The organism is Candidatus Baltobacteraceae bacterium (genome assembly GCA_036488875.1).
GTDB lineage: Bacteria > Vulcanimicrobiota > Vulcanimicrobiia > Vulcanimicrobiales > Vulcanimicrobiaceae > JAFAHZ01.
Map to the genome: position 1 here is coordinate 1 of DASXGW010000011.1, position 57425 is coordinate 57425.

Here is a 57425-nt window from a genome sequence, read left to right on the forward strand (position 1 = left end):
TGCGTCATCTGTTCGAGGTGCGGAACGCCCAGCCGCGCCCGCAGTTCCCGAAGCTCGTGCGGCTCGATCATCGCAGAGCCCTTACCCACCGCTTTCCGGGACTTCGCCGAGCGCATGGTCGCTGCAATCCTTACGAGCACCTTACGAAGCGAACCGGCACCATTTCTGGGATAGGTGTGTTACAGTAATCGAGCCGGACGGGCCGAAGGCGTCATCCGTCCCGGCTGAGAGTACGAGTCGTGTTCCCGCGTGGTCTGGCGCTCAGGCGTTCTCCCGGTTCAGGTACATCGTCCGTCTTCAATCCTCAGACGCCGGAGTTTATCGATGTACACTGACGAAACCCTGAATTGCACCGACTGCAATGCCCCCTTCACCTTCTCGTCCGGAGAGCAAGAGTTCTTCGCCGCGAAGGGGTTCACGAACAAGCCCAATCGTTGCCCCGACTGCCGAGCGGCCCGCAAGGCCCAGCGCGGCGGTAGCGGCGGCGGCGGCGGCAGCAGCTCGTACTCGGGCGGCGGATACGGCGGCGGCCGTCCGCAGCGCGAGATGTTCAACGCCACCTGCAGCGGGTGCGGCAAGAACGCCGAAGTCCCGTTCCAGCCGCGCGGCGACAAGCCGGTCTACTGCCGCGATTGCTTTGCCTCACGGCCCAGCTATCGCTAGACCCTAAGCTGCTAAACACCAGAGGAGGGAGCGGATCGCCGCTCCCTCCTTTCCCATGAGACAACCCGAGCCATCTCACCCGCTCGATGCGATGACCGCCGCGCCCGACCATCATGCGGTGCTTTTTGAAAACGATCGCGTGCGCGTGCTGGATACTCGACTCGCTCCCGGCGAGCGAACTCCCTTGCATGCTCATGAATGGCCGGCCGCACTGTACGTACTGAGCTGGAGCGACTTCGTGCGCTGCGGCCCCAACGACGAGGTACTCGTCGACTCGCGCGCGGCAGGCAACGCGCCGGCAATCGGGAGCGCCGTATGGCTCGCACCGCTCGATCCGCATTATGTAAAGAATGTCGGCGACGGAATTTTGCATATCATCGCCATCGAACTAAAGAGTTCTTAAATCACAGTGACGCAACGGCTACAAGCGCTGCTAAAAAGAGCGGTGATCATGGGGCGAAAATCACGGTTTCAAGTATTCCGTTAGAAAGTCGGCACCCGCCTGATCGTCTTCCAGCCACGAGTGCCAGCGCAGAAAGCCGTGGATTTCGTTGGGGATGACGATCTCGCGGTAAGGAACGTGCGCCGCGCGCAAGCGCGCAACGAGGTCGACCATCTGATGAAATTGCACGTTTCGGTCGTCGTCGCCTTGAATGAGCAGCACGGGCGATTTCCAGGTGGAAACGTACGCGTCGGGTGACGAACGCCAGGCCTCTTTGAGGTAGGCGTCTACGTTCGGCTTTTGATAGCGCTTGACCTGATCCGACCACGACTGATCCCACATCGACCAATCGTGCACGCCATGCGTGTCGACGCCAACCTTGAAAATGTCGGAGTTGTGCGCGAGGGCGTCGGCCGTGAGCAGGCCGCCGTACGACCCGCCGTAGATGCCGATGCGTTTTGGATCGACGTTCGGCAGCGACTGCAGGTAGCGAGCTGCGGCAACGACGTCTTTGTATTCTGCCGCGCCGAGCGGTCCGGCGTGAGCGGGATACTGAAAATCGTGTCCGTAGCCGATGCCGAGGCGGTAGTTGACCGACAGCACCACGAAGCCGCGGCTCGCCAGATATTGATTGGTGCCGTAGCCATAGTCGTAGTAATCGAAGTAGTGCCACGTGAGCATCATTTGGCGCGGCGGACCGCCGTGCACGAAGATCACTGCAGGTTTCTTTGCGGCGCCCCCCGAGTGCTCGAAGAGCGTCCCTTGAATATTCCAGCCGTCACTGGCGCGGAAGTTTACGAGCTTCGGAACGGCAAGATCGCTCGTCGGAAAGTCGGCGGGGATCTGTTCGGCGTTAAGCTTGCGCCCGTTGTACGCGATCGTAAAGGGCTCGCGCGCGCCCGCGTTCACGTAAGCGACGCCGCTTGCGAGCGCTGCCGGCCACCACTGGCTGTCGTTGCCCTTCGTCACGACCTCGTGGGTAGCGCTGCCGGCATACGAGCGGAAGATATGGCGGCGCGCGTTATCGCCCGGCGTCGATCCGGTATTTGCAGTGTAGTAGATGCTCTGCTTGTCGGGTGCAATCGACGTGTCTTCGATCATGTATGATCCGGGGCTAATGTCGCGTGGGGTGCCCCCGTTCGCGGAGACTTCGTACAGGTTGGGCCAGTTGGATTTCTCCGAGACGAAGACGAGCCGATTGCCCTGGAGCCAGTTGAGCTGTGGTCCCTCGATGCCAGGATAGGAATCGCGAAGGCCGTTGCCGCTCGTCCACACGGGGCGACCATTTCCACTGGCCACTCGGGCGACCCAAATGGCCCACGGCTGCGGCTGTTGGACCAGCAAGTTCTGCGGCGCGCCGCCGTCGCCGGGCGTGCGGACGAACGCGATTTGCATGCCGTCGGGCGACCAGCGCGGCATCCCGTCGTGCGACGTCGATGGCGCAAGATATTCGATCGGCGTAGTTTGATCGCGATAGATCCCAATAAACGAATGATCGTTGCGATTCGAAGTGAAGGCCAGCGCTTTACCGTCGGGCGAGTACTGCAGCTCGGCGTCTTGTCCGCGGTCGAAGAATAGGCGCGACGCGTCTTTGCTTCCATCGATCGGTGCCGACCATACGGCCGAGTCGCCGTCGTGGATAAACGCAACGCTCGTGGAGTCCGGCGAAACGGCGGGAATATCGCCGTCGCCGAGCAACTTCGGTTCGCCTCCCGCCGTCGAGATCGACATCACCGCGAGATGCGGCTCTTTGGGGCTATTCGCGGGGTTCGGCCACGGACGCAGCGGCCAGTTGGCGTCGTGCGAACCGCCGCGGACGTAAACGACGTACTTCCCGTCGTTCGAAATCACGAGGTTCGTCAGTTCTTGACCGTCATCGGTTTTCGAGTCCCACAACTTATGCGGCGCAAAATCGGGGGCTGCGGCAAACCATAGGCTCCGAATCCCGCTCTCGTCGAGCACGTAAGCAATGTCGTGGCCGCCGCTATCCGAGACCAGCGCCAGCGGCATCGGAAAGCTCAACACCCGAGCCAGCGAGAACAGTGCGGCAAGCAGCATCGTCATGGCCTCCTAATCGCCCGGCAGTTCTTCGAACGCTCTGACGGGGTTCGCCCGGTAGTTTATGAGCTCCTAGAAACGGTTTTGTGACGTCGGCGGCGCGTAGGGGCTTCAGACTTACCGGTGAATGACGCGAAATGATAAATCGAACGCTTCTCGCACTCGTTCTCGCCGCAGCCTCGACCACGACCGCCTTCGCCGATGCGCACAGCGACATCGTCAACGCGATGGTTAACTTTAAACAGCTGAAGTCGTATCATATGGAAATGACGGTGGGGGGCCGGCAGTCGTCAGCCGACTTCCTAAGCCCAAATCGCATACACACGTTTGCGGCCGGCAACGAGGTCATTCAAATCGACACCACGACCTATATGCGGCTCAATGGAACGTGGAAGAAATATCCGGGCGGCCCGTCGGTTGCAGACACAATGGCATTTGCGTCGAGCCACAACGGCGGCTTCACCGCGACGGATCTCGGAATGCGCACGGTAGGCGGCACATCGCTGCATGCGTATAGCGTGAAAACGCTGAAGACCGGGAACATTACGACCGTATTTTTGGACGGAAGTGGACGCATCGTACGCATGGACACCGGTAAGGTGGTTATGATCCTCTCGAAATTCAACGCACCTCTGACCATTAACGCTCCGATGTAGCATGAAACATCGCCCGGTCCGACCTGATCGCTATTTTCAAACGCCTGGAATGAAGTTGCCGCGTTAACGCTCGTTCGCACCGTTTTGAACGGACAACTCCCAGCGATACCCGTCCGGATCATGAAACCATAGGCCTGTGTGCGGGGAGCCCGGCGATGTGGGCCCGATTTCGTCGCCCGGGTCTTCCAGGTTCACGCCGTTCTTCTTCAGCGTCGCCAGCGCATCGCGGAGAGCTTGCAGTGTGTCGACGTGAAACGACAGGTGGTCGAGCGTATCGGCGTGCGGCGTGCCTTTGAAGAAGCCGATGATCATTGCGCCGTTCGTGAGCGCAATGGCGTCGTCGGACCGAAACATTTCCTCCAGATCGAAGTTCGTCGTCCAAAACTGCGCGCTCTTCTCCGGGTCTTCGACGGCAAGGCTGAAATGCCAGACCGCGCCGAGTTTTACTTTCACGGATGCGATCGTAGCGCATCCTCAAGCGGTTCGCAAGCGCGATCCAGACGATTCAATCGCCCTTCGCCGGGCTATGGGCTCGAGTGCGATCAAAGACACTTGACCGACGCCGGAGAACAGCCCCCGAATGAGTGGTGAGCAGGCTTCGAACAAACGGGTGCTTTGGTTTTGCCTGTTTACGGCCATCGCGATTCTAGCGTCGTTTAGTTCCCGAGCCTTCACAACGTGGGGCGCCATGACGCCGACCGGCTCGGGTATCGGGGGCGACGGGCTCAAAGTCTCGGAAGCCTCCGAGCCGTTCTTCCTCAAGGTTACCTCTGCAACCGGACCCGCCGCACGCGCCGGTATTTTGGCCGGGGATCAGATTGACGTACATTCGTCCCAACGGCTTGTGATGGGGTCCTCGCCCCGCAACACGTTCGAGCACGTGACCGTGATACGCAGCGGGCGAGCGTTGCAGATAACGATCGCGCCTGAAGTGCCGGTTCTCAACTGGAATGAGCTAGCGCGGTATCTCGCCGACGCGTGGATATTGGTGTTTTCAACACTGATCGCATGGCGCGGTAAGCGTTGGCCGGGATCGACTCCCTTAGCACTTATACTTTCAGTCGGCGCGCTTACCGATGCGCTCATCCGATCGGTATGGCCCTCCTGGCAAATCACTCTGGTCGCTCATGCACTGGGTGGCCTTCCATGGACATTTGCCTTACTGGCCGCGTTTTTCGCCGAATTCGGACATCCGCTTTCGAAAGCTCGCCTCCTATGGACCCGCATTGCATACGCCACGTGCATGCTCAGCGGTCTCGCAATCGTCGCACATTTTCTCGCATATGTGCTGATCTGGGTGCCGATGAATGTACAAACTCAAGAGTTTCAAATATTTGAACTCGCCATAACGTCCCCAGCACTACCGACCATAATTTGCGGCATTCTTGCCGCCCAAGCAGCCGGCGCATCCGAGGGGCAGCGCATCGGCTGGGTAACGGCCTCATACGGCTTTTACTGGGCTGCGTGGATCTTAGCTGGCCAAGCCGGACCGCTAGTTGGCGGCGAGGACGCCACGTGGGTGTGGCGGACGCTCAATGTAACGCACATCTTCGTTCCGTTAGGTCTGACGTATGCTGCTCTGCAGCGGCGCTTATTCGATGTTGGATTCATCATCAACCGTGCAGCGGTGTTTACGGTCGTCTCTACGATCGTCATTGGTTCGTTCGTGCTACTCGAATGGGCTTTGGGAAAGTGGTTCGAGGACGTAAGTCATGCAACGAGCATCATGCTCAACGCCGCACTCGCGCTCATGCTCGGTCTATCGATGCGGCTTCTTCATCACCGAGTCGACGGTTTCGTGGATTCTGTGTTCTTCCGAAAACGTAACGAAAACGAACGGGCCCTCCGGCGTTTCGCTCGGGAGGTGAGTCTGATGACCGATCGCACCGTGATGCTCGAACGAACAAAGACCGTAATCCTCGAGCATTCGGAAATATCAGCTGTCGATATCACGATGATCGAAGCGCTGGATCTCAACGACGCCGCCGTACTAGCGATGCGTACGTGGCATGAGCCGGCGGAGCTTGCTCGTTACCGCACGTCGATCGTCGGAGAATATGCTTTTCCACTGGAGGTGCACGGGAATCTATCGGGCGCCCTAGTTTGCGGACAAAAGCGAAACGAAGAGGCCTATGCCCCTGATGAGATCGACGCGATCAAAGAACTATCTCACGGCGTCGGACTAGCACTTTGGACACTGGATTCCGCGGGGAATCGCAACAATGAGCTCGCGAATATTTACTGTGAGCTCCGCGCCATCCGCGGGATGTTGTCTTCACCGAAGTCGGCATAGCGGAAACGAGCGCGGTCCTAGAACGGTTTTGAGACGTGAAAATTGTTAAGAGACGGATGGCTCGAGTAGCGCGCGTAAGCGGGAATTCTCGACCCGAATGTAGGCCTGGCTTGCCGATTCCGCTAGCGCTTGTAGCACCGCAGCCTCGTCCGGATCGAGTCTGGTGCCGTCACGATGCACTCCGTACAGGGTGAAACCGGCAAGATCGTCGCCGTTAAAGATTGGGATGGCGACCGTGGCGAGGCCATCGGCAAACGCCGCTACCGAACGATCGTTGAGGTCGTCGATAGAGATGCACGACCGCTCGGTGATAAGGAATCGCACAAGGTCGTGATCTCGATCGAGAGCATTGGTTGAAATATTTTCCAAGCCCGCGGATGATACTAACGTAAAGGCGTTTCCGCTGTTTCGAAAGAGAGCGGCCGCGGTGAGCTCGAGTTCGCTGTATGGGTCTTCGACGAGTGCCCGGCTGATCGTTTCCTCTCGCTCAGCGCGAGGCAGCGTGCGCGCCAGACGCCGAAGGTAAATCTCAGCTTCGTGCTTCTTGCGGTAAATAACAGAGTCGACCCATCCTTCCAGGATCGGCGTAAGGCGGTGCACCAAAACGCCCAGAACGATTGCGATGACAGCGTCGAGTGCGAGCGCTACCCGCATTTCGGCGAGAAAACGCGTTGCAGCCCAATCGGCAGCAGCGATGAGCGCAAATACGCACGTCATCAGCGTGCCATACACAACCGCTTTACTGATAACAAACCTGACGTCGATGACATTGCGCCGGACGATCGCATACATCAACGTCAGCGGCATGATCATCGTCAGCGTTCCGAAAACTTGGGCCATTGCGTTCTGGCCTTGGCGTAAGTCGTTGGTGATAACGCCGATAACGATGGCGACGGCAGCCCAAGAGAAGCGCGGTCGTTCGCTCGCACGCGTCGTGAACAAACGCACGATAATGATTGCGATCACGCCAAGTGTCGCGGCGCGAGTAAAATCCGTGGTAACGGGGTCAAGCGTGCGATAGAACCCCGACACGAGGGTGCGATAGAAAAACTGGCTTCCGACAAACAGGATCGTAACGGCCGTCGCTATCCAAAATGCGACGCTGCGCCAGCCGGATGGGGCCTTCTCGTCCGGAACCACGAGCGCGAATAACAAGAGACAGGCCGAAGCCACAGCGGTGTTGGGACTCAATACGGCAATCAGCGCCGCGTAAGGGAGGGCGGGCCACACGGTGAACGCCTGATATGCAACTGCGGCTGGAACTGTGGCGAGAAAGTAACCGAACAACAACCATGTCATCAGACTGGGCCGCATCATTACGAGCAGACAACCGACGATTAGAAACACAAGGTAGGAAAGGGCGCGCAAAATGGTACCCGCCGAACCACCATAGGAGGCCCCGGACTCCGGACCGCGAGCAGCAGAAAAACTCACCCACCGCACTGGAACCGCGTTCGTAACGCACAGGTGGATCTGACTGGGTTCGTACGCCGCCGTCAAGGGAAACGCTGACAGAACCATGAGGTCGCGCGTGCCGATGCAGCCGATTTGGTCGCCGGCTCGCAAGCCGGCGCGCTCGGCCGGCGAGCCCGGGTCGACAACCTGGACCGTAGGTATCACTTTGACCGGATCGATTCTAGCACCGGTGTATGCGGTCGGAAATGTCGAGAACATCGGGGGAACCACGACGGCGAAACATAACACCGATAAGGCAACGACAACAACGGCGCGCCAACTCATCAATCGCGTTATTTAACCTCTGCGAGAGCTCGCCTGCACGCCGTGTGAACGAAGAAGTTTCGTCGGTCCTTCGTCAGAACGGCAGAACGCTAGAACGGAAGAGTTGTCGATGACGTCCGACTCTAGGTTGCAGTGAGAGTGATGGTTTGGAGCCTATCTCAGTGGCTGTTCCAGTCGACATCGTCAACGGGTGCAACTCTCTACTCCGGAAAGGCCTCATCTGAGATGTCGGCGTCTCCAGCCCGGCGCGCTACCCCGCCTGCGACGGCTCGTATTCCGACGCTGCGCGGCCGTCGACGGGATCCTGACCAAGCGCCGAGCCACCTAGCCCAATGGGGCGCCCTCATAACTCCGTCATGACGCCGCCTCTCGCAGGGGGTATGCTTCTCTCATGGCCGGGCGCTTCGCCCCGGCAATGCCGACACGAGGAGCCAGAAATGCCGTTGATTCAGGTAAGCGTTATCAAGGGAGTTTTTTCGGCCGAGGAAAAGACGCAGATGATCTCGCGTCTGACGGACGCGATGGTATCGATCGAAGGGGAGAACATGCGTGGCGTCACGTGGGTGAAGATCGACGAAATCGAAAGCGGCGACTGGGGCATCGGCGGCCAGGCCCTGACGACCGAGGCCGTTAAGGCCCTCGCGGCCGGAAAGGCGCCCGCCGCAGCGGGATGATTGCGGGCGAGCGCGCTTCTGGGGATATCCCGTTTGTCGGGCGTGCCGATGAACTCGGTCAACTCGATCGTCTTACGACGGGACCGGTACCATCGATTACGTTCGTCATCGGGATCGGCGGAATTGGCAAATCGCGCTTCCTCGATGCGTTTGCCTCCCGCCGCCGCGCCGCCGGCGGAACCGTGGTGCGGATCGATTGCCGCCTCGTAGAACCAACCGAAGACGGCTTTTACGAAGAACTACGCCGCACTATCGGGGGCGGTATCGCCACCTGCGAAGATGCGTCGCAGCGGCTGAGCGGTCTTGGAAACGTCGTGCTCGTGCTCGACGACATCGACGGCCTGCGGCTGCTCGACTCTTGGTTGCGACGCGCCTTCGTCCCGGCGTTGCCACCAAACGTGCATCTCGTCTTCAGCGGTCGGGATGCGCCTCTCTCCGCATGGCTGCGCATGACGTGGTATGGAGCGTTCCGTACGCTCGATTTACCTCCGCTCGATGATGAGGAAGCCACCGCTCTGCTCGCAGCCGGCGGTATCGATCGAGAGCAAGCAACGCGCGTCAATCGATTTGCTCGCGGTCATCCGCTAGCGCTGACCCTCGCCGCGATAACGTTGCAAAGCGGCGTCGACCCCAGCCTAGAGGAACTCGCCTTCCATCGTATCTTGGACGAGCTAGCACGCCGGCATCTCGCCGAGATCGCCGACCCCGTTACTCGACGCGCGATCGAGGCAGCATCGCTCGTGCGAATGGTCAGCACGTCGCTTCTTGGAGCGATGCTTCCAGACGTTGCGCCGAACGATGCTTTCGAAAGACTCCGCTCGCTTCCGATAACGCGCCTGACGCGCGACGGCCTAAAACTGCACGATTGCGTACGCGATGCGGTGGCTCGGGACTTACGCTCCTCCGACCCGCAACGACATCTCGGCTTGCGCCGAGCCTGCTGGGGCCGCTTGAGGCGCGAGCTGCGAAGCGCTCCCCCATCGGAGGTGTGGCGGTACACGGCCGACATGTTGTACCTTCTCGAGAATCCGGCGATTCGCGAAGCGTTCTTCCCGTCCGGCGCGCAACGTTACGCGATCGAAGTCGCTCGCCAATCCGATGAGAAAGCATTGGTTTCGATCGCACATCGTCATGACGGTACTCCTGGCGCAAGCTTGACCGCAACCTGGTTGAAGGAACGCCCGGGCGATTTTTCCGTCGCGCACGAGCCCAACGGCGACCCGGTCGGATACTACGTCATGTGCGAAGCATCGCAGCTCGAAAGTATGCCACGGCTTAACGACCCGGTGGTCGCACGTTGGTCGAATCACCTCGCGAAGAACCCCGTAGGGCCGGAGGAACGCGTCCTGTTTCTGCGCCGCTGGCTTTCGCGCGATGAAGGGGAATCGCCATGTGCTATTCAGGCGGCGTGCTGGCTGGATATCAAACGGACCTACATGGCCTACCGCCCGCAACTTCGGCGCGTGTATCTGACGCTCCGCGATATCGCGCCTTATGCTGCCGCGGCGGCTCAACTGGGCTTCGTAGTCGTAGACGAATGCGAGATCGCGTTAGGCGACGACCGCTATTTGACCGCGATGCTCGATTTCGGCCCGGACTCCGTCGACGGATGGTTTTCGAGGCTCGTTGCGGCGGAGCTGGGTATCGCATCGAGCCGGCTCCTAGACGTAGGGGCACGCGAGCTGGTGGTTGACACGCGGCGAGTTGCATTGTCACCTCGTGAGTTCGACACGCTTTATTATCTCGTGCAGCGCGAGGGCGAAGTCGCTCGGAGGGAGGAGATTATCTCCGAAGTTTGGGGCGATGCATCCGAGGTCGGGAGCAACGTGGTTGACGTCGTGATCCGAGGGCTTCGGAAGAAACTCTTAGACCGTTCCGAAGCTATCGAAACGGTCTCGGGCGTGGGCTACCGGCTGCGTGACGGCTAATGGGCCACAGTAGTTAAGAGAAAGCCACGGCTAGAACGGCGTTGTCTCACGTTTTGGGCTCATTTCACCCTAATTCCACCTAAAGGGCGTCATTTCACCGTAATTTCATAGCGCGTATTCACCAGTGTAGGAGCTTGTACCGCCGCAACGGAGACCCGCGTGCGTCGCGTTTGCAGCGACTAGGTCCCGAACTTCGAATGCTCCGTCCGGCGTTCGTTTCGGCTTGTAGGCGCTAACGATTTCGTCGTCATATCGTTGATAGCAGTATGCGTACGTGATCCGCAGCGTGTCGTACCTTCCACGTTCGATGACGAACGGCTCGGCAAAGGAAAGCTGCTCGCCTTTCGGCAGCCTGAGCGTCCGGCGCGTTGAGCCAAGAGGTTCCCAAAGTGAGAAGCGGCTATAGAGGAGCTCTGGATCGCTGCCCCTCAGACTATGGCTCACAATCGTGATCCCGTTGGCCGGACGGGTTTCTTGTGCTTCGCCGGTGCTGCCCTTATAGAGCACGCCGTGTGCGTTTACGAGTAGCGCGGCCATTGAGATGTCGTTCGATCCGGTATTGTTTAACGTAACGTTGATGGTGACGAGCTCTTTGCCGCCTTGCAGCGGCTCGTGCGCAACGCTCGCCGACGTCTGTAAACTCGGCAGCTCGCCGGCCGGCTTTATCCGTTCTTGGTACACGAAGACGTAAAACGCCCACGCCGCCGCAGTAACGAGGGCGACGATCTCCACCAAATGACGCCAGTGCTCGACGCGCGATGGCTTCGTATGTACGCGATACTCGGGTATCTCGGTCGGAAGCATCTCGCAATACCTACGGCGAGAGGGAGCAAGTCACCCTCCCCCACGAGCACTCCTAGCACGAAAAAGCCCGGTCGAAAAATCGCCGAGCTTTTCGGTCTTAGTCATCTACCTCGAAGCGCCTGATCGATGATTCTGGAGTCGGCGGTACTGGAACAGCGTATCTTCGGCGGCTTCCAACCGGTATCGGGAATATGCTTCGATCTGTGTCAGTCAGCCGAATGCCGCCGCACTTTTCTATCGCGGAGATGGACGCCACGTTGTCGTCGCGACACGTAACAATGGCTTCAGTAAGCCCCTTGCGGCCGAGAATCTTTAGCCCCTCTCGTAGCAGGAACGTCGCGATGCCCCTGCCGCGATGTTGCGGATGAGTAGAGTAGCCGATGTTTCCGCCTAGTTGCTCGAGCCATTGGTTGAGTGGATGGCGTAATCCGAGATCGCCGACGACCTCGCCGTCGAGAACGGCCCAATAATCGGCTTCCGGAACCCAGGGTATCCATTCATCCGGAATCTCTTCGCCTCGCGCTCTTCGGCGCAACGCAGCAATCCATGCCGGCACGTCGCTATGAGCGAGCGCATGTCGCCCTGTCCACTCGTCCTCGCCGACTGCGAGAAACGCGTCCCGCATTCGCACGAAGGAATCCGCAAGTTCGAGACTCGGTTCGCGTAAAATCAGCGTCATGGCCGGATTCGCGCGTAAAGCGCCATGTCCATCAAGTTGCCGTCCTTGATGCAGGCGTTTCGCATCAGGCCCTCTTTCTCGAACCCTGCCTTCTCCAAGACCCTGAACGACCCTGGATTCCAAAGGATGGGCGTGGCGAATACGCGCCGTAATCCGAGGTCCTCGAACGCGTACCGGCAGATTCGTTGAAGGGCGGCTGTGGCGATGCCGCGTCCCCAATAAGTCTCACCCAACCAGTAGCCCACTTCGGCAGAGCAGCGTTCGATGTCGGTTCCGGGCACGAGCCCGATTCCACCGATCGCTTCGCCGTTGACATCGATGATGAAGCTCGTGCGGCACTCCTGGTGTTGGACCATTCCGATCCAGGCGTAGGCGTCATCCACCGAATACGGGTGCGGCATGAGATCGCGCAGATTCATCCAGACGTCTCGGTTATTTGCGTGCTTAGCAAATGAGGGTGCGTCTGCCGCACGCGGTCCGCGCAGAACGACGGAACCACCACACTCCAGAGTCGTCTCCTTCAGGTTAGCCGCCAAGTCGGACATCGGCATATTATAACAGATTCCATCGGTGGAGATGTGTGCTGGACTCAGTGTCGTCTGCGGTACTCCATGAAGACCTTGAACTCGCTCTCGCTGGAAACAGCGAATCCGAGCCTCTCATAGAGGTGCCTGGCTGGATTGATCTTGGCGGTACTTACCGTTAACGGCATGCGCTTAGCCCGTGCATCTTCTATCACTTGCCGAATCAGCGACGTTCCTATACCCCGCTTTTGGAACGCAGACAATAGATAAATGGAGTGCAGATGCAATGCCTCTTCCTCCTGGCGCACGCATATCCAACCTGCGTCTTGCCCGTCGACTACAACGATACTCGTGTCGGACTCGTGGTAGTGACTCAGGAATCGGTCTTTCTCGAAGTCGTCCCCGCGCCATCCGAAGAGTTTCTCGATAATCCAGCGCTGGGTTTCGAAGTAAACCGATTCGACGAAGGGGCGGTCTGCAGATGAAGCAGATCGGAGCGTCAGTTTCATCGACTAATTCTAGATCAACCCCGCATCTGAAAGTTCTTCTCGGCTTAGCAACTGATTTCGCATTTCCGGCGGCGGAATGTCATTGCCGGTCAACTCTACCGCTTGGACCTCGCCACCAGGGTTGAGAGTTCAGGAGATTGTCGACTTTACACTTTCCGCTGGATGATCGACCTACGCGGAATCTTTGGCTACAATGTCGGCCAGCAACTGGCGCTCTGACCAGCGAACGACTCTAAGAGGCCCCATCCGGTGCGGAAGCCGGTCAGACCGTTCCGCGCCGCGATCGTCGACGACGACTACCCGGCGATGTGGGTCGAGCACCGTCTCGTCACTCCTGGCTAGGAGTAACCGCCTCTCCAAGTCACTGTCGTCCGGCTCCCACTTGACGACCAAGACGTCGCCACCAAAATTGCGGAGCACGGCGATACCGCTGAGGTGGGAACCATCCTGTAGAAGCCAGGCATCGTCGCTCACGCGCCAATATGGAACGAGGGTCGTCAGGAACGCGAAGATCTCCTGGCCGAACGAAGCACTTCCGATCTCTACGAACGCGGCCGACTCCCGCGCTCTGAGACGCTCAAGGATGTGAGACAGTTCGAACTGACTCGCCCCGTACGATGATATTTTGCCGTTCTGATCGAGCATCGAAAGCTCAAAGCCCTCTTCGACATCCTCAAAGAACAGCAGTCCTCGGCCAAACTCCGCGACTACGTACACGCTTTCGACACCGCCAGACCTTTGAATCGGGACCGGATAGAATTCGACGCGATGCTCTTCAAAGAAAGCCCGCTGATCACCCGAACAGTCGGCAAGCTGTCTTTCCACGACTCTTGCGAGATCGTTTCGCTCAATTGGCTTCCACGCTTCCGATTTCGGCATTTGATAGCGTTACGTGGGGCCGGGCGACGGGAGGAGCGGAATGAATCCGCTGTCGCCCGTCGACGGATCGTGGTAAGGAAACCCAAGGCACTGTTGCGCCCGCTGGATACTTATATCCAGCCTCTTGCCGGTGCCTTGTGCCGGAATGACTACGGGTATTCTGCATTCTAGGGAATCGCCGTACGATAACTTCAGCAGATAACTCCCGGGAAGCTCATGTTCTGCGTAGTACGCGTCACCATCGATTTCTATTGGATATTCCAGTCCGTTGCCAATAAGAACTCCACGCACGAATCCTTTAAAGGGCAGCGTTCCGTAGAGAAACGCATGTGCGTCCTGCACGAGTCCCAGGCGCGTTACCTGGATGTCGACATTGCGATCGTGGCCGGCCAGGATCGTGATTTTGGTGCCACCCGAACAGTCGCTACGGGGTGTCGCGCCCCGTACGAGTGCGGCAACGCCGTAACGGCCAGGGATGCCGATGCTCGCACGTCCGACATAGAAGAACGGACCGATGCGCCTTAAACGTATCTCGGTCGCTAGGCGCCCGTCCTCATCGGTAAGCTCAGCTTTTTCGAGCACTAACGAGATTCCGCAGCGCGAAATCACGGTGAGGTTCACCGTTTGCGAAGTAATCTCGGCCGAAGCCAAGCCAACCGATATCGACAGTGCAAATGCGAGTCCCAAAATCCATTTCATGTTGAATTCAATTTCCTTGATGCACTACATATTTCGCGGCCGCCCGACCCTTGCTTTTTCCATTTGTGCCGCGCGTATGGCGTAGCAAAAACCCAGCGAATTCCGCCGGGCTTTTGATGTGATACGCCTGCCCTTCGACTTCGCGCCTACGGCGCTACGCTCAGGATGACAGTGCGGGGGCTAGAACGGGATTTCGTCTTCTAGGTCGTCGCCGAAGTTGTCGCCGCTGCTGCCACCGGCGTGTGCCGGTGCGGCGCTGCGGCCGCCGCCGTTGCCGCCGTTAAAGTCGCCGCCTTCGCCGCCGCTACCGGCGGGACGCGAGCCCAACATTTGCATGTTGTCGATCACGACTTCGGTGGCTTTACGTTTGTTGCCGTCCTTGTCGTCGTAGCTGCGAATGACGAGGCGTCCCTCGACCAGACAGTTCGAACCCTTCTTCAAATACGTGTTGCACGTTTCGCCGAGGCGATCCCACGCCACGACGTCGACGAACGTCGTCTCTTCTTTGTTACGCGGATTGTTCACGGCAAGCGTGAACTTCGTAACGCCCTTACCCGACTGCGTGTAACGAATCTCCGGGTCGCGCGTCAAGTTGCCGACCAGGATGACTCGGTTATAAGAACCTGCCATCGCTTACTCTCTTTCGCTGCTAAAAGTTTAGGGGCGTTCGGCCGGGATTGGCGGGGTGGCCAGCGCGACGGCTGCCATATGCGCGAGCATGCGTTTGTCCAGACGCACCACCAAGGCGCGCAGGACGTCTTCTTGCAGTTTGAGCTGGCGCTCGAGTTCCTTGGAGGCTTCCGCCGTGCTCTTGAACTGCATCACGACGTAGTTGCCTTCCCGGACGTCGTCGATCTCGTAAGCGAGGCGCTTGCGCCCCATCTTCTCGATGCTGACGATCTCGCCGCCTTGCCCTTTGAGCGTCTCGGCAACGGCGTTCGCCCGCGTCTCAACCTCGGCTTCTTCCAGGCCGGGACGCAGAATATAGGTCACCTCGTAGTCGGTCATCGTTTCCCCATCTATGGACGCCTGGCAAGCAGGCGGCCCGCCTTCACGCGACGGGCAGCGGGTGGTGTCCGGGGCCCAGGGGCCTCGGGAACCCCCGCATCCTATCACACGTTTCACGGCGGCAGCAAGGTTTCTCAGCATAGGGCAAGGAGGGTATCGATACCATACCAGGGTTTATGACCACTATAAGGAAGCCGCCGAGCCAAAGTGTCGATCGCTAGGTTTGCCGTCCACCGGCGAGTAGCCGTGTCGATGATTGCCCTGGCCATTGTGGTTTTGGGCATTTTCGCCTTGCCTCGGCTTCCGATCGCCCTCTTGCCCAACTTCACCCAGCCGGTCGTGACCGTCTCGGTGACCTATCCCAACGTCGGGCCCGAGCAGATGGAGACCCTGATCACGCGGCCGATCGAAAACGCCGTGAGCCGGGTCAACGGCATCCAGCAAATCAACTCCTCGAGCTCCGAGGGCAGCACTCAGGTCTCGGCTCAGTTCTATTTCGGAACGAACATCGACACCGCGGCCGTCGACGTGCAAGAACAGGTGTCGCGCATTTGGGGCACGCTGCCGAACGATCCGAATCTGCAGCAGCCCGTCATCACGAAGTTCGACTCGAACTCGCTGCCCGTCATTCGCGCCTTCATCACCGATCCGAACATGTCGCTGCGCGATCTCGGCGACTTGTGGACGAACACGCTCTCCGATCAGTTCTCGGCAATCGACGGCGTGGCCGCCGTTTCGATTTCGAACGACCAGCAGCGCGCGATCATGATCGAGCCCGACGTGAAGCTGCTCGCTGCCGACGGTATCACGCTGCAGCAAATCGTGTCGCGCATTCAGGAGGAGAACATCAACCTGCCGGCCGGCGTAGTGCAGGTCGGAAACAACGAATATTTGGTGCGCGCGAGCGCGCTTCTGCAATCGGCGCAAGAAACCGGCGAGCTCGTCATCACCACGAAAAACGGCGCGCCGATCCGGCTGAATCAAATTGCGCAGGTCACCGACTCGATTCTCGAACAGCGCACGTTCCAACGGCTCGACGGGACGCCGGCCGTCGGCATGATCATCAACGCGCAGCCCAACGCCAATATCGTGCAGACCGCCGTCGGCGTCTACAAGAAGGTCGGCGAGATCGAGCAGCGTTACCCGGGGATGAAGATCGGCATCGTCTTCGATCAGCAGGGGTTCATCAAGGAAGCGATCAGCGCGCTCGAACATACCGCGCTCTACGGCGCGGTCCTCGCCATCTTGGTCATCTTCTTGTTCCTGCACTCGTGGCGATCGACGCTCATCGTCGCGATCTCGCTGCCGGTCTCGGTGCTCGGCACGCTCTTTGCCGCCTACGTGTTCGGCTACTCACTCAACGTGATGACCCTGGGAGGTCTGGCACTGGCCGTCGGCTTGATCGTGGACGACGCCATCGTGGTCATCGAGAACATTTACCGGCATATGGCGCGCGGTCAAACGCCGCCCGAAGCCGCCGAGGCGGCAACCACCGAGATCTTCTCGGCGGTGCTCGCATCGTCGATCACGGTCATCACCGTCTTCGTGCCGCTCGTCCTCATCCCGGGATTGCAGGGACTGCTGTTCACACCGTTCGCCGTGATGGTCATGGTCGCCGTCGGCTTGTCGCTGGTCGTCGCGGTCACGCAAGTTCCGATGCTCTCCTCGATCCTGTTGCGTAATCGCAAAAACCAGGGGAACGGGGCGAGCAACGGCGCACATCGATCCGGTTACGCGCGCTTTTCCGCAGGCTTCGATCGTCGCTACGAGGGTTTTGCGCGCTGGTACGCCGGCGTGCTCGCGCGCTCCGTCGATCGGCCCGGCTTGGTGTTCGCAATCGCCGGCGCCGTTTTGATCGTGACGTTCGTCGCAATGCGCTTGGGCGCGGTGCAAACCGAACTCTTCCCGCCATCCAACTCCACGTTCGCACGCTTCAACCTGCAGATGCCCACCGGTACGGCCGTCAACATTACCAACGGCGTCGCGACCGACGTCGAGGATCGCATGCTGAAGGATCCGCGTGTCGAGAACGTCGGCGTGCAAGTCGGAGAGGCGGGTTATCAGGGCGGCACCGTCGTCACGAATCAAGCCAATCTTTCCGTCACCCTTAAACCGGGAACGGCGAGCGCGTCCGCGCAGCAGTTCGTCGTAGGATGGACGGCGGCGCTGACCGGTTCGCGTGTCGGCGGACGCGGCCGCGCGCAGTCGACGATTAGCCCAGAACAGATGGCACGATTCCGCGCCCGCTTCGGTGCCCCGATTCCGGGCCTGCGCGTCTTCGGCCGCACGATCGACATCATGCAGAACATCATCGCGCGCGGGCAAGACGCCCTGCAGATTCAAATTTTCGGCCCCGACATCAACACGCTCTATAACATTGCGCAGTTCACCGCCATCCCGAAGCTGCAGGCGGGCGTACCGGGCATCCAAGCGCCGCAACCCGGCATCACCAACTCGCAGCCGGAGATCGACGTGGGCGTTAATCGCGCGATGGCGGCGCAACTGGGCATCAGCACGCAAACGATTTCACAGGCCGTCGACATCGGCACTGCCGGTGAAACGGCCTCGTACATGCAGATCAACGGCACGCAGTATCCCATCGAAGTCCAGTTGCCGCCGGATCAGCGCCGCACTTTGCAGTCGATTCAAAGTTTGGCGATTCCGGTTTCGAACGTCCCAACCGGTCTGGTCGTCAACACCGGCAACGGGTCGACGTCGGGATTGGCGAGCGTCAACGGCTCGGTCCAACAGATTGGCGGCGCGAGCGGCGGGCCGACCTCCGCGCCGGGCACGATGCCGCTGGCCGAGCTCGCGAGCATTACGTTCGGCAACGGACCGTCCGAAATCACGCGCCAGAATAAGCAGCGCGAGATCGACATCGACGCGGGTCTCAACGTTCCCCTCGGTCAAGCGGTTTCAAGTGCGACGAGCGTGATGAACTCGATCGCGCTGCCGGCGGGCTACTATTGGTCCTTCGGTCCACAAGTGCTGCAGCAAGGCGAGACGTTTGCGAGCCTCGGTCTCATCGTCGGGCTGGCGATCTTACTCATCTACATGCTGCTCGCGTCGCAGTTCGAATCGGTTTTGCATCCGCTCGTGATCATGGTCGCGGTGCCGCTCGCGTCGGCGGGCATCGTGTTCGGCATCTACGGCCGTAACTTGATCTTCGGTCTCATCGCGGCGATCACGCGACAACCGTTTGCACCGATGGCGTTCGGCTTGACGGCATTCATCGGCGTCTTAATGCTCGTCGGTATCGTCGTGAAGAACGCGATTCTGGTCGTCGAGTTTACCAATCAGCTGCGCGAGCGCGGCATGGACGCGCGCGAAGCCGTCCTCCACGCCGCACCGCTGCGCCTGCGTCCGATCCTCATGACCACGATCGCCACGATCGGCGGCATGCTGCCGATCGCGATCGGCTTCGAGGCCGGCAGTCAGACGCAAGCGCCGCTGGGAACGGTCGTCATTGGCGGATTGATCGTCTCGACGACGCTCTCGCTCATCGTCGTGCCGACGCTGTACTTGTGGGCCGCGCGTCACGTCGAGCCGCGAATGGGCGGCTTCCATCGCGGCGTCGAGGCCAAGCCTACCGAAGCGATCGAGCTCGACGAAGCGGCGATCTCGGCGATCGACTAAGCCCGCACCGCCCGCGGCAAGCGCACGCGAAAACGCGAACCTTCCGGCGGCGTGCTCGTGACGTCAATCGAGCCGCGCGCGCGTTCGGCGGCGCGTTTGGCAATGGATAACCCCAGACCCGTTCCTTCGACGCCGCGGCGTCCCACGCGATAGAACCGATCGAAGACGTGCGCGGCATCGGCCGGCGTCATTCCCGGTCCTGTATCGGCGACGTCCACGATGACGGCGTCGCCCTCGCTGCTCACGTTGACGTCGACGGGACCATCGGTGTATTTGAGCGCGTTGTCGACGAGATTGTTGATGATGTACCCCAAGTCGGTCGGATCGATTGCGGCGAGCGTTTCGCCGCCGTTGCTGACGGTTATCGAGCGCTGCGGATTGGCATCGGCCAGCACGCCGGCGAGATCTTCGACGAGTACGCCGACGTCGATCGGTTCGTGCGGCTGTTCCTGCGGATCCTCCCACCGCTCGAGCAGAATGAGCTTGTCGATCAGCGAGCCCATAGCGCGGCTTTGCTGGTACATCGTCGCCAGAATGCGCTCGCGTTCGGCCTGCGACTCCGCACCACGCAGAATCGAGATGAACCCTTGGACCACGGTCAGCGGCGTCCGCAGCTGATGCCCCGCGTCGGCGATGAACTGGCGCATCGACGCGTCGGCACGGTCGCGCTCCGCGAACGCATGCTCCATTTGCGCGATGGCGCCGTTATAGGCGCGCGCCAGTTCCGAAAGTTCGTGACGCTCGTCGGCGGCAATCGGCTGCGGGGTCAAGTCGCCGGATGCAAACCGCTCGAGGGCGCTGGTGAGATCGCCGAGCGGACGCATCGCTTGGCCCGTCAGCGCGCGGGCGATGAGCCAGCCGCACACGATGGCCGCCGCGATTGCAGCCGCCAACGGAAGCAACGTCGAGCGCACCGTTGCAACCAGCGCCGCATCGTTACTGCGGATAATGAGGTAGAGCGATCCCACTCTATCGTGGATCTGGTCCAGACCGAACGCCGTCGCCAAACCAAGCACGAGCGGGGCGAGCGTGCCGGTCACCGGCGGATTCCCCGACAAGTCGCCGCGGCCGCGCACGAGCTCGACCGGCGCCGAATCGTTGCGGCGCTCGTAGAACACCGTCACGCGCGAATCGGCGTCGAGCACGATCACTTCCGTTTCGGCGCGCACGAGTCGCGAGGCAATCGCTCGGCCTGCCGCCGGCGCGTTCGCGGCGTGGTTTTCCGATAGCGCGGCGACAACGGCGCCGGTGGTGACGCGCAGCTCGTGCGAAAGCGAGCGAATGTACAATCCGAATGAAAAGAGCGCACCGAGCACGATGATCGCGATGAGAACCAGCGCGATCTCGACCGCCGCCAACGTCTGCATCCGACGCGCGAAACGGTTCATGCGGAATTCGCCTTGAGCGTGTAGCCGACGCCGCGCAGCGTTTGAATCAGCTTCACCCGCTCGCCGCTGTCGATTTTTGCACGCAGGTAAGAAACGTAGGTCTCGACCGTGTTGGGAATGACGTCACGATCGATGCCCCAAACCAAGTCGAGCAGCTCCGATCGGGTGAGCACCGTTTCCGGCCGCTCGGCAAACGCGCGCAGCAAATCGAACTCGCGCGGCGAGAGGTCGATATTTCGCCGGCCGCGCGAAACCGTGCGCCGCACGAGATCGAGCACGAGATCGGCGTATTCGAGCGTCTCCGTGCGCTCGAACTGCGGCCGCCGCAAGAGCGTACGTAGACGCGCGATCAGCTCGTCGAGATCGAATGGCTTGCCGACGTAGTCGTCGGCTCCGGCCGAAAAACCGGCGAGCTTTTCGGTAAGCTCCGTCCGCGCCGTCAGCATTACGACCGGCACGGTGGTCATGCGGCGGATTTCGGGCAGCAGCGCGATCCCGTCGATTTCGGGCAGCATGACGTCGAGCACCACGAGATCGGGGCTGAACTCGCGAAGGATCAGCAGGGCGCCCTGCCCGTCCGGCACGGAGCGCACGGCGAAGCCCGCCCGCGCCAGCCCGTACTCGAGCAAGTGGCGCAGCCCCGCGTCGTCGTCCACTACCAGGACTCGCGGGCCCTCGGCCGGCGAGCGGTCAGTATCGGTCACAAGCCTCTCAGACTGGCTCCAGGACTCGGCGCCGGTCCCTCGTCTACAATAGCCCTATTCCATGGGAGAAAGATCAGCAAGACTCGTCGCTCGCCTGCTTTGCGCGGCCACGACCATCCTTTTCATATCGGCCTGCTCGAAGCCCAAGCCGGTCGCCGCTCCGCCTTTCGTCGAAACGACGGTCGCGTCATTCGGGGCGATCAGCCCGTCGGAATCGCTGGCCGGCATCGTTGCACCCTATGAAAACGTCGCGGTGCAAAGCAGCCTGAGCGAGCCGGCCGACAGCGTCGCCGTTCAAGAGGGCGACGTCGTGCATAAAGGCCAGGTGCTCGCCCAGCTCGACACCGCAGATTTGCAAGCCCAGCTCGACTCCGACATGGCCACCGCGCAAAGTAACGGCGCGAACACCTCGCACGCCGTTTACCAAGGATCGTTGTCGATCGCGCAAGGCCAGGACCAACTCCATCAAGCCGAAGCGACGCTGCTCAACGACAACACGAACCTTCAACGCGATCTCAACCTCCTCAAACAAGGCTATATTTCGCAGCAATCCGTCGACGCGCAGCAAGCGGTCGTGCGTAACGACGAAGCCGGCGTGGCGTCGGCGCGATCGACCGTCGCGGCAAACGGCAGCCTGTCGGGACAAGGATTGCAATCGTCGTCGATCCAGCAGTCGAAGGCGCAGGAACAGGTCGCAATCGCGCAGGCCGACCAGGTGCGCGTGCAGATCGCAAAAGCAACTATTACGTCACCGATCGACGGCGTCATCGTCAACCGCAACCTCAATCCGGGCGAGTATCCCGGAAATCGCCAGCTCTTTACGATTCAGCAAATGAACCCCGTCTACGGCGTGCTTCGCGCGTCGTCGTCGCAAGTCACCGGCATTGCCGTCGGCGCACCCGCGGTCGTCTCGGTGGCCGGCGCGCAGGACGTGCGCGTCCCCGGCAAAGTCGCCGGCGTGCTCAACCAGATCGTGCCCGGCTCGACCGATTTCATCGTCAAGGTGCTGCTTCCCAACACCAATTCGCGCCTGCGCTCCGGCATGGCGGTGTCCGGAATCGTCGCCAAGCCGAGTTTGCACGGCGTCCGCATCCCGGTGACGGCGTTCATCGACGACAATCACGATTCGCTGCTGACGGTCGACGGGCAAGGGATCGTGAAAACGGCGACCGTGCGCGAGGTCGGCAACGACGGCACGACGTCGGTGATTACGGGCGTGACGCCGGGAACGCGCGTCGTGAGTAACGGCCAAAGCAGCGTCGGCGATGGAGAGCGGGTCTCGTACCAGCCGTGAGTCTCACCCGTCTCTTTATCAAGCGGCCAACGCTCGTTTTCGTTCTGGTCGCTTTAATGCTGTTCGCCGGCATTCTCTCGACGGTGACGATCGTTAAAGAACTTTATCCCGACGTCACCCAGCCGACGATTTCGATCAACGCGCAGTACAACGGCGCTTCGGTCACCGAAATGCGCGATAACATCGTTCAGCCGATCGAGCAGGCCTTGGCCGGAACGCCGGACCTGCAAACCACGAGCGCCGTCGTGCAGCAGGGGCAGGCGTCCATTACCGCTACGTTCCTCATTGCGTCCGATCAAGCGACCGATTTGGCGCAAACGCAAAAAGCGGTGCAGAGCGCAGAACGGCAGCTTCCCAGCAACATGCAGCCTCCGACGATCGGCATTCGCGATCCCGCCGAATCGGTCGTCGTCACGTTCGCAATCTACTCCAACAAGCTGTCGCTATCGCAGCTCTCCCTCTACGCTCAGAACGTCATCGCGCCGGACGTCGAGCAAGTTCCGGGAATCTCATACGCCAACGTCGGCGGCATCGTTACGCCCGCGTACGAGATCGAAGTCGATCCGACCAAGCTCGCCGCCGCCGGGCTGACGATCAACGACGTCATCAATACCGTCTCGAACGACAACCAGCGCGTTCCGGGCGGCTTTGCCTACGAATCGAATCGTCAAACGACCATCGACGTGCGCGGCGACATTCAAGACATCAAGAACGTCGAGAACTTGCCGATCATTCCGGCCGGCTCGACCGGCGGCTCGACGGCGCAAACGGCCGGGCAGGTCAACAACTACGCGGCCGGCATCACGAGCCTCCCAGGGACCGTCGACCCGTGGACGGCCAGCACGCAGGTCGTGCGCATCGGCGACGTCGCCAAGGTGACGGATAGCTACGAGCCGCGCCAGCAGTTCGCGCAGATCAGCGGCCGCCCCGGACTGTTCCTCTCGGTGCAAAAGGCCGCCAACGCCAGCGAGGTCGATTCGTCCAACGCGGTACTGCGCGCGCTTCCGCAGATCCAAAAACAGTTTCCCGGCATCGATTTCAAGATCATCAACGTGCAGTCGCGCTTCACGCAGCAACAGATCAATATCGTGGTGCGAACCCTACTCGAGGCGATTCTCGTCGTCGCGCTGGCAATGGTCTTCTTCCTGCGGTCCTGGCGCAACGCCCTGGTGGTCTGCGTCTCGATTCCGACGTCTCTGGCCATCGCCGTGACGGCGATGAAGATGCTCAACCTCACGATCGACACGATTTCCCTCCTGGGCATGTCGCTGGTCATCGGTATTTTGGTCGACGACTCCACGGTCGTGCTGGAGAACATCGAGCGGCACTTCCGGGAACTCCATCAGAGTCCCGAAGACGCCGCAGTTGAAGGCCGGCAAGAGATCGGCGCGGCCGCGGTGGTCATTACGCTCGTCGACGTGGTCGTCTTCTTCCCAATCGCCTTCATTCAAGGACAGGTCGGTCGCAATTTAGCCGAGTTCGCGATCGTCGTCGTTATCTCGACGCTCACGTCACTGTTCGTCTCATTTACCGTAACGCCGACTCTGGCCGGCCTGTGGGCGCTGCGTTCGCACTGGAATCCGCCCAAAATGGTCGAGACGTTCGGAAAGAAATTCGATGACCTACGCGATTGGTACGCGCACCGCGCGCTGCCGTGGTCGCTCGAGCACGGCAAGTTCGTCGCAATCTTTTGCGGCGCTACGTTCATCCTCGCGCTGGCGATGATTCCGCTAGGCGTCGTCGGCGAGGAGTTCGTACCCGCGTCCGACCGCGGCGAAATCTACATCCAGCTTACGTATCCCATCGGTTCGCCCATCGCTACGGTGCGCGATCAAACGTTCAAATTCGAAAAGGAAGCGATCGACGTCGATCAGGGCGACATCGAGCACGAAACGACGGTCGCGGGCGCCTACTCGGCATCCTTCGGCGGGTTCGTCACGCAGAGCAACGTCAGCCAAATCCACATCTTCCTCAAAGACAACCGCAAGCACTCGACGAGTTATTGGGTCGCCAAGTACCAACAGTACGTCAAGCAGTATCTCCCGAACGTCACGGCGGCGGTCGTGCCGGCGACGGGCACCGGCGGCGGAAACGCGCAGCCGATCGACTTTTTGGTGTCGGATTTGAGCGGTAAGGACCCGACCGCCGATGCAACCAAGGTCTTGAACCTTCTGCAGCACACGCCGGGAGCAACCAGCGTCAATAGCAGCGGCACCCAGCTCGCGCCCGAGATTTCGATCGAGTTCGATCGCGAAAAGGCGCAGGCGCTCGGCATCGATATCGGTCAGGCCGCGACTGCGGCCGGCGCCGCGTTCGGCGGCGACGTCGCAACGCAGTTCGAAACGACTGCCGGCTTGGAACAAGTGCAGGTCATCTATCCGCAAGAGGATCAGACGAATCTGACCACGTTGCAGAATCTGCCGTTACGCGCTTCCGACGGATCGATCGTTCATTTGAGCGACATCGCTACGTTCGTCTCGACGCCGACGCCGCCGCTGGTCACGCGGACCGATCGTCGAACGGTCATTCACGTCGACGCCAACGTCGCCGGCAGCTCTTCCCTCTCGAACGTCCAAAGCGCGTTTTTCAAGCGCCTACCCTCGCTGCATCTTGCGCCTTCGGTCGTCGTTCGCCCGGCGCCGCTCGGACAACAGGACTTCATGGCGCAGACGTTAGTGGGCATCGGTGCCTCGATGATCCTCTCGATCGCGCTGGTGTTCTTGCTGATGGTGGCGCTCTATAACAGCTACACCTCGCCGTTCATCATCATCTTTTCGGTTCCGGTCGCCGCGATCGGCGCCGTCAGCGCGCTGGTGATGACGCACAAGACGCTCAACCTCTTCTCGCTCATCGGAACGATTCTGCTGATCGGAATTGCCACCAAGAACGGCATTTTGCTGGTCGACTACGCCAATACGCTGCGCGAGCGTGGGAGAGCGAAGCTCGCGGCGATCAAGGAAAGCGCCTTTACCCGATTTCGGCCGATCATCATGACGAGCGTTTCGATCATCGCCGGCAATCTAGCGCTCGCGCTCGCCTTCGACCCCGGCTCGGAGTCACGTTCCAGCCTCGGCATCGTTATTATCGGCGGAGTGGTCAGTTCGCTGATCCTGACCCTCGCATTGATTCCGAACATGTATATGTGGCTCGCTCCCAGCGACGAAGCGTTTTCTCGCAACGGTCACTCACCCAAGGTTCGCGTCGAGCAAGAGAGCCTTCCGCTCGAACCGGTGACGTGATGGAAGCCGCCTATTGGGCTTTCGGCTTCATTCTTGCCGGTGGGATCGCCGTCGGTATCGGCAAACCCCTCGTCGCCGAGTGCGGACAGAAAGTCATTCCGCCGGTGGCAATTGCCGGAGCGCTACTCGGCGCGGCATTGGGCTGGGCGATCAACACGTACATCGCCTACGTTCACGCATCGGCGACGCTGCGCCCGTAACCGCCTAAGTCGACGCTGCTACTTGACGAGCAGGCCCGGGACGGCGAAGAATACGATCGTCATGCAGGCACCTATGACGATGACGACCGTGCGGGCGACCGCCTGAGGGAGGCGACGAAAAAAACGCGCTCCCAAGTAGCCGCCTGCTAGTGCGATCGCCGCCATCGGGATCGCGAAGCGCCAGTCGACGATACGGGCAACGATGAACGGTATCAGTGCGACGCCGTTGATCGCTACCGAGAGCACGTTCTTGATGGCGTTTTGAGCGTTGAAGTTCGGCAGCCCCGAGAACGAGAGCACCGCAAGCATTACGATGCCCATTCCGGCGCCGAAATAGCCGCCGTAAATTGCAACAAAAAACTGCACGACAATCTGCCACGGCGCGTGACTCGGTGTTCGCGCGGACGATCCCCGCTTCAACAATGGGCTGGATGCAAAGATCAGCGTCGCAAAGAGCAGCAGCCATGGAATGAGCCGCTCGAACAGCTTAGCCGGCGTCATCAATAGGAGAATTGCGCCGATCAAGGCGCCGACGACGCTCACGGCGACGGCCGCGACGAAGATCGAGCGATGCGCCTTAACCTCCTCTCGATAGCCGTGCGCGCTGCCGATCTGTCCGACCCACATCGCCGCGTTGTTGGTCGCATTGGCCGAGATCGGCGCAACGCCGGCGAACACGAGCGACGGAAACGAAAGGAAGCTCCCGCCTCCCGCGACGCTATTCATCGCCCCGGCAACAAACGCGGCACCGAGGGGGACGAATGCGTGGGGCGACACTAAGGCGCGACGCGCTCGCGTTTGGTGACGCGGTAGACGCGCCGCACGTTCTTGAGCGAGCCGAGCTTCGTCAGAAGTTTGTGCAGATGGTCGAGGTCGCGTATCTGCACCGTAAGGCTCGTCACCGCCATTCCGTCACGCCGAACGCGCGCGTTGACCGAGCTGACCTGGGTCTTGAGCTCCGCGAAGACGCCCATGATATCTTGCAGCAGCGCCGGCCGGTCTTCGGCTTCGACCTCGACGTCGACGGCGTGGGTGAGATCGGCGTCGACCAACCACTGCGCCTGCAGAATGCGCTCGGGCGTTGCGTTCATGTAAGCGACGTTGGGACAATCGGCACGATGCACGCTGACCCCGCGACCGATCGTCACGTATCCGATTATCGGGTCGCCCGGCACCGGCGAGCAGCACTTCGACAGCCGCACGAGCACATCGTCGACCCCGGCGATGCGCACACCCGACGACTTGCGCGCGTTGCGCCGCACCGGCGTTTTGCGGATCTTGGTGAGATCCACGACGTTGTCGATTTTGACTTCCTCGCGAATGCGGTTGGCAACCGCTTGCGCGGACTGATCGCCGAAGCCGATCGCCGCGAATAGATCCGTCGGCGTCAGAACGTTGAGCCGCTTGGCGATCCGCTCGATGAGCTCACCCCGAGCGATGTCGACGCGCAACCCTTGGCGCACGAGCTCTTGCTCGAGCGCCTCCTGACCGGCCAACACGTTCTCCTCGCGCCGCTCCTTACGGAACCACTGCTTGATCTTGTGTTTTGCGCTCGACGTCTTGACGACCGAAAGCCAATCCAGCGACGGCCGAGCACTCGACTTATTAACGAGAATCTCGCAAATGTCGCCGTTATTGAGCTGATAATCGAGCGGAACGATGCGCCCGTTCACCTTCGCGCCGACGCAGTGATTTCCGACGTCGGTATGCACGGAGTAAGCAAAATCGAGCGGCGTGCCGCCGGCCGGCATCGAGAAGACGTCGCCGCGCGGAGAAAAAACGAAAACCTGAGTATCGAACAAATCGATCTTTAGGTTCTCCATGAACACGCGCGAGTCGCGCATATCTTTTTGCCACTCGAGCAACGCGCGCAGCCACGACAGCTTGTTCTCGAACTGGTCGGCCTTGCCGCCTTCCTTATAGCGCCAGTGCGCCGCGATGCCGTACTCGCTCGTACGATGCATCTCCCAGGTTCGAATTTGGATTTCGAGCGGTTCGCCCGTCGGCCCGACGACCGTCGTGTGCAGCGACTGGTACATGTTGGGCTTGGGCATCGCGATGTAGTCTTTGAATCGACCCGGAAGCGGGGTCCACATCGCGTGCACGGCGCCGAGGGCGGCGTAGCAGTCTTTGACGGTGTCGACGATGATGCGGATCGCCGTCAGATCGTAAATCGTCGAGAAGTCGCGGCCCTTCTTGATCTTCGAGTATATCGAATAGAAGTGCTTGGGTCTGCCGTGGATCTCGGCGTTGATGTTGAGATCCTTGAAGTCGCGGCGCAGCCGCGCGATGGCTTCTTCGACGTCGGCTTCGCGTTCGTGGCGCGTCTTGGCGACGCGCTCGACGATTTCGCGATACGGCTCGGGATCGAGATACCGAAGGCAGATGTCCTCGATCTCCCATTTGATTTTCCAGATCCCCAGGCGGTGCGCGATCGGTGCGTAGATGTCGAGCGTCTCGCGCGCGATGGCCTGCTGTTTGGAGGCCGGAAGGCTCTGCAGGGTCCGCATATTGTGCAGGCGGTCGGCGAGCTTGATGATGATGACGCGAATGTCCTTGGCCATCGCCATGAACATCTTGCGCAGGTTTTCGACCTGCGCGTCTTCCTTCGACTGATAAGGGATCCGCGTCAACTTCGTAACGCCTTCGACGAGGTGCGCGATCTCGTCGCCGAACTCGCCGGTGACTTGCTCGCTCGTGATCGACGTGTCCTCGACAACGTCGTGCAGCAGCGCGGCCGCGATCGTGTGCCGGTCCATCTCGAGTTCGGCGAGAATCCCGGCAACGGCAAGCGGGTGTTCGATGTAAGACTCACCCGAGGCGCGCCGCTGGCCTTCGTGAGCAGCGTCGGCAACCTCGTACACGCGCACGAGCCACCCGCCGTCGACCGACGGGTCGTAGAGTTGAACGCGGGTGATGAGCTCCTGGATAGTCATGGCGGGTATCCCGCTATTATATCGCAGGGGCCAAAACCGTCAAAAACCGCTTAAATTCGCGCTTACCACGAGAACGCCGGCGGCAGCGCCAGCATCCCGTTCTGGGTCTGGACAGGGCACGGCGGTCCGCCCTTGACCTGATAACGCTGGTAGATCGCCGGCACGGAGATCGCTGCCGTGCAAAGATCACCGTAGTCGATCAGCGCCGCGCGCTCTTTGCGCTTTGGATCCGGCATCATCTTCCGGTCAGGCTCCGGTCGCGAAATTATCGGAAATCCGCCTTGCGTCGGGAAGCCGGCCTGAATCGGGAATCCGGTGTGAATCGGGAACCCGGTCTGAATCGGGGAGCCGCTCATCACCGGTCCACCGCCTCCCCCATCGCCGCCGTGCGCGAAGGCCGGGGCTGCGGTCGCGAGCAGTGCGCAGAGTACCACAGCTAACGTCTTCATGCGAGAATTGTAGACCGTTTCAGGACGGCCGTCCTGGGATGAAGCTGAGATTAGACGTTACGGCGAGGCGTCAGGCGACGGCTGCCCAGTCGCCGGAACTTCGATCGTCTCGGTGGTCAGCTTGTTCTTGAAGTATATCGTCGCGATCTTGCCCTGCGCGTCGACGATGGTGAGCAGATAGACGTTCCCCTCGCGGCACATCATTTGATAGATATAGCCGTGCGCGTCGGACGGAATGTCGTTGGTGTAGAACGGCCCGATGTAGACGGTGTCGGTAAGCGGCCCGAGCACGGCGAGCTTTTGCGACAGGTCGGTGACCATGGCGTCGGTCAGTTTCACGCGCAGGCCTGGACTGTAGAGCGACTTGTTGATGCTCCCCGACTGCATTGCGACAAACTGTTGCCGCACGAGCTTCGTGATTGCCGGGTCGGCAACCGGGGTGGGCGTCGGCGACGGGGTCGGCGTGGGATGCGGCCGTGCGTGCGCGACGCCGCAGACGACAACGGCAAGCAGCACCGCCAGCGCGGCGCTTGCACTAATACGTAACGAACGTGACGACATCAGACCCCTGTAACGCTTTACGGCCGTGAAGGCCGTCGAGCTCGACGAGAAAGGCAAATGCGGCGACGGTAGCGCCGAGGCGTTCCAGCAGACGGCGCGTCGCGGCCGCCGTTCCGCCGGTGGCTAGCAGATCGTCGACCACCAGCACGCGGTCTCCCTGAGAGAGCGCGTCGGCGTGAATTTCGAGCGAGTTCGTACCATACTCCAGCGCGTATTCCTCGGTCAGCTTCTCGTGCGGAAGCTTTCCGGGTTTGCGTACCGGAATGAATCCCGCGCCGATCGCATAGGCGATGGGGGCGCCGAGGACGTAGCCGCGGGCCTCGATTCCGACGACGTAATCGATTCCTTGCCCGATGAAACGCTCGACGAAGAGGTCGATTGCCCGCCTGAAGCCTTGCTTATCTTTCAACAACGGGGTAATGTCACGGAAAAGGATCCCGGGAATCGGAAAATCCGGGATCGCTCGAATGAGGGCTTCGATCTCCATCGGGAAACGGGGATTCGAGGAACGCCCTAGGGCGCCTCTACGTTAACCTGACGGGGTTCGAGCCTCGGGAAAGGATCGAACACCAATGAAACAGCGAGCCCTCGCGACCGTCCTGGTGGCGGCGCTGGCTGCGGGTGCATCGGCACCCGCGCTCGCCGACGGTGCAGCGAGCACCCGCAACATCATACTGTTCTCAGCAGCAGCGGTGCCGCTAGCCATAAACTACTCGAGAAAGGTTCGTCAGAAACGGCAGGAGCACAAAGAAGTCAGCCGCCGTCAAGACGCGTACCGCGACTGGTTCTATCACAAGTACAATTACTATCCGACCTACGACCAGTTCAAGCAGTGGTACGTCCAAACGTACAATACCAATCCTAACTAATAGCCTCCAATCACGGCGCGCCGGGTCATCCAAACGCGGATGGCTCGGCGTTCTTTTCGGTAACGGCGACGCTCGACGGATGGCCGTGGCCTTTGCAATTGCCATCGCGATCCACGAAATCATCGCCGGATTGATTCCGCGCACGAACTCGCCGCCGGAGCGCGAGGTCGTCAGCCGCTTCGAAATCGTGCACATCACGGTGCGATCGATTCCGACGCCGACGCCGCCTCCGCCGCCGAAACCGCCGCGCGTCATTAGCCACGCGCGCATTATCGCTCCAGTCGAACCGCGTATCGTTGCCCAAACGACGACCGGTGCTTCCGCACGCCGAGAAACGGTGCACCGCCAAGGCGCGGCCCGCCCGAAGCCGCCAAAGTTCTCCAACACCAAGCCCATCTGGGACATACCGGTCGGCGCGCAAGGCGCCGGCGCCGGTAAGGCCAGCGGTGCCGGAAGCGTTGGAAACGGGGGCAACGGTACGGGTGCCGGAAATGCCGGGAGCGGGAACGGCGCGGCGGCCGGAAACGAGCCGTGCGGCTACGTGGAGTTCGTGGATCCGCACGGAGCGAAGTTCGACCCCCAAACGCGCGGCTATTGGGTGGACGTGCAAATGTCCGTGCACTTCCCCGACGGGCACGTCGAGACGGTGCTGCTCGACTACCCCTGGTACTACGAAAGCGCACCGCAGAACCCGTTCCAGAACCAAAGCGCGCCGATGCTCTTCCAGTGGCCTCCGGCCGACAAACGCGACGGCGAACCGCCGCTCGTGCAGTACGTCATGCAGCACAGCGCGCAGCCCGGAATTACGCTGCTCAAAGACTGCCCCCAACCGTCGTCGAACCCCTAACGGGTGAGGCGCACGCTCGCTTCGGTCCCCGGCGCAGCATCATCGAGCCCGTTAGAACGCGCTCATTTGGTGCGGGCGTTCGCCGAGGTGCTCTCGACCGACGCTCCGGTCTCCGACTTATGGGACCAGTGCTGCACGATTCTCGCCGAACTCGTCGACACCGAGTCGGTGTCGATCGTGACGCGCGAGTCCGGTGCGCAGGCGCCGCCGGGAGTGCTCGTCGTGCCGATTTGTTTCGGCAGAACGCTGCTCGGCGCGATCTGGTTAACGGGAGCAAAGTGCGGCGCCGAGCAGATGACGCTGCTGGAATCGTGTGCGCTTTATGCCGGATCGAGACTCTACCACGAGCGCACGACGGCGACGAGCGAGCGATTCGCGCAGCTTGCGTTTTCCGACGGCTTGACCGGGGTCGCCAATCGCCGGCGGTTCGATGAGGCGCTCGGATCGGAATGGTCGCGCGCGGCCCGCGATAGCGCGCCGCTCGCGCTGATCATGATGGATCTCGACTTCTTCAAGGGCTTCAACGATAACTACGGTCACCAGGCCGGCGATTTGTGCTTGCAGCGCGTCGCGCACGCGCTGCACGACTGTGTCGCGCGTCCCGCCGATCTCGTCGCGCGCTACGGCGGCGAAGAGTTCGTCGCATTGCTTCCGGGAACCGATCTGGCCGGCGCAACCCAAATCGCCGAACAGATGCGCGCGGCCGTCGAATCGCTGAGCATCGTTCACGCCGGATCGTCGCTGCAGCACCTATCGATGAGCTTAGGTGTCGCATGCGACACGCCGGCCTCGGGGCAGGATGCCGGTTCGCTACTCAACGCTGCCGATGACGCACTGTACCGTGCGAAACTCGGCGGCCGCAATCGCGTCTACGCACGCGATTATCAAAGCGCCGCCGAGCCGGCGCGCCCGCGCCGCATCGCCGCGCTCAACAACTTGCCGCTGCAGCTCACGCGCACGATCGGTCGCAAGACCGAGATCGCTCAAGTCGCCGGCCTGCTCGGCAAACACCGCCTCGTCTCGATCGTGGGTACCGGCGGTACGGGCAAGACGCGCACGGTCATCGAGGTGGCTTCCGAGGGAACGAACCGTTTCGCCGACGGAGCGTGGTTCGTCGATCTTTCGCCCGTCACCGACCCATCGCTCATCGCGTCGCGCATCGCCGCCGCGTTCGCCGGCGAAGTTTCTCTCGATGAGAGCGCGACCGACGCGCTGGCCATCATTCTCGAATCGAAAGACATGCTGCTGGTGCTCGATAACTGCGAGCACTTGATCGGCGACGTCGCCAATCTTTCGATCGCGCTGCTGCGCCATTGTCAGAAGCTGACGATTCTCGCGACCAGCCGCGAGCCGCTGGGAATCGCCGGCGAGGCCGTCTACCGCCTTCCGTTGCTCTCGATGCCGGCGGCGGGTACGGAAGTGACCGCGGCTGCGGCGATCGAGTACGACGCCGTCGCGCTGTTCACCGAACGCGCGATGGAAGTAAAGCGCGACTTCGTGCTCGACGACTCTAACGTTGCGCTCGTCGTCGAAGTTTGCCGTGCCGTCGACGGGATCGCGTTGGCCATCGAGTTGGCGGCCTCGCGCGTCGGGGTGATCGGGCTTGCCCAAGTCGCGCAGCGCCTGCGCGAGTTTCGTCTGCTGACCGGCGGCGACCGTACCGCCGTTCCGCGGCAGCGGACGATGCACGCCATGATCGGCTGGAGCTACGATCTGTTGACGGAGGCCGAGCAAACGCTGTTGCGGCGCCTCGCCGTTTTCGCCGGCAGCTTCACCTTCGATGCCGTCACCGAGATCTGCTCGGGAACGCACGTGGAAGCCGAGGACGTCTTCGACCTGCTGACCGGTCTCATTCGCAAGTCGCTGTCAACCGGTGATCCCGATCACGACGATCGCTACCGCTTACTCGATTCGATTCACGCGTTTGCCAGCGAGAAATTGCACGAGGCGGGTGAGGTCGAGTGGCTCGAGCGTCGCCACGCGGACTACTACGAGGCAATGACGCGTCAGGCCGACGCGATGTACCGGCGCACGCCTTCTCGCGAGTGGCTTGACGCGCTCGAGCCGGACGTCGACAACTTTCGCGTGGCTCTCGATTGGTCGCTCGATCGGCGCGGCGACGTCGTCCTGGGCGCCGCCCTCGCGGCAGCCACGTCGAATTTCTTTAACGACTACATGCCCAGCGAAGCGACGCGCTGGATGGTGCGCGCACTCGAACTGCTGCCCAAAGGAAGGGCGCCTCGCGTCGAGGGCCGCTTGAATCTCTTGATGACGACTTCGGGTCGCGACCTTCCGGCCGCACGGATGCGCGCGGCGGGCGAGCGCGCCATCGAGATCTTCCGCGCGAATCTCGATCGTCAGCAGTTGGCCGAAGCGCTGCGCGGCACGGCGCAGATAATCGGGTGGTATTTCCGCGACGATCGCGCGCTCGCCGACGAGCTGGCGTGCGAATCGATCGAGATCGCACGCGATTTGGGCGATCCGATCCAGCTCGCGTTGTCGCTGCGTACCCGCGGCTTGACGATCGACATTTCGGACTTCCCGGCCAAGCGCGCCGTCCTGGAAGAGAGCCTTGCACTGATGCGCGCGCACGGCAACGACCGGCAGATCGCCAGCATGCTGACGTGGATCAGCGACCTCGAGTGTTCGGCCGGCGAAGATCGTCGCGCGCTCGAGTACGGGCGCGAGGCCGAAGCGTTCGCCAGGCGTTCCGGGTCGAACGAGATCTATGCGACGGCAGTCGTCAACCTGGCCAACTACGCCTGCGCATTGAGCGAATGGGAGCTCGCGCGGCAAGCGATACGCGATGCGATCGCCGTGTCGCGCAAGACGCGTTTCCATCCGACTTTGACGTTCGCGCTTCAGGCCTACGCGTTCGTCGCAACGGAGTTCGGCGATCCGGAACGCGGCGCGATGCTGCTCGGCTTTTGCAACGGGCGCTTCGGCACGCTCCATCCCGGGCGCCAAGCCGATCAAAGTGAGGAAGTGCTGTACCGCCGGCTGCTCGCGACGCTAAACGAAGAGCTCGACGAAACCGCGCTGGCGCGGGCGACGGCCGCCGGCGCGACGATGAAAGAAGACGAAGCGATCGCTCTGACTTCAGCGTAGCGCGGCGAAGACGCGCTCTCGCAAATCGCCTTCTTTCCACTGCGCCACGAACGCCTCGAGAATCCGGGCGGTAAAGCCCCAGATACGATAGCCCTGGTAATCCAGCACGAGACTCTGCACGCGCAGGCCGCGATGCTCGACGTGGCCTTCGCGCAGACCCTCGCCGACGATCGTCTCGAGCGGAACCGTAAAGACGCCCGCCGTCTCGCTGGAATCGATCCTCAGCTCGCCGGGTTCGATCACCGCCACGAACGGTGTGACGTCGAAGTTATTGACCGTGCGCTGGCTGAACATCGGCAACCGTTGGACGATCGTCACGCGCGCCGGTTCGATGCCGACTTCCTCGTGCAGCTCGCGCAGCGCGGTCGCCTGAAGATCCGCATCTTCGGGATGAACGCTGCCGCCCGGCAAACCGATCTGTCCCGGATGATCGCGCAGGTGCGCCGCCCGCTCGACGAAGACCACGCCGTGCGGCGCGTTGCGAAAGATGCCGATGACTACCGCGGCTTGGCGGCGAAGCGACTGCACCGTGAGTGAACTAGCGCAAAAGACGTGCGTTCCCTGTCGCGGCGGCGTACCGCCGCTGGAGCCGGCCCAAAGCGCGCCGCTGCTCGCGCAGCTCGATTCGAGCTGGCGCATCGTCTCTCGCGAGGATCCTAAGCGCGGATCGATCTCGCTGCTCGAGAGAACGTACCGCTTCGACGATTTCGCAGGCGCCTTGCGCGCCGCGGTGCGCGTTGGGGAGATCGCCGAGGAGCAGCAGCATCATCCCAACCTTGCCGTCGCGTGGGGAACGTTGGGCATCGAAATCTGGACGCACAAGATCGGCGGTTTGACCGAGAGCGACTTCATCTTCGCCGCCAAGTGCGACGCAGCGCTGCCGGCTTAGGAAACGAACGCCAGCGCCGATACTTCCGCGTCGTCGAGTCGCCGGCCGGTCGCGCGTTCGCGCTCCATCTCTTCTTCGCTTAGGCGTTGCGCGAGCAACGCCAGCAAACGCTCGTACACGATTTTTTCCGTCAGCTCGCGCTTCATGTTATAGCGGTCGTAGAAGGCGTCGACGTAGCCGAGAAGGCGCGCCGCCGTCGCGATCTCGCCGCGCGCCGCCAGCACAAGCGCGGCGCTTTGCACCGGGAGCGCGACGTAGTTCTGGGTGTCGTGCGCTCGGCCGATGGTCGCGGCTTCCCGCGCGACGGAAATCGCCTCGTCACCTTCGCCGTTAACACTCAAGTACGCGGCCAAGTTGGTCAAGGCGTGGCCGAGCTGCAGCGGCGAGCGCCGCCGGCGCAGCACACCGATGACTTCGCGCGCGCGCTCGACCGCGGACGGAACGTTTCCGCTGCGAAACTCACGCTCGGCGACGTTGATCTCGACGTGTGCGGTCAAGCGCGGCCAGCCGACCGACTGCGCGAGCTCGAGCGCTTCGAGCAAGAGTTTCCGCCCCTCGGCCGAGTCCTTTTGCGCCAGCGCGGACGCGTAGTCGCGCAGCGCGCGGGCGATCGCAAACGGCTTCTCGTACTTGCGAATAACATCGAGCGCGTCGTGGAGGTCCCACAAGCTTTTTTCCGGCTCGATCGCGAGCAAATATCGCGCGCGGCCCGAAAGGCGCCGGGCTTCGGCGAGGGCGCGTTCGTCCTTGCTCGCTTCGGCGAGCTTTCGCGCCCGCTCGGCGGTTTCGAAACTGCGATGATAGATCCGCGCGGACAGCGCGAGCCGGGCTACCGCAAGCAGGAGCCGCAGCGATTCGAGTTTGTCAGGAAAGGCGAGCCCCGCCAGAATGACCTCGGAACGGCGTAGTCCTTCGCCTGCGAGATTGTTGAACTCCCAAAAATCGGCCAAATCCGCGGCGACCGACGCGGCCGAGCGAAGGTCGTCGTTGCGCAGCCAATCGAGCGCGGCGCGGAAGTTGTCGAGATCGAATCCGTGTCGTGCCAGCCACGCTTCTTCCGATCCTTCACCAAAAGTGTCGGCGGCTTCCGCCGCACGCCGTGCAAAAAATGCAGCGTGGGCGGCGCGAGCCCGTTTTTGATCGGCGGCGTCCAAATGTTCGATCGCGTATTGGCGAATCGACTCGAGCATGCGGTACCGCTCGTTCTCGGAGACGAGCATCGACTTTACCACGAGCGCGTCGACGACGGCGTCGAGCGCCTCGCCGTTCTCATCGTCCCCGGCAACGACCGCGCGCGCGGCTTCCTTATCGAAACTGCCGCTAAAAACGCCCAATCGCGTAAAGACGCGGCGTTCGTTCTCGGTGAGCAGCTCGTAGCTCCAGTCGATGAGCGCCTGCATCGTCTGATGACGCGGCAACATCAAGGTGCGGCTGCCGGCTACGAGTAAGCGGAATCGTCCGTCGAGGCGGGCGCGCAGTTGACCTAGCGGCATGACCCGGATGTTTGCCGCTGCGAGCACGATCGCCAGCGCGATGCCGTCACAACGCTTGCAGATGTCGCGCAGCACGGGAAGGTTGCGCCCCGCCGGCGAGAAGCTCGGATCCGCTTGCAGCGCGTACTCCGAGAATAACTCCATCGCGGCCTCTTCGTCGAGCGTACCCAAGCGATAGACGAACTCGCCCTCGACGCCCAGCGGCTCGCGGCTGGTGGCCAGCACGCGCACGTGCGGACATGCGGCCACGATCGACCGAACGAACGCCGAAGTCGGCGCCAGCAAATGTTCGCAGTTATCGAGCACGAGAAGCACGCGCTGATTACGCAGCGCCACGACGAGGGCTTCGACTGGGTCCTGCTTCGGCGTCAGCTCTAAGCCAATCGCCGCGGCGACGGCGTGCGGCACGATCTGCGGATCGCTCACCGGAGCCAGGTCGACGAACCAGCCGTCGCCGCCGCTTCCGTTGCTGAGAGCGACGTGCGCGACTTCGACGGCCAAACGCGTTTTACCGATGCCCCCTGCGCCCGAAATCGTGACGAGATGCGAACCGTGCAGCGCCTCGACGGTGCTTGCGATCTCGCGCTCGCGGCCGACGATCGGCATCGCGTGGCGCGGCAGGTTCTGGGCCATTCGTCCCGATTTCTGGCTCCCTATCGGCGCGCCTGCGTAGGGTGCGGTTTCGATACGGCCCCGAGCTCACCGCGTATTACCCCGATCCAATGATCGATGCGCGGCTTCGTCGTATGTGACAGCGTGCTGCCGTTCGACGTAGCCGGAAACGGCCCGGACCTCCTCCTCATTCCCGGCGTCGCGTCGACGCGTCCGCTGTGGAATCTCGTGCGGCCGCAACTCGCCGAAAGCTTTCGCACGATCGCCTTCGATTGCCGCGATAGCAGCGCCGAGACGGCGTCGCCAAGCGCGTACGGCATGCTCGAGCTCGTGCAGGATACGATCGCGGTCATGGACGCGGCCGGATCGACGCGTGCCCACGTGCTCGGTCATTCGCTCGGCGGCGCGGTCACGCAAGAGCTCGCCATCGCCCATCCCGATCGCGTCGCGTCGTTGACCCTCGTCTCCACTTGGGCGCGGGGCGACACGTACGCCGCCAACGTTATGTCGTTGATGCGCGATCTCGCCGTGCACGTCGACGACGACCGTTCGCTGCTCGCGGCGCTGATCTACGCCGGTTGGGGCGAGGCGACCTTACGCGACGCCGATCTGTTTACGATGACCGATGCGGCACTGGCGCTCGGCCCGCTCGCACCGCGCGACGCAATCGCGCGGCAGTGGGATCTCGCCGCCACCGTCGACACGCTCGAGCGGCTGGAGCGCATCTCCGCGCCGGTACACGTCGTCTGGGGCGCGCAAGACCGGCTGTTACCGCCATGGCTGTCGCGGCAACTTGCGTCCGCGATCCCGCACGCGCGCACCACGGCGATCGAAGGCTGCGGACATCTTCCGATGGTCGCGGCCCCCGGCGCTTTTGCGGCAGCGGTTATCGGCTTTATCGCCGGAGTCTAGTTACGGTTTCGTGGCACACGCGTGATACTTGTTTGAGTACATCGGCTGCGAGTTGTAGATGCGCCCCGCAATCTTGACGGGCGAGACGAAGAACTCGCATTCGTCCCCAATCTCGCCGCCGACGAAGTTGTACCACGCGAGTTTAGGCCCGGGATCGGTAATCGATTCGTACGTTTCGTGCGCGAGCGTCGAGATCGTCGAGTTCGTCACCTCGGACGCGCCCCGCGACTTCTTCGTCAAGCAGCCCCGAACGTCTTGATACGGCTCGATCGAATAAATTACCAATCCTAAGTCGGAGTACTTGACGGTACCGTGGTACGCGCAGAAAGCGAAGGCCGGTCCATAGTCCGGCGAATAGCATTGCTTCGAAAAGTCAAAGCACGTATCGGTGCCTTTGGGCAGAAAGACGTGATAGATATTTGCGTAACCGGTCGCCTTTAACTTCGCGGCGACCTCGTGGACGATCGCGAAGAGATCGTTTTCGTAGAGCGCCGTTCCTTTGTAAACGGTGAACGAGACGCTGGTCGAGTCGCCAAATGAATACGCGCCGGCACCGCTTCCCGTATATTGCGCGAGCATGCCGGCAAACGAGCTTCCCTTAAGACCGGTTTGAAAGGGTTCCGGCGCGCCCCAGCAGCTCTGGTTCTTAGCGGGACAGTTGACGTAGATATTGTGCGCGGCTGCCGACTTCATCACGGGACCGCCGTAATTCGTGAGGTCGTCGGGATACGTCAGGCCGCCGCCGGCCGGTTGCCTCGCGTGCGATGCCGTTCGCAACGGCATAATGCGATAGGTATAGCCGGCAACCGTATAACCGTTCGAGGCGCCGTCTCGAAAGGCGGCATTCGGCGGCGGAGTAACCGGACCACCGGTTTGCGAGCACGCTGCTAGCGCAACGAATGCGGCGATGGACCCGATACGGTAGAAATGCGTCATCGAAAAATACCTCCTAAGAACTAGCGTCCGGCGACGGAGACACACGACGGAGGTCCCGGAGGACTCGTCGCGTTGCTTTCGGTGAACGCGATCGACGGATACTGCTCCTTATTCACGGTCGAGGGCGGTGCGACGAACGAGAGATTGTTCTCCTCACCAGTCGTGCCGGAGTTGCCGGCGCACGCGGCGGCCGTCGAGTAGCCGGTCACGGCCTCGAGACGCACGGTAATCGTCGCTCCGGCGTTAAACACTGCCTGATTCCCGTCGCTATTTCCGACTACGTTGAACTCGGCACCGGTCCAATGTTGACTCAAGTCGGTCACGCCGTCGTCCTGCGCGTTTTTCATTCCGTATACGTATCCGCCGACGGAGAAGAACACGCTGTCGCCGTTGGAACCGGCGCTGCCGGCTAAGCGGACGTCCGCGAGCTGCGCGATCGGGACCGTCGGCACCAAGACCGAGTTGGGAGCGTTTTTGTAGCAGTCGCCGCCGCTTGCCATCCAGTTCTGTTTCGGTGGACACTTGATCTTTTTGGTGGAGGTCGACAATAGCCAGTCCTGGATGATGAGCTCTCCGCCGCCGCTGTAGTATTTTGGCTGATTCGTGTAGACGAACTGCTCCCAGCCCAAGCAGTGCCGGATCTTCCCGCACGACGAAGTCGAGAAGTTGTTCGAATTGAGCTGCAGCGAGTAGACGTTATTCCCGAGTCCGTGCGTTCCACAGCTCGTCCCGCTCGCATATTTAGGAGCGCAGCTCGTGACGGTCTTGACGCCGCTAACGTCTTCAAACGAACCGATCGCGCCCAACATCGTCACCGGCAACACATCGATGCCGTAGTCGTTGCCGTTACCAATAATCGATGGATTGATCCGGCCTCTTCGCGGCGGAAAGACGACCTTCGGCGCCGCCCCGCAAGCGACGCGCGACCAAGCCGTCGCCGGATATTCGGCCCTAAAGCAGCCCGCGTGAGGAAGCCCCTCGCGCATCATGCCCTCGCCCCACGCTCGGACGATCGCTTTAGCCGCGGACGTCTTCCCGAACGACGCGTTCGGCCGCGATTGCGCCGGACCAAACGACCCAGTCGAGCCGGCGCAACCCGCCAACAGCGATCCGGCAAGCGCAAGCGAACTGACGGCGACGAGCTTGGGACAGTGTCGCATCGAGTCTAGACTCCTAACTGCGTTCGAGTTCGGATCGGAGTGACGAAAATCCATCGGCGATGGCTCGACGCATGGCTTTGAGTTCGGCCAAGACGGGGTCGTCGCCGGACGGCGCGGAGTGGCCCAAAACGTCCAAAACACCACCGACGTGGTGCGCTAAGTCCTCGATCGCATCGGATTCGTCGGGCGCATACGATTCCTGCGAGCGCTTCGGCCCGAGCAAGAGCGCGCCGACCAGGCGCCCTCGCGAGACCATCGGATAGGCGAACTCGCCCTCGAACTGCGTGCCAATCCCGTGCAGATCGAGCTTGCGATGCCACGTGCGAAGCGCGACGATCGCCGGATCGTTCTCGCTCACTCCTGCGTACGTTGCATTCCCGTTACCAAGTGCAACCCTCGCGAACGAAGCGTCGGCATGGCGTTCCAACACGTCTATGGTACGGTTCACCAATAAGGCAGGGTCGGTCACGAACGCAGCCTCGCGCGCGAAACGGCGAATGGCTTCTTCGTCCTCGTGCCGCTTCCTAAAAAACACGCGATCGAGGACGTGCTCGACGCGATCGTGCACGAACTTGATGGAAAACCCGAGCAGCAGCGCTACGACAGCCCCAACGACGAGACTGGTCGTGTGGCTCTGTTGTTGCAACCACGCTCCGATCGCCCATTCGAACAGCATGAACGCGCCGACGACGACGATCGATACGCCCGAAAAGATGGCCACGCGGTTGAGCGCGAAGCCGATGTCGAGAACGCGCCGGTTGAGTAGCGCGTACGTCATACCGACCGGCGCTAAAACCGAGCCTAAGTTGGCAAACCCGTAGGCCGCAATGAGCGCATCGCCATGCTGTTCGGTGGGCAAGATTGCCGGCACGAGGTACAGCATCATTTCGGTGATGTAAAAGATCATGAGCGGCGCTATCACCCAGGTGATGCGGCTTCGCTCCTCTCCGCGTGCCGCCGCTAGCGCCACCCACGCGCATCCAACCGCCAAAGCGTACGGAATCGCACCGTAGGTCATGTTCCACTCCGGACCGACCCCTTGCGCGACCCAGGGCAGCGATCCGTTCCATAACGTGACGAGTCGCACGATTCCGAAAATCGCGAGGACGCCCGCCGAAGCATAGGCTAGCGCCGTCAATGCGCGTCGCAACGACGACATCGGTTGCGCGGCCAGAGACGCGTACGTCGCCAACAACGGTACCCACGCCCAATTCAAAGCCCATCCAATCGCCATCGTGACGGCGTCGGCGAGCGGTGAAGGACTCAGCCGAGTGCCGGGAAGCAACGCGCTTGAAGTGACGTAGCTGGTCAGCAGCGCGCTGAGCACGCGCGCTTGCACTGAATCGGCGCGACGCCAGGCAATAAACGCGGCAAACGCCAGCATCCAGAACGAAGAGAACGACCACAGTATCGTGTCCCAGCGCCAAGGCGGCGGACCGCCCGCAACAAAGTCGATCGGCACTCTCGCACCGCCGCGCACTACGGCGAACGCGATCTTCTCGTGGGGATAGACGCCGACGAGCAGGCGTAAGCGTTCGGCGGGCGCGAGGTCGCGTACGTTAATCAGATCGCCGGCGCGCACGCCGCTTGCTTGCGCGGCTCCCCCCGGATCCACCGCGTCTACCCGAACGACTGCAGGGTCGGCGGTGCGTGAGACTTGGAAGCCCAGCGCCGACGATGACTGAATGCTGTCGGTAACCAGGGTGATCGCGTTCAGGACGGCCGCGCAACAGCAAAACGCCAAAAGTATCGCGCGCCAAGACGACACGGACATAGTGTGCCGTTCCTCCGGCCCCCGAAGATGCCCTTGTCATTCCGAGCGCTCGTCGCAGAGGGAGGCTGACTTCACACGTCAGGAGGCCTCATGCTGCAGAACGTTACCCTTACGCCCTCGCGCCGCACGCTGGAGTTCGGCATCTATCGCGACGGCGACAATAACCTGGACAGAATTCAAGAAAACGTCGTATCGCAGGCAATCGAAACCAGTGCGACCGATCGGAACGTGCAGTTCACCGTGGAGGACACGACCGCGTCCGACGGCCGCCGCATGCACACCGACGACTTCACGGTGGCCGACGGTCGCGTTGGGCACGTCGCCGCGGGCAAAGCGGACGATATGAGCGACGAACGGAATCTCGCGCAGTTCGTTGCGCGCACGCTCGACAACGCCGAGGCATCGGGAGCCAACCAAACGTGGATCGAGCTGGTCGATCACGGCGGCGGCGACGGCGGCGGCCTGCAGACGCGCGACGGCTCGTGCATGTCGATGCCGGACATTGCCAAAGCGATCGGCGACGGCATCGCATTGCACGTTCAAGAGCACCCCGAAGATGCCGGACGCCGCGTTGACGGCGTCGTCGCAAATCAGTGCTTGATGAATACCATGGGATTCGCCGACGCACTCTCGCACGCCGGCGTTGCGTTTTTGGCGGCAAGCCCGGAGACGATGGTCGCCCCAGGCACGCCTACGGCGGTCGCTCACGATATCGCGCAGCACGAAGACGATCCGTCGGCGATGGCGCACGCGGTCGTCGACGACGTCATGCAGAGCAAGTACGACTCGGTCTTCGGATCGCTGCGCCCCGCCGCCGCGTTCGACGTGCTGGATCTGAGCGCGGCGAAGATCGCCCGCGCCGATTCGGCCATCAAGCGGTTCAACGACGACGCCGCGAGCGCCGCGCGCGATCCCGGCGTCCGCGCCGCACTTCGCGATGACGTCAAGTCCGTCGACGGAATGGTGCGCTTCCCGGAAGGCAGAACGCTTCCGTGGCGCGCCGATCGGCCGGCCATGGCAACGTACGATGCGATCGCAAACGACGACCGCCTGGCAAGCGAAGTGCGCGGCGCCGCCCGAGCCGCAAGCGCTGCGGTCGGCGATTTGGTGCTCGCGCATCGGGAGAGCGCGAGCTTCGATGCGTTCGGCGGCAGCGACTATCGCGACGCGGCCGGTCCGACCGTCCATCTTCCGACGTCGCATCGTCAAATCGATCCCTGGGCCGCCAACGGCATCACGGAAACGCACAACGCATTCTACGATGCCGTCGATCAGGGCAAGCTCGTCCGCGCCATCGCCTAAGCCACCTATAAAAAGAAGCCGGAGATCGTCTTTCCGGCTTCTTTTGTTGTCCCAGCTTAGGGGTTAAGGCCCGTTGGCGCAACCATGATACTTATTTGAGTACATCGTCTGGACGAAGACTTTCAGCGTTCCAACCGTTTGCTTCGCCGGGAAGGAATCGCAAAGATCCGCGATTTCCTGATTGTACGGAATGTTGTACCAGCCCAGGGTGCCAAACGAGTTCGGGTCCGGATCGGTAATCGACTCGAACGTCTCGTGCAGAAGAGTGGAATCGGTCGAGTTGATCAGCGAGTTGTACCCTTTGGGCAGCTTGTACGTGCAGCCGCGAACGTTCTGGTAGGGCTCGACCGAGAACACGACGGGACCCAGGTCGGAGAACGTCACTTCACCGTGATACGCGCAGAAGTACCAGTTGGCCGGATTGTCCGGCGAATAGCACGTTGTCGTTCCGTCGAAACAGTTGTCCACGCCCTTGGGCAAAAAGATGTGGTACTCGTCGGTGTAACCGGTGCCGCCGACCGACTTGGCAACCGCATGCAGAATCGAGAATAGATCGTTGTCGTAGTAAATGTTGCTGAAGGCCTGGTACGTAAACGGCGTACCCTCGCCGAACGTATAGTTGTTCGTTGACGCCTTCGTGTACTGGCCGAGCAGTTTTGCGATCTTACTCGCGGCAATGTTTTGCAAAAACTCTTCGGGCTTGCCCCAGCACGCCTCGTCGCCGCTCTTGCAGTTGACGTAGATATTGTGTTCGACCGCCGTTTTCATGATCGGACCGCCGTAATAGGCGAGATCGGCGGGATACGCCACCTTCGTCGCGGCGTTCTTGACCGGCTTGCCCCACTGGCTGGAGACCGGGAAGATGTGGTAGTGAAAACTACGAACGTTTCGCGCCGCCGCGGCGTCGCTCGCGCTCACGTGCAGCACGTGGCTCGTTGCCGTTGAGTGCAACGGCGCGTTGGGCGCCGGAACCGCCGGCGGTACGGTTATTTGCGACCCGGGGCTCGAGCAAGCCGCCAACGCCGCGAGGGCAACGAGTACGACACCCCGTCGCGCAAAGGGATTCATGAATTACCTCCAGATTTTATGGCGCAGGCTGGTTTACGAGCCGCCGAAAGAATCCCTGCCAAACAATCGGCGAGCGCCGTCGAATTCATCCGGCACTAACGAAGCAGCTCGATGCGGCCGGGATAGATCGGGCGATTGATAATCCGCTCCAACGTCTCGGCCGGGTGGCCGAGCGCGACTTTGGCAAACTCCGCGAAGCTCTCGCGCGTGGCTTCTCCCTCGGCGAATCGCTCGTTTTGCTCCATGTCGACGCGCCCGTCAACGGGCAGCAGCGCAACATATCGACCGTCGTCATCCTCACCGATTTCGGCCAATCCCGAGTCTTGGAAAATCCGAACCGCGGCGCCGATGGTCTTGTCGCGCACTTTATCGATATCCAGCGTAGCCGCGATATCGGCGTAGCTCAAACGAATCGCTCCGCGCGAGAGGCCCTTGAGGCCGCGATAGATCTCGCGCAGCTTCGGCAGCGACGGCGCGTCGAGGTCGATCAAGAACTCGTTGAGACGGCGATCGCCCTCGCCGTAGAGCAGATGTATCTCAGCGTACTCGCCGTCGCGCCCGGCACGTCCGGCCTGCTGGTTGAACTCGGCAAAGTCGAAGTTGAGATGAAACAGCACGACGTGGCGCACGTCCGGCAAATCGATGCCTTCACCGAAAGCCGACGTCGCAACGACCACGCGCAGCCCACCTTCGCGGAAAAAGCGCTCGACGTCGTGACGATCGGGCGTTGGCATCCCGCCGTGATAGAACATCACTTCGTCGCCGATCTTCTTGCGCAGCGTTTCGGCGACGCTCTGCGCTTCAGACCGCGAGTTCGTATACACTATTCCCTTATCATCACGCGCGAAAAGGTCGACGAGGTAATCGGTCTTGTCCTTACGGCCGCGTGCGTCGACCACGTGCAGGTTTTCGCGCACGGTCGGATCGATGACCCACGCGGAAATCTCGAGGTCGTCGACGATCTTGCGAAACGGTTCGTCGTCGGCGGTAGCCGTCAACGCCAATACTTGCGGCCGCCCTAAGCTCGCGATCGTCGCGCGCAGCTGCGCGTAGGCCGGTCGATGACGCGATTCGAACAGGTGGTGCGCCTCGTCGACGACCACCAGACCCGGCGTGCTGCGCCCGGTAAACGCCTCGCGATGGAACTCGAGAAACTCCGGCGTGGCGAGTACGAGATCCCACGCGCCTTCACGCAACGCCTCGAAGAGCTCGTCCCGCTCGTCGTTACCGATCGATCCGTTGGCCTTATACACGCGTAAGCCGAGCGGATCGAGCTTTCGGATCAAGCCTTCGTACTGGTCGTTCGCCAGCGCGCGAAGGGGATAGATGACGAGCGTTTTCGCGCCCTCCGCCAGCGCGCGGCGTGCGGCGACGTATTGAAAGCAGAACGATTTTCCGCGACCGGTGCCAAGCACGGCCAGCGTATTCTTGCCGGCTTCGACGCGATCGAGCACGGCGCGCTGGGCGTCGTGCGGCCGCGCGTTGCCGATGAGCGCGGCAACGATGCGCTCCTCATCGCCCTGCAATCGCTCGCGCACCGGTGACGAACTGCGATCGCGTGCGGCGATCGTCGCGCGCACGTCGCGCTCGACGTAGATGTTGACGCCGCGGTTTTTTTCGGCACCGCCCCCGGTGAGCGAAGCGATCCGCGCGCGATACGGTTCGCCGCCGTCGATGACCGGCGCGATGTGCTTGGCAATCGCGCGCTTGATGAAGCCGAGCTGAAGGTTGCCGTAAAAGACGGCAATGGCATTGGGATCGTGCGCGTTTTCCGGCTCGCGCCGCAGCTCCAGCTCGACGCCTTCGCGCAACCCTGCCAGCACGTCTTGCCGGCCCTCGAACGACACGCCCGCGATCTTGGTATGAAACGCCGTCGCATCGCCGATGGTGGCGTACCGGTCGCGCAGATATTCGGAGCTCTTTGCAAACGCCCGATCTAAAAACTGCGCGAGCTCGCCGGTCTTTGCAGGCGCCGCTTCCCCCCGCAATGCAGCAAAGGCGGCCTCAAAAGCCGCCTCTGACGCAGTCGGTGGCGGAAGCTTAGTGCTTCTCTTCCTCTCCTGCGGCGCTTTCGCCGGGCTCTTGCGCGTGTTCGAACTCATCGAGGTTGAGCGATATCTCCTCGTGACCTTGTTCGAGTGCTTGGTCGTGCAGCCCCGCGTTCTGTGCGTCGAGCGGATCGATCTCCGATTCCGGTGCGTACGACTCTTCGACGGCGACCGCGCCCGGCGCGGCATCGTCGCGCTTGCGGCGATAACGCGACGGCGTCGGTGACGGCGTCGTGCGCGCGGCGGCCTTGGCCTTCTGCCGGCGCTCGCGGCGTGCCGCGACGATGTCCTCGCGCGCCATGCCGCCGCGGCTTTGCAGCGCCGAGGACTCCGCACGCGACCGCGACGTCGACGTGCGATCGGAGGTCAAGCCGGCGCGACGCTGTTTGACGGCGGCTTCCATTTGACGCTTGCGGAACACCAGCACCAGCGGGGCCGAAAAGAAGATTGAGTGGTAACCGCCCGAGCAGATGCCGACGAGCAGGGCGAACGCGAAGTTCTTCAGGCTCGCGCCGCCGAGCGCGAGCAGCGCGACCAGTGTGATGACGACGGTTGCCAGCGTATTGAACGAGCGCGTCATCGTCTGCTTGATCGACTCGTTGACGATCACGTCGTACGGCTGACCCGCCATCAGCTTGGTGTTTTCACGTATTCGGTCGAGAATGACGATCGTGTCCATGACCGAGTAGCCAATGACCGTCAGCACTGCCGCTAAGAAGGCGTCGTCGGCGCGCCGGTCGGCCAACGCGTAGATGCCGATCATCATCAAGGCGTCGCGCACCAGCGCGATGACCGTCACGAGACCGAAGATGTAGTTCCAGCCGAAGCGGAACGCGATGTAGATAAACTGGATACTGAGCGCGATGATCAGCGCCCAGAGCGCTTTGATCAGGTACTCGCGACCCAGCGACGGCCCGACGGAGATGATCTGCGAAGCGGATCGGTCCACCGGTGCAACCGCGCCGAGCGCGTTCCAGAGCGGCGCCGAATCGTTGGCATACGCCGACTGCGTTTCAATGATGAAGTGCTGGCCGTCGGTCTTTGCGGTCGTGACCGACTCGTCGGTGAGTCCGAGACCCGCCAGACCGGCCTTGATTTTGTCGGTCGTGGTCGGCTGCGTGAACGCCACGTCGATTTCGGTACCGCCGGTGAACGAGAGGCCCAGGCGTAGCATGTGCGACGGATTGAACCCCTGACCGCCTTGGAAGCCATGATAGACCATGGCGCCGACGCCCAGCGCGATGATGAGGTACGAGATCGTCGAGACGGTCCGGTACCAGCCGACGATATTCCAATTGAGTTTGCGGAAGAACATGGTTTACGCCTCCGCCCCCGATTGACGAGCGAAGATGCCGATCTCGCTGCGTTTGATACCGTAGAGTTCCGGTGAGGTCAGGATCTCGTTGTCCACGAGCACGTCGACGAAGAAGCGCGTGATGAAGACGGCGGTAAAGAGCGAGACGATCGTTCCCCACAGCAGCGTAAACGCGAAACCTTTGACCGTTCCGGTGCCGAACGAGAACAGCACGAAGGCACCGACGATCGTCGTGAAGTGGCTGTCGAAGACCGCCGAGAACGCCCGTTTGAAACCGACGCGCACGGCCGCGCGCATCGACTTGCCGTTCCAGAGTTCTTCCTTGATGCGCTCGAAGATCAGCACATTGGCGTCGACCGCCATACCGATCGAGAGCACGAAGCCGGCGATGCCGGGCAGGGTGAGCGTCGCGTTCGACGCCGCCAAAATTGCGAGCATGATGACGACGTAGATCGCCAGCGCGACGTCGGCCAGGAAGCCCGGCAGGCGGTAGACGACGATCATGAAGACCAGCACGAGGGCGAGGCCCAGCATCGACGCCTTGAGCGACTGCTCTAAATCGATCTTACCGAGCGTCGGTCCGATCGATTCTTTTTCGACGATCTTGATCGTGGCGGGTAACGCGCCGGCGTTGAGCTCGTTGGCCAGCGTAATCGTTTGATCTTGCGTAAACTCGCCCGTGATTTGACCGCTGTCGAAGATCGGGCTTTGAATCGTCGCCGCCGAAACGTAGTGATGATCGAGGAAGATCGCGAGCAGCTTGCCGACGTTGGCGGTCGTCATCTTACCGAACTTGGCGGCATCTTTGGTTTGGAACGTGATGTTCGGGCGGCCGGCTTGGTCGTAGCCGGCCTGCGCCGCTTTCAATTCTTTCCCGGTATAGACGACCGGGCCGCTGCTGTCGTACGCGGTCGTGTCGACGTACTTCTGCGCGTCGTCTTTAACTTTGCCCTTGATGCTGGGGTTCTGGGTGACCGCCAGCGCCGCTTCGGCTTTCTGGTAGATCTCCGGCGGAATGATCTTGTAGTCGAGCACCGCGACCTGCTTGAGCACCGCTTCGGCTTGATCGGGATTCTTGACGTTGGGGAGCTCGACGAGAATGCGATCGGTGCCGACGTTGCTGATCGACGGCTCGGCGACGCCGAGGCCGTTGATACGCCGGTCGATCACTTCACGGGTCTGCGCCTGCACTTGACTCGTGATTTGCGGCACGTCGGCGGTGGGGTAGAGCTGCAGCAAGAGCCGCGCTCCGCCTTGCAGATCCAAGCCGAGGTGAATCTTGGACTGGATCGGCGTAATCTGCCAGATCGATAGTCCCGTAAGAGCGAGAATGACAAGCGCCTTGATGGGCGTTTTGAGCTTATTCCAGGTCATGGCATCCGAACGGTAAGAGGGCAAGCAAACGGCCCTGGGCGGTGAGGCCCGCCGGGCCGGTGGACTTTAACCGTACAAGTTTATCCGGCCTCCCCAAGGGTGTCAAATGGCCGCCTAAAGGTCGGAAGGGGCACGAGTAGACACGTGCGACCGGCTCCGGATATACTTGGGATATCCATGGCTCACAAACGCGCGAGCGGCGCAATCTCTACGATCCTCGACCGCTGGGGAAACAGCCTGGGGCTGCGGCTCCCGAAGGGCGTCGCAGAAGCAGTCGGCCTCGCTGAGGGCGACCGCGTCTATCTCGAGGTCGAAAACGGGGCCGTGGTCGTACGGCGTGCGAAGCCGACATATACGCTCGAAGAGCTGCTCGACGGTTTGACGCCGGACATGCTTCACGGTGAAGTCGACACCGGCGAACCGATCGGCAAAGAAGACGTCTGGTAGTTTGGGCTACATTCCCGATCGCGGCGACATCGTCCGCATGAGTTTTTCGCCGCAAGCCGGGCACGAACAGGCGAATCGCCGTCCTGCGCTGGTTCTCAGTCCGAAATCGTATAACGGCACCGTCGGGTTGGTTATCGTCGTCCCTATAACGTCAAAGATGAAAGGCTATCGGTTCGAGGTCGCCCTTCCAACATCGCTGGAAACACAAGGTGCCGTGCTGTCCGACCAGCTCGAGAATCTTGACTGGCGCGCGAGAGATGCCGTTTTTGAGGAAACTGCACCGGAGGCAGTTCTCGATGAGGTGACGGCGCGCGTCGCAGCACTCTTGGCAATACGCTAGGCACTACGCGGCGATGATCTCGCTCGGGTTCAACGTTAGCTCGCCTGGCAGCTCCCCGTACGAAAAGACGTCGACGCGTACGCCCGAGCGCATCAGGAAATCGGCGAGCAGTGGCCGCAACGCGGCCGTACACACGATCGACGCGCCGTCGCGCGAGCGCCCCGCGACGTAGCGGCCGATCTGCTCGCGCAGCGCCAGCGCCGTTGACGGCGACGCCGCGTCGGTTCCACCGCGGCTCCACGCCGAAACCAGCGTTCGTTCGAACTCGGGGTCGAAGATGGCCGGCTCCAGCGTTGCGACGGCGCGCCGTCGCAAGAGCTCGGGGATGACGACGCGGCGCGCGGCTTCCGCCAACTCGTTTGCGTCGCGCGATCCCGCTTCCAACATCGCTTCGAGGACGCGCACCGGATCGCGGGGCCACACCATTTCGCGCAGCAACAACGAAAACGCACGATGCACCGCCGCGAACGGCAGCGACTCCGTACCAATTTCTTTGATGACCGACGGAACGCTCGCGCGCAAATGCTCGAACAGCGTCTGCAACTCTTGACGTCCGACCAGTTCGGCTGCGTGCGCGCGCGCGACTTCGGCCAAATGCGAACCGAGTACGGAGATCGGATCGAAAACCAGCGCGCCCGCCGCCGATGCGGCGTCGGCCCGTTCGACGGAAATCCACGCCGCCGGTAAGCCATAGACGGGCTCGGGCTCAACGCCCACGCCCAAGCGGCGCAACACCGCTTCTTCAGCCACGGCGAGCCGGCACTCCAGTCGAAGCGCGCCTTGAGCAACCAGCCGGTCGCGGACGCGAATGCCGTACGTCGCGGCTTCTCGTGCAAGGTCGTCGCGTAGCCGAACGCCGGGAAGAACGATGCCGATATCGGCCGCCAACGCTCGTCGCACCTCACCGATACGGTCGAGCAGCGCATCGGCGTGCGGCGGCACCAGCAGATGCGCGAGATCCGCGCCGACGTCGATGGATACCGCGTCGACGCCGACCAATCCGAGCGCAAGCTCCGGGCGCCGCATCGCTTGGCGGCGCGCACGTTCGCGCGACGCAGCCGTTTCGTCGTCGCTGCGCGTGCGATGCCGCTGCGCAAGCCACGCGAGTACGAACGCCATTAGACCGAGCAGCGCAAAGAGCGGCCGCGGAAGCGCCGGAACAAAACTCAGTGCGAGCAGCAGCACCCCGACGCTGCGCAGCACGTCGGGGCGCGAGCACAACTGCGCGGCCAGATCCGATCCCAGCGCACCCTCGGACGCGACGCGCGTCACCATCATGCCCATTGCGGTGGAGATCAAGAACGCCGGCAAAGTCGTCACGAGCGCGTTGCCGATCGAGAGCAGGGCGAACCTGTTGAGCGCATCCACTGCAGTTAAACCATGATAGGCAATGCCCACGATGACGCCGCCCGCGAGATTGAGCGCGACGATGACCAACGCCGCGACGGCGTCGCCTTTGACGAACTTTCCGGCGCCGTCCATCGCACCGTAAAAGTCGGCCTCGCGCTGCACGGCCGCGCGCTTGCGGCGCGCCCCCGCGGCATCGAGCACGCCGGCGTGAACGTCCGCATCGATGGCCATTTGCTTCCCCGGCATGGCATCGAGCGTGAAGCGCGCGGCGACTTCGGCGACGCGCTGCGAGCCACTGGCTATCACCACGAACTGGATCGTCACGAGAATCGCGAACACGATGATGCCCACGACGAGATTGCCGTTCACGACAAAGGCGCCGAACGCCGGAACGATGGCGCCCACCGCGCCCGGCGTCGCTCCTTGCGTAAGAATCAATCGCGTCGCCGAGACGTCGAGGGACAATCGAAACAGCGTCGCGACGAGCAGAGCCGGCGCGAACGCACTGAACTCCAGCGGGTCCTCGACGGTGACCGAAAGCAGCAGGACGAGCGCGGATGCAAAGATGTTCACGCCCAGCAGCACGTCGAGCAGCCACGGCGGCAACGGCACGATCAAAATCCCGACGATCGCCAGAAGCACGCCTGCGAAGGCGTAGACCGGAAGCCGGGTCACGTGCGCAGCAATCCGGCGCGGAACAGCGCCGCCACGACTTCGGCAACCGCGACGAAATGCGCGCGGTCGATCGGATCGCCGACGCGTCCGTCGCGATAGAGCGCTCGCGCCAACGGTACGTTCTCGACGACCGGTATGCCCCTGGCCGCCGCTATGGCCCGCACGCGACCGGCGGCATCGCCGGCGGCGCGCACGAGAATGGTCGGCACCGCCACTAGCGGCGGTTCGTACTGCAACGCCACCGCCACGTGCGTGGGATTTGCAATCACGAACGACGCCTTTCCCACGTCGTCGACGCAACCGCGCAGCAGCGAACGATGCAGCGCCCGGCGGCGTCCGCGCTCGAGCGGATCGCCTTCTTGTTCCTTGGCTTCGCGCTTGCGATCGTCGAAACTCATGCGCAGTTTCTGCAGCCACGTTCGGCGCGCCGCGCCATATTCGGCGACGGCAAATGCGGTTCCGACCGCAAACGCCGCGATCGCTACGCGTTGGGCCGCGTTCCAAACGCCGGCCGCAACCCCGGCCACGGACCCCGCAGCGATTGCTTCGCGTGCGGCGGCTTGCAGCGCCGGAACCATCGCGCATCCTGCCAGTGCGAAGGCAGCTCCCGCGCGAAATCCGTGACCGAGCGTCTCGCGCGAAAACATGCGCTTACATCCCTCTATTGGATTGAGCCGTTCCACCTTCGGAAGCGGAAAGATAAACAAGCCGCCCCCGTTCTGCGCGATCGCAACGACGCTGCCGGCGAGCGCCGCAGCGGCAATTGGCAGCAGCGCAACGCCGAGCACGGCCATCGAATCGACCTCTCCATTGCCGGCCGCAGCGCGCGCGATGGATCGGGAAGCCAGTGCTCCTAGCAGCGGCGCGCTCGCAACGAGCGTTAGACCGGCGGCGAGAAACGCCGCATTCGCGCCGAGCTCGGAACACCGCGCGACGTTGCCCTCGCGCCGCGCCTTTTCCAGACGCTGCGGCGTCGCGTCAAACGGCTTCTCCGATTCGTCGCTCATCGAACCGGCAGCGCAAGCAATGGATGTCCCGCGCGCGCGGCGAGAATCGGCACCGCGCACACCGTCGCGATCAGCACCGCCGCGAACGCGAGCGGAAATGCAAGCGTGATGCTTCCGAAACGTGGAACCGCGCGAGAGAGAGCCCCCAGCGCGATCTGCACCGCAAATGCCAAACCGATGGCCGGCGCGGCCACCCCGGCCGCGCTGATCGCAATCGTTGCGGCCAAGCTCGCGAGATACGGCATCCAGGCGTGCGCGTCGAACGGAACGCCCGGCGTAAGTCGCGAGAAACTCATTGCAAACCACCAAATCGTGGGTCGGTAGGCGCCCAACAGGAAGAACCCGCCGGTGAATGCGAGCGACCAAACGCGTCCGAAGCCCGAAGGAGCGACGATTTGCGCGCTCGGCGCGAAGGCTTTGACGCCGGCATAGTCGTCGACGGTCCGGCCCCCGGCGTAGGCCGCGTCGTACAATAAAGACGCCGCGGCGCCGACGATCGCGCCGAGCAAAAGTTCGGTCGCAAACGCGAGCGCAAAACTCAGTTCGTCACGCGGAACCTTCGCGGCGCTAACGCCCGGTGCAACGGACAACGTCAAAAACACGGCGAGACCGGCGCGCACGGGTGCCGGAACGCTCGGGTGTGAAAAGCCGGGTGCGCGGAATGCGAATCCGGCGCAACGCGCAAAGACGAGCGTCCCGGTCGCCAGTGAATCGCTCACGAACCGGAGACGAGGGCGGGAATCGCGTCCAACGCGCGATCGAACAGACCGGCCAACGCGTGCATTGCGAAGGATCCGAAAATCGCAACCGTAATGCCGACCGCAATCGCCTTCGGCAGCAAGGTCAATGTCTGTTCCTGCACTTGCGTGGCAGCCTGCACCACCGCCACGGCCGTACCGACCAGCGCCGAGACGGCCAGCATCGGCAACGCGATCAACGCCGTTGTGAACAGCCCGTCGCGAACCAGAGCGTCGAAAGCTTCCATCGCGCCGATCGTACGGTGCGATGGTGACGCAATCGTTAGCGAATTATGACGGTTCGCTTACGGCGCAAAGGTCCGAGCGAACAGCGGTCGCCAGGCGCTGGCGGCGAGCAGCGACGATACGATGGCGCGCGTGGCCGGTGATTTGTTGAGCGTATAAAAATGGATGCCGGGCACGCCGCTCTGAAGCAGCGCGACGGCCTGCATCGACGCGTACGCGACGCCGAGGGCTTCGACTGCTTCGGCGTCACCTTTGCGCAGCTCCATCTCGACGCGCAGTTTCGGCGGGATCGTCGCACCGCACATCGCCACGAAACGCTTGATCTGCTCGAAGTTGGTAATCGGCATGAGCCCTGGGAGTATCGGAGCCGTCACGCCCATCGCTCGAGCGCGGCGCTCGAACCCGAAGAACGCATCGTTATCGAAAAAGAGTTGCGATACGAGAAAGTCGGCGCCGGCATCGACTTTTTCTTTAAGGCGCGCGAGGTCGACGTCCATGCTCGCGGCCTCGGGATGCTTCTCGGGATAGCACGCCGCACCGATGCAGAAATCGTAGTTTCGGCGCAACATGGCGATCAACTCGGTCGCGTGGCTGAAACCGCCCGCCGGAGCGACGAACTGCTCCTCTCCCTTCGGCGGATCGCCGCGCAGGGCAAGAACGTTTTCGATGCCGGCGCGAGCGAGATCGTCGAAGAGCGCGCGCAGCTCCGCGCGCGTGGAACCGACGCACGTCACGTGCGCTACCACCGTCAGGCCGATCTCTTGCTGGATCTTCTTCGCGAGCGCAACCGTCCGCGCGCGGGTCGAACCGCCCGCCCCGTAAGTGATGGAGACGAATGCCGGCCGCAACGGCTGCAGCGCCGAGATGGCATCGATAAGCTGGCGCGAACCGTCCTCGTCCTTCGGTGGAAAGAACTCGAACGAGAAGAACGGCCGCATCGAGGCCAGCGCCTCGCTAATTCGCATCGGCCATTTCTTTAACGAAAGCCGCCGACTACGCCTGCGGAATCGACTGTGCGTAGCGAAAGACGTCGTCCGGATCGTATTTTCGCTTTACTTCTTTTAGCCGCGCAAGACTCTCGCCGTAGTATTGCTGCTGCCAGTCCGAAAGGTTGGGATCGGCATAGCCTTGGTACGCACTCCCGGAAAGCCACGGCCGCACCGATTCGTACGTCGCCTGGGTCCAGGCTATATTCGCGTTGGCTACCGAATCGCTGGATCCAGGTTTCCATCGCGATTGGTACTGCACGACGTAGCGAATGTCGCGGTGCGCGAACGCCGCCGCGCTCGGCGGCCGCGCGATCGCGCCTCCCGCCGTTTCAAACGCGATCTTGCCGACGTTGACCGCGCCTTGGAAATCCGCCGGCGTCAATACCGGATCGGCTTGACGCCGCGCGATCGCTTCGACGAGTGCTTCGAACGCTTGCGCCGGCCACGTCGCCCGAATCAGGTCCGACTTAGCGTAGAAACTGGGCCGCGGGAGCGCCCCATTTGGCGAGACCCCCGCGTACTTACATTCGTCGGCTCGCAGCCCCGCACAAATCGGTTCGCGCATGGTGGAAAGATACGGCGCCGTCACGACCGTTGTCGCGCTGGGTTTGACGCCGGCAGCGGTCAGCAGCGCTTCACCCAGCGCACGGGCACCTCGCTCGTTGCCCGCATACGTCAACTCGATAACGACGCTCCCGCCATCACTGGGCGAGCCCGTATGAATTTCGGTCCAGCAATGCGCGCGGTCGGGAAGAGCGGTTACCCATTGCTGAAACGCCGTCATCACGCGCACGCCGCTCGCGAGCGGAAACGTGTAGACGATCTCGGTGAACGGCATGTCGACCGGATGCAAGCGCCCCGTCAACTCGACGACGGCACCGAAGTTCCCGCCGCCGCCGCCGCGACACGCCCAAAATAGATCGGCGTTTTGCCGTTGATTGGCTGTAATGAGGTCGCCCGCGGCGGTAACGAGTTTCAACTCAGTGATGTTGTCGCAGGTGAGTCCGTACAGGCGCGAGAGCCGTCCGAATCCACCGGCCGCACTGAGTCCGCTAAGCCCGACGGTTGGGCACGTTCCGGCCGGCAAGGTCATCCGCGTCGGCCAAAGCGCCGTGTAAAGCGGCAGGTTCGTCTGACCCGCGCCGAAGGTCGCTTCTTGCCGCGCCCGATCCGCTCGAACGTACGCGAGCTCCGACACGTCGACGATCAATCCGGTGGTTGCGGAGAATCCGGCAAAACTGTGGCGCCCGTTGCGCACCGCAAAGTTTATCCCGTACTCGCGGGCAAACTTTATGGATTGCGCGACGTCCTCGGCACCGGCGACGATCGCGACCGCGCTCGGCACCACAGCGGCAAAGCGCGCGTTCCACGGCTGACTCGCGATGGCATAAGCGGCGTCCGACGGCGCGATGACTCGTCCTTTGATCGCCGACCGCAGCTGGTCGAGGCGCGACGTCCTCGGCGAAGAACCGCCGGCGACCGAACATCCCCCTAACGAAGCGTTCGCGCAAGCCAACGCAACGGCCGAAGCTCCCGTCTCGAGAAACCGACGCCTGCTCTGCATAGGCTTCACTGTACTGCGTCGCGAGTTCGATATCCCTTACAACGAGGGGTCCGGACAACGATCAATGTAAATGGTTTTATGACTAAAAAGCATTTGATTCCGCTGTTGGTCGGTATCTGTTTTTGCTTTTCGCCGGCAGCCTCTCTCGCTGATACCCCCGGACACATCACGGGCGTGGGCGGCATTTTCGTGAAAAGCAAAGACCCCAAAGCCTTGGCCGCATGGTATCGAGACGTGCTGGGTATTCAGATCGAGAGCTGGGGAGGGGCGGCGCTCCGATACGATGCCCCGGAGCATCCGCCCGTTCTCGTGTGGAACGCTTTCCCGCAAACGACGAAGTACATGACGCCATCGACGCGTGAGTTTATGTTAGACTTCGCCGTCGACGACCTTGACGCAT

At 62.0% G+C, this 57425-nt stretch carries 53 protein-coding genes (1 of these 53 running past the window's edge); 20 read left to right on the forward strand and 33 right to left on the reverse strand.

Annotation, left to right across the window (positions count from 1 at the left end):
- The first annotated feature begins 324 nt into the window (after positions 1 to 324).
- A complete protein-coding gene (locus VGG89_12505; protein HEY1977366.1) occupies positions 325 to 663 on the forward strand; it encodes a zinc-ribbon domain containing protein in 339 nt (112 codons plus the stop codon).
- A 55-nt stretch (positions 664 to 718) separates the two neighbouring features.
- Complete coding sequence (locus tag VGG89_12510) at positions 719 to 1066, forward strand: hypothetical protein (protein ID HEY1977367.1); 348 nt, start codon at positions 719 to 721, stop codon at positions 1064 to 1066.
- 60 nt (positions 1067 to 1126) lie between these two features.
- Here the strand turns inward: VGG89_12510 and VGG89_12515 are convergent, their stop codons facing one another.
- Positions 1127 to 3169, reverse strand: coding sequence for a prolyl oligopeptidase family serine peptidase (locus tag VGG89_12515; protein ID HEY1977368.1), 2043 nt, complete (start codon positions 3167 to 3169; stop codon positions 1127 to 1129).
- A 131-nt stretch (positions 3170 to 3300) separates the two neighbouring features.
- Between VGG89_12515 and VGG89_12520 the strand changes: the two genes are divergently transcribed.
- On the forward strand, positions 3301 to 3819 hold the full coding sequence (locus tag VGG89_12520; GenBank protein HEY1977369.1) for a hypothetical protein: 519 nt from the start codon (positions 3301 to 3303) through the stop codon (positions 3817 to 3819).
- 63 nt (positions 3820 to 3882) lie between these two features.
- Here VGG89_12520 and VGG89_12525 read toward each other — a convergent pair whose 3' ends face one another.
- The gene (locus VGG89_12525; GenBank protein HEY1977370.1) at positions 3883 to 4272 is read right to left on the reverse strand and encodes a VOC family protein; all 390 of its coding nucleotides are present in this window, start codon (positions 4270 to 4272) and stop codon (positions 3883 to 3885) included.
- 235 nt (positions 4273 to 4507) lie between these two features.
- On the opposite strand from VGG89_12525, the gene VGG89_12530 reads away from it, so the two are divergent.
- Complete coding sequence (locus tag VGG89_12530; protein HEY1977371.1) at positions 4508 to 6112, forward strand: hypothetical protein; 1605 nt, start codon at positions 4508 to 4510, stop codon at positions 6110 to 6112.
- 45 nt (positions 6113 to 6157) lie between these two features.
- Here VGG89_12530 and VGG89_12535 read toward each other — a convergent pair whose 3' ends face one another.
- Positions 6158 to 7546, reverse strand: coding sequence for a hypothetical protein (locus tag VGG89_12535; GenBank protein HEY1977372.1), 1389 nt, complete (start codon positions 7544 to 7546; stop codon positions 6158 to 6160).
- A gap of 85 nt (positions 7547 to 7631) precedes the next feature.
- On the opposite strand from VGG89_12535, the gene VGG89_12540 reads away from it, so the two are divergent.
- The 3 genes from VGG89_12540 to VGG89_12550 all read left to right on the forward strand — a co-directional run bounded on the left by VGG89_12540 (position 7632) and on the right by VGG89_12550 (position 10454).
- Entirely contained in the window at positions 7632 to 7868 is a 237-nt protein-coding gene (locus tag VGG89_12540; protein HEY1977373.1) for a hypothetical protein, read from the forward strand.
- A 421-nt stretch (positions 7869 to 8289) separates the two neighbouring features.
- The gene (locus VGG89_12545) at positions 8290 to 8526 is read left to right on the forward strand and encodes a tautomerase family protein (GenBank protein ID HEY1977374.1); all 237 of its coding nucleotides are present in this window, start codon (positions 8290 to 8292) and stop codon (positions 8524 to 8526) included.
- On the forward strand, positions 8523 to 10454 hold the full coding sequence (locus VGG89_12550; GenBank protein ID HEY1977375.1) for a winged helix-turn-helix domain-containing protein: 1932 nt from the start codon (positions 8523 to 8525) through the stop codon (positions 10452 to 10454). Before VGG89_12545 ends, VGG89_12550 begins: the two co-directional genes overlap by 4 nt.
- A gap of 105 nt (positions 10455 to 10559) precedes the next feature.
- Here the strand turns inward: VGG89_12550 and VGG89_12555 are convergent, their stop codons facing one another.
- From VGG89_12555 to rpsF, 8 genes are all read right to left on the reverse strand, one after another.
- Positions 10560 to 11258, reverse strand: a complete 699-nt coding sequence (locus tag VGG89_12555) for a hypothetical protein (protein ID HEY1977376.1) — start codon at positions 11256 to 11258, stop codon at positions 10560 to 10562.
- A 97-nt stretch (positions 11259 to 11355) separates the two neighbouring features.
- Positions 11356 to 11937, reverse strand: a complete 582-nt coding sequence (locus tag VGG89_12560; GenBank protein HEY1977377.1) for a GNAT family N-acetyltransferase — start codon at positions 11935 to 11937, stop codon at positions 11356 to 11358.
- Positions 11934 to 12488, reverse strand: a complete 555-nt coding sequence (locus tag VGG89_12565) for a GNAT family N-acetyltransferase (protein HEY1977378.1) — start codon at positions 12486 to 12488, stop codon at positions 11934 to 11936. The genes VGG89_12560 and VGG89_12565 overlap by 4 nt, the downstream gene beginning before the upstream one ends.
- Before the next feature lie 38 nt (positions 12489 to 12526).
- Positions 12527 to 12970: a GNAT family N-acetyltransferase gene (locus VGG89_12570; GenBank protein ID HEY1977379.1), complete on the reverse strand. Its 444-nt coding sequence runs from the start codon at positions 12968 to 12970 to the stop codon at positions 12527 to 12529.
- 171 nt (positions 12971 to 13141) lie between these two features.
- Positions 13142 to 13849: a hypothetical protein gene (locus tag VGG89_12575; GenBank protein HEY1977380.1), complete on the reverse strand. Its 708-nt coding sequence runs from the start codon at positions 13847 to 13849 to the stop codon at positions 13142 to 13144.
- 9 nt (positions 13850 to 13858) lie between these two features.
- Entirely contained in the window at positions 13859 to 14548 is a 690-nt protein-coding gene (locus VGG89_12580) for a hypothetical protein (GenBank protein HEY1977381.1), read from the reverse strand.
- Positions 14549 to 14728: 180 nt separating this feature from the next.
- Positions 14729 to 15178 carry a single-stranded DNA-binding protein gene (ssb, locus tag VGG89_12585; GenBank protein ID HEY1977382.1) on the reverse strand — a complete coding sequence of 150 codons (450 nt, stop codon included), beginning with the start codon at positions 15176 to 15178 and terminating at the stop codon, positions 14729 to 14731.
- A 27-nt stretch (positions 15179 to 15205) separates the two neighbouring features.
- Positions 15206 to 15556, reverse strand: coding sequence for a 30S ribosomal protein S6 (gene rpsF / locus VGG89_12590; protein ID HEY1977383.1), 351 nt, complete (start codon positions 15554 to 15556; stop codon positions 15206 to 15208).
- A 207-nt stretch (positions 15557 to 15763) separates the two neighbouring features.
- Here rpsF and VGG89_12595 point away from each other — a divergent pair, with 207 nt between their 5' ends.
- Complete coding sequence (locus tag VGG89_12595; GenBank protein HEY1977384.1) at positions 15764 to 19192, forward strand: efflux RND transporter permease subunit; 3429 nt, start codon at positions 15764 to 15766, stop codon at positions 19190 to 19192.
- Here VGG89_12595 and VGG89_12600 read toward each other — a convergent pair.
- Complete coding sequence (locus VGG89_12600; protein ID HEY1977385.1) at positions 19189 to 20580, reverse strand: HAMP domain-containing sensor histidine kinase; 1392 nt, start codon at positions 20578 to 20580, stop codon at positions 19189 to 19191. The genes VGG89_12595 and VGG89_12600 overlap by 4 nt on opposite strands.
- The gene (locus tag VGG89_12605) at positions 20577 to 21284 is read right to left on the reverse strand and encodes a response regulator transcription factor (GenBank protein ID HEY1977386.1); all 708 of its coding nucleotides are present in this window, start codon (positions 21282 to 21284) and stop codon (positions 20577 to 20579) included. The genes VGG89_12600 and VGG89_12605 overlap by 4 nt, the downstream gene beginning before the upstream one ends.
- 61 nt (positions 21285 to 21345) lie before the next feature.
- Between VGG89_12605 and VGG89_12610 the strand changes: the two genes are divergently transcribed.
- From VGG89_12610 to VGG89_12620, 3 genes are read left to right on the forward strand one after another with little or no spacing between them, the layout of a single operon-like run.
- On the forward strand, positions 21346 to 22578 hold the full coding sequence (locus VGG89_12610; GenBank protein HEY1977387.1) for an efflux RND transporter periplasmic adaptor subunit: 1233 nt from the start codon (positions 21346 to 21348) through the stop codon (positions 22576 to 22578).
- Positions 22575 to 25817 (forward strand): efflux RND transporter permease subunit, encoded by a 3243-nt coding sequence (locus tag VGG89_12615; GenBank protein HEY1977388.1) that lies wholly within the window; start codon positions 22575 to 22577, stop codon positions 25815 to 25817. Before VGG89_12610 ends, VGG89_12615 begins: the two co-directional genes overlap by 4 nt.
- A complete protein-coding gene (locus tag VGG89_12620; protein ID HEY1977389.1) occupies positions 25817 to 26017 on the forward strand; it encodes a hypothetical protein in 201 nt (66 codons plus the stop codon). The genes VGG89_12615 and VGG89_12620 overlap by 1 nt, the downstream gene beginning before the upstream one ends.
- An 18-nt stretch (positions 26018 to 26035) precedes the next feature.
- On the opposite strand, the gene VGG89_12625 is transcribed toward VGG89_12620, so the two are convergent.
- The 5 genes from VGG89_12625 to VGG89_12645 form a co-directional block, all read right to left on the reverse strand.
- Positions 26036 to 26794, reverse strand: a complete 759-nt coding sequence (locus VGG89_12625; GenBank protein HEY1977390.1) for a sulfite exporter TauE/SafE family protein — start codon at positions 26792 to 26794, stop codon at positions 26036 to 26038.
- Entirely contained in the window at positions 26794 to 28953 is a 2160-nt protein-coding gene (locus VGG89_12630) for a bifunctional (p)ppGpp synthetase/guanosine-3',5'-bis(diphosphate) 3'-pyrophosphohydrolase (GenBank protein HEY1977391.1), read from the reverse strand. Before VGG89_12630 ends, VGG89_12625 begins: the two co-directional genes overlap by 1 nt.
- 62 nt (positions 28954 to 29015) lie before the next feature.
- Positions 29016 to 29402, reverse strand: a complete 387-nt coding sequence (locus VGG89_12635; GenBank protein HEY1977392.1) for a hypothetical protein — start codon at positions 29400 to 29402, stop codon at positions 29016 to 29018.
- Between the two features lie 57 nt (positions 29403 to 29459).
- Positions 29460 to 29963, reverse strand: a complete 504-nt coding sequence (locus VGG89_12640) for a hypothetical protein (GenBank protein ID HEY1977393.1) — start codon at positions 29961 to 29963, stop codon at positions 29460 to 29462.
- Positions 29938 to 30450: an adenine phosphoribosyltransferase gene (locus VGG89_12645; GenBank protein ID HEY1977394.1), complete on the reverse strand. Its 513-nt coding sequence runs from the start codon at positions 30448 to 30450 to the stop codon at positions 29938 to 29940. The genes VGG89_12640 and VGG89_12645 overlap by 26 nt, the downstream gene beginning before the upstream one ends.
- 85 nt (positions 30451 to 30535) lie before the next feature.
- Here VGG89_12645 and VGG89_12650 point away from each other — a divergent pair, with 85 nt between their 5' ends.
- From VGG89_12650 to VGG89_12660, 3 genes are all read left to right on the forward strand, one after another.
- On the forward strand, positions 30536 to 30832 hold the full coding sequence (locus VGG89_12650; GenBank protein HEY1977395.1) for a hypothetical protein: 297 nt from the start codon (positions 30536 to 30538) through the stop codon (positions 30830 to 30832).
- Between the two features lie 85 nt (positions 30833 to 30917).
- Complete coding sequence (locus VGG89_12655; GenBank protein ID HEY1977396.1) at positions 30918 to 31679, forward strand: hypothetical protein; 762 nt, start codon at positions 30918 to 30920, stop codon at positions 31677 to 31679.
- Between the two features lie 3 nt (positions 31680 to 31682).
- On the forward strand, positions 31683 to 34787 hold the full coding sequence (locus tag VGG89_12660; GenBank protein HEY1977397.1) for a diguanylate cyclase: 3105 nt from the start codon (positions 31683 to 31685) through the stop codon (positions 34785 to 34787).
- Here VGG89_12660 and VGG89_12665 read toward each other — a convergent pair.
- Positions 34779 to 35315, reverse strand: a complete 537-nt coding sequence (locus tag VGG89_12665) for a CoA pyrophosphatase (GenBank protein ID HEY1977398.1) — start codon at positions 35313 to 35315, stop codon at positions 34779 to 34781. The two genes, VGG89_12660 and VGG89_12665, sit on opposite strands and share 9 nt — an antisense overlap.
- 1 nt (position 35316) lies before the next feature.
- On the opposite strand from VGG89_12665, the gene VGG89_12670 reads away from it, so the two are divergent.
- On the forward strand, positions 35317 to 35676 hold the full coding sequence (locus VGG89_12670; protein HEY1977399.1) for a 4a-hydroxytetrahydrobiopterin dehydratase: 360 nt from the start codon (positions 35317 to 35319) through the stop codon (positions 35674 to 35676).
- On the opposite strand, the gene VGG89_12675 is transcribed toward VGG89_12670, so the two are convergent.
- Positions 35673 to 37802 carry an NB-ARC domain-containing protein gene (locus VGG89_12675; GenBank protein ID HEY1977400.1) on the reverse strand — a complete coding sequence of 710 codons (2130 nt, stop codon included), beginning with the start codon at positions 37800 to 37802 and terminating at the stop codon, positions 35673 to 35675. The two genes, VGG89_12670 and VGG89_12675, sit on opposite strands and share 4 nt — an antisense overlap.
- Positions 37803 to 37925: 123 nt before the next feature.
- Here VGG89_12675 and VGG89_12680 point away from each other — a divergent pair, with 123 nt between their 5' ends.
- Positions 37926 to 38693, forward strand: a complete 768-nt coding sequence (locus VGG89_12680; protein ID HEY1977401.1) for an alpha/beta hydrolase — start codon at positions 37926 to 37928, stop codon at positions 38691 to 38693.
- On the opposite strand, the gene VGG89_12685 is transcribed toward VGG89_12680, so the two are convergent.
- Genes VGG89_12685 through VGG89_12695 form a run of 3 tightly spaced genes read right to left on the reverse strand, consistent with a single transcriptional unit; the run spans position 38694 to position 42563 of the window.
- A complete protein-coding gene (locus VGG89_12685) occupies positions 38694 to 39629 on the reverse strand; it encodes a hypothetical protein (GenBank protein HEY1977402.1) in 936 nt (311 codons plus the stop codon).
- Positions 39630 to 39649: 20 nt separating this feature from the next.
- Positions 39650 to 40789, reverse strand: coding sequence for a hypothetical protein (locus VGG89_12690; GenBank protein ID HEY1977403.1), 1140 nt, complete (start codon positions 40787 to 40789; stop codon positions 39650 to 39652).
- 13 nt (positions 40790 to 40802) lie between these two features.
- The gene (locus VGG89_12695) at positions 40803 to 42563 is read right to left on the reverse strand and encodes a PDZ domain-containing protein (protein ID HEY1977404.1); all 1761 of its coding nucleotides are present in this window, start codon (positions 42561 to 42563) and stop codon (positions 40803 to 40805) included.
- A 90-nt stretch (positions 42564 to 42653) separates the two neighbouring features.
- Between VGG89_12695 and VGG89_12700 the strand changes: the two genes are divergently transcribed.
- Positions 42654 to 43865: a hypothetical protein gene (locus VGG89_12700; GenBank protein HEY1977405.1), complete on the forward strand. Its 1212-nt coding sequence runs from the start codon at positions 42654 to 42656 to the stop codon at positions 43863 to 43865.
- A gap of 63 nt (positions 43866 to 43928) precedes the next feature.
- Here the strand turns inward: VGG89_12700 and VGG89_12705 are convergent, their stop codons facing one another.
- The 4 genes from VGG89_12705 to secD all read right to left on the reverse strand — a co-directional run bounded on the left by VGG89_12705 (position 43929) and on the right by secD (position 49670).
- Positions 43929 to 44933 (reverse strand): hypothetical protein, encoded by a 1005-nt coding sequence (locus VGG89_12705; protein HEY1977406.1) that lies wholly within the window; start codon positions 44931 to 44933, stop codon positions 43929 to 43931.
- Between the two features lie 95 nt (positions 44934 to 45028).
- Positions 45029 to 46921, reverse strand: a complete 1893-nt coding sequence (locus VGG89_12710) for a helicase-related protein (GenBank protein ID HEY1977407.1) — start codon at positions 46919 to 46921, stop codon at positions 45029 to 45031.
- Between the two features lie 52 nt (positions 46922 to 46973).
- Positions 46974 to 48296 carry a protein translocase subunit SecF gene (secF, locus tag VGG89_12715; GenBank protein HEY1977408.1) on the reverse strand — a complete coding sequence of 441 codons (1323 nt, stop codon included), beginning with the start codon at positions 48294 to 48296 and terminating at the stop codon, positions 46974 to 46976.
- 3 nt (positions 48297 to 48299) lie between these two features.
- Positions 48300 to 49670 (reverse strand): protein translocase subunit SecD, encoded by a 1371-nt coding sequence (gene secD, locus VGG89_12720; protein HEY1977409.1) that lies wholly within the window; start codon positions 49668 to 49670, stop codon positions 48300 to 48302.
- Positions 49671 to 49847: 177 nt separating this feature from the next.
- On the opposite strand from secD, the gene VGG89_12725 reads away from it, so the two are divergent.
- Both VGG89_12725 and VGG89_12730 read left to right on the forward strand, forming a co-directional pair.
- On the forward strand, positions 49848 to 50117 hold the full coding sequence (locus tag VGG89_12725; protein ID HEY1977410.1) for an AbrB/MazE/SpoVT family DNA-binding domain-containing protein: 270 nt from the start codon (positions 49848 to 49850) through the stop codon (positions 50115 to 50117).
- The gene (locus VGG89_12730; GenBank protein HEY1977411.1) at positions 50071 to 50457 is read left to right on the forward strand and encodes a type II toxin-antitoxin system PemK/MazF family toxin; all 387 of its coding nucleotides are present in this window, start codon (positions 50071 to 50073) and stop codon (positions 50455 to 50457) included. The genes VGG89_12725 and VGG89_12730 overlap by 47 nt, the downstream gene beginning before the upstream one ends.
- A gap of 3 nt (positions 50458 to 50460) precedes the next feature.
- On the opposite strand, the gene VGG89_12735 is transcribed toward VGG89_12730, so the two are convergent.
- From VGG89_12735 to VGG89_12760, 6 genes are read right to left on the reverse strand one after another with little or no spacing between them, the layout of a single operon-like run.
- Entirely contained in the window at positions 50461 to 52482 is a 2022-nt protein-coding gene (locus VGG89_12735) for a flagellar biosynthesis protein FlhA (GenBank protein HEY1977412.1), read from the reverse strand.
- On the reverse strand, positions 52479 to 53489 hold the full coding sequence (locus tag VGG89_12740) for an EscU/YscU/HrcU family type III secretion system export apparatus switch protein (GenBank protein ID HEY1977413.1): 1011 nt from the start codon (positions 53487 to 53489) through the stop codon (positions 52479 to 52481). The genes VGG89_12735 and VGG89_12740 overlap by 4 nt, the downstream gene beginning before the upstream one ends.
- Positions 53486 to 54208, reverse strand: coding sequence for a flagellar biosynthetic protein FliR (locus VGG89_12745; protein HEY1977414.1), 723 nt, complete (start codon positions 54206 to 54208; stop codon positions 53486 to 53488). The genes VGG89_12740 and VGG89_12745 overlap by 4 nt, the downstream gene beginning before the upstream one ends.
- Positions 54205 to 54474 (reverse strand): flagellar biosynthetic protein FliQ, encoded by a 270-nt coding sequence (locus VGG89_12750; GenBank protein ID HEY1977415.1) that lies wholly within the window; start codon positions 54472 to 54474, stop codon positions 54205 to 54207. Before VGG89_12750 ends, VGG89_12745 begins: the two co-directional genes overlap by 4 nt.
- Before the next feature lie 57 nt (positions 54475 to 54531).
- Positions 54532 to 55437, reverse strand: coding sequence for a methylenetetrahydrofolate reductase [NAD(P)H] (gene metF, locus VGG89_12755; protein HEY1977416.1), 906 nt, complete (start codon positions 55435 to 55437; stop codon positions 54532 to 54534).
- A gap of 28 nt (positions 55438 to 55465) precedes the next feature.
- Complete coding sequence (locus VGG89_12760; GenBank protein ID HEY1977417.1) at positions 55466 to 57025, reverse strand: FAD-binding oxidoreductase; 1560 nt, start codon at positions 57023 to 57025, stop codon at positions 55466 to 55468.
- Positions 57026 to 57118: 93 nt separating this feature from the next.
- Here VGG89_12760 and VGG89_12765 point away from each other — a divergent pair, with 93 nt between their 5' ends.
- Positions 57119 to 57425, forward strand: partial view of a VOC family protein gene (locus VGG89_12765; protein HEY1977418.1) — the 5' portion only. Its footprint extends 131 nt past the window's final position; the window shows 307 of its 438 coding nt (coding positions 1-307); its start codon is at positions 57119 to 57121; its stop codon lies beyond the right edge, outside the window.

Bases quoted from the DNA above. Each gene is read 5' to 3' on its own strand.
- VGG89_12530 (HEY1977371.1), top strand. From the start codon at position 4,508: ATGACGCCGACCGGCTCGGGTATCGGGGGCGACGGGCTCAAAGTCTCG.
- VGG89_12635 (HEY1977392.1), bottom strand. From the start codon at position 29,402: ATGAAGACGTTAGCTGTGGTACTCTGCGCACTGCTCGCGACCGCAGCC.
- VGG89_12505 (HEY1977366.1), top strand. From the start codon at position 325: ATGTACACTGACGAAACCCTGAATTGCACCGACTGCAATGCCCCCTTC.
- VGG89_12705 (HEY1977406.1), bottom strand. From the start codon at position 44,933: ATGAATCCCTTTGCGCGACGGGGTGTCGTACTCGTTGCCCTCGCGGCG.
- VGG89_12600 (HEY1977385.1), bottom strand. From the start codon at position 20,580: ATGAACCGTTTCGCGCGTCGGATGCAGACGTTGGCGGCGGTCGAGATC.
- VGG89_12690 (HEY1977403.1), bottom strand. From the start codon at position 40,789: ATGCGACACTGTCCCAAGCTCGTCGCCGTCAGTTCGCTTGCGCTTGCC.
- VGG89_12620 (HEY1977389.1), top strand. From the start codon at position 25,817: ATGGAAGCCGCCTATTGGGCTTTCGGCTTCATTCTTGCCGGTGGGATC.
- VGG89_12640 (HEY1977393.1), bottom strand. From the start codon at position 29,963: ATGTCGTCACGTTCGTTACGTATTAGTGCAAGCGCCGCGCTGGCGGTG.
- rpsF (HEY1977383.1), bottom strand. From the start codon at position 15,556: ATGACCGACTACGAGGTGACCTATATTCTGCGTCCCGGCCTGGAAGAA.
- VGG89_12520 (HEY1977369.1), top strand. From the start codon at position 3,301: ATGATAAATCGAACGCTTCTCGCACTCGTTCTCGCCGCAGCCTCGACC.
- VGG89_12630 (HEY1977391.1), bottom strand. From the start codon at position 28,953: ATGACTATCCAGGAGCTCATCACCCGCGTTCAACTCTACGACCCGTCG.
- VGG89_12610 (HEY1977387.1), top strand. From the start codon at position 21,346: ATGGGAGAAAGATCAGCAAGACTCGTCGCTCGCCTGCTTTGCGCGGCC.
- VGG89_12555 (HEY1977376.1), bottom strand. From the start codon at position 11,258: ATGCTTCCGACCGAGATACCCGAGTATCGCGTACATACGAAGCCATCG.
- VGG89_12565 (HEY1977378.1), bottom strand. From the start codon at position 12,488: ATGCCGATGTCCGACTTGGCGGCTAACCTGAAGGAGACGACTCTGGAG.
- VGG89_12750 (HEY1977415.1), bottom strand. From the start codon at position 54,474: ATGGAAGCTTTCGACGCTCTGGTTCGCGACGGGCTGTTCACAACGGCG.
- metF (HEY1977416.1), bottom strand. From the start codon at position 55,437: ATGCGAATTAGCGAGGCGCTGGCCTCGATGCGGCCGTTCTTCTCGTTC.
- VGG89_12580 (HEY1977381.1), bottom strand. From the start codon at position 14,548: ATGAAATGGATTTTGGGACTCGCATTTGCACTGTCGATATCGGTTGGC.
- VGG89_12545 (HEY1977374.1), top strand. From the start codon at position 8,290: ATGCCGTTGATTCAGGTAAGCGTTATCAAGGGAGTTTTTTCGGCCGAG.
- VGG89_12760 (HEY1977417.1), bottom strand. From the start codon at position 57,025: ATGCAGAGCAGGCGTCGGTTTCTCGAGACGGGAGCTTCGGCCGTTGCG.
- VGG89_12570 (HEY1977379.1), bottom strand. From the start codon at position 12,970: ATGAAACTGACGCTCCGATCTGCTTCATCTGCAGACCGCCCCTTCGTC.
- secD (HEY1977409.1), bottom strand. From the start codon at position 49,670: ATGACCTGGAATAAGCTCAAAACGCCCATCAAGGCGCTTGTCATTCTC.
- VGG89_12725 (HEY1977410.1), top strand. From the start codon at position 49,848: ATGGCTCACAAACGCGCGAGCGGCGCAATCTCTACGATCCTCGACCGC.
- VGG89_12740 (HEY1977413.1), bottom strand. From the start codon at position 53,489: ATGAGCGACGAATCGGAGAAGCCGTTTGACGCGACGCCGCAGCGTCTG.
- VGG89_12685 (HEY1977402.1), bottom strand. From the start codon at position 39,629: ATGACGCATTTCTACCGTATCGGGTCCATCGCCGCATTCGTTGCGCTA.
- VGG89_12515 (HEY1977368.1), bottom strand. From the start codon at position 3,169: ATGACGATGCTGCTTGCCGCACTGTTCTCGCTGGCTCGGGTGTTGAGC.
- ssb (HEY1977382.1), bottom strand. From the start codon at position 15,178: ATGGCAGGTTCTTATAACCGAGTCATCCTGGTCGGCAACTTGACGCGC.
- VGG89_12540 (HEY1977373.1), top strand. From the start codon at position 7,632: ATGAGGTCGCGCGTGCCGATGCAGCCGATTTGGTCGCCGGCTCGCAAG.
- VGG89_12645 (HEY1977394.1), bottom strand. From the start codon at position 30,450: ATGGAGATCGAAGCCCTCATTCGAGCGATCCCGGATTTTCCGATTCCC.
- VGG89_12675 (HEY1977400.1), bottom strand. From the start codon at position 37,802: ATGGCCCAGAACCTGCCGCGCCACGCGATGCCGATCGTCGGCCGCGAG.
- VGG89_12700 (HEY1977405.1), top strand. From the start codon at position 42,654: ATGCTGCAGAACGTTACCCTTACGCCCTCGCGCCGCACGCTGGAGTTC.
- VGG89_12575 (HEY1977380.1), bottom strand. From the start codon at position 13,849: ATGCCGAAATCGGAAGCGTGGAAGCCAATTGAGCGAAACGATCTCGCA.
- VGG89_12650 (HEY1977395.1), top strand. From the start codon at position 30,536: ATGAAACAGCGAGCCCTCGCGACCGTCCTGGTGGCGGCGCTGGCTGCG.
- VGG89_12550 (HEY1977375.1), top strand. From the start codon at position 8,523: ATGATTGCGGGCGAGCGCGCTTCTGGGGATATCCCGTTTGTCGGGCGT.
- VGG89_12510 (HEY1977367.1), top strand. From the start codon at position 719: ATGAGACAACCCGAGCCATCTCACCCGCTCGATGCGATGACCGCCGCG.
- VGG89_12560 (HEY1977377.1), bottom strand. From the start codon at position 11,937: ATGACGCTGATTTTACGCGAACCGAGTCTCGAACTTGCGGATTCCTTC.
- secF (HEY1977408.1), bottom strand. From the start codon at position 48,296: ATGTTCTTCCGCAAACTCAATTGGAATATCGTCGGCTGGTACCGGACC.
- VGG89_12695 (HEY1977404.1), bottom strand. From the start codon at position 42,563: ATGTCCGTGTCGTCTTGGCGCGCGATACTTTTGGCGTTTTGCTGTTGC.